Source organism: Mesorhizobium sp. (assembly GCF_004962245.1).
Taxonomy (GTDB): domain Bacteria; phylum Pseudomonadota; class Alphaproteobacteria; order Rhizobiales; family Rhizobiaceae; genus Mesorhizobium.
Window position 1 is genome coordinate 1 of the sequence record NZ_SUHQ01000038.1, and the last position, 57,671, is coordinate 57,671.

The following is a 57,671-nucleotide window of genomic DNA, read 5'->3' on the forward strand; positions in this document are numbered from 1 at the left end:
GGAGAGCACGGCGACCAATGCCGTTACCTACACCACGCCATGGGGCACGATCGAAGAAAGAAGATTTCTCAAGTGATCGCCGATGCGAAGAGTGATGATGGATTTGTGGACGAGATCCTATTCACTCAGTTCTGCGACAAATCTGATATTGTTCGAAAAGGAATAGAGCTCCCCCGGAGCGCGACATCGGCCGCCGACGTGTTCCGGCGAGCTGAGAAACTTAGAAATGCTGTTGCGCATGGAAATGACTGTGCCTGGCTCCTTCCGCCGCGAAAAATATCGCAGTGTTGGTCAGAGATATGATGATTTTGAAAAGGGAGATTGATGGATAGAAGGCTTGCTCTGCGCAGTTGCCTTTTTGGTGCGTTGGGAGACGAAACGGAGACTGTGCAGGACCCTCCATTAAGCGCTCGAGGTTGCGCGCGTACTCATCTTCCAGTTCGACGCCGGCCTCTTGGAGAATGGCTACTTCTTCTCTGGTTAGAAGCCAGTCAGGCGACTCTACAGGGGGCACGTCGGCGGTGCCTTCGCCTAATAAATCCTCGTCCTCCGCAGCCTGCTGTGCGGCTGCCAATGCTGCCTGGATAGTCAGCGTCGCGTCGAAGACCGTGTCCCTCTCGGTGATTTCGAACTCGTGGCCACGCTCGGTTTGATACTTACGACCAAGAAAGCGATCCCGCAGTTCAGCGAACTGCCGATGCATGTCCCCTCGGCCAGCGTGATGTTTTTCGATGCCCTCGGGTTTGAAGTAGCAGACCATTTGCTCGACACCGCCTTGATGATGCCCCGGCGACGTGGCCAGGCGACTAGGAATGGGTGTTGATGTCCTGCTCAATCTGCCGTGCTGATTCCAGAATGTCATCGAAACTCGGCGGAGTGCCGAAGATCATGGCCGCCGTATTGGCATAGTCGCGCGTGAGCGCGTCCACCATCTTTGGAGCGGGCGCGATCGCGAAGCTGCCCGGGACTGCTGAGGCGAGGTCATAGTCGGGACGGTCGAAAAACATTCGTGCGTGCCGCACGCAGTCGGCGCCAAGATCGAGATCGCCGAGCGCGGCCTTTCCGGTCTCGGATCCGAGAAGACAGTGCATGTATGGACAGCCTCCGTGTGGCAAGGGGTTTCTGACATCGATGACAGGTTGGTCGGGTGCAGGCATGTATTCGGCCTTTGAGTGCGGCCTGTTCATGCCGCTGGCCTTGAAGTCCGCGGATCGGATCCCAGACGGGTCAACGCGCTTTTTGAGCGGCACCCACTGAGCGGGTTTTTCCGATCCCGGTTCGACCGTCGGTCATCACACCATCAGCACCTCACCAACCTCTGTGCATCCTCTGCGACTACGTCACTACGCCGGTGAATCCGCGAAGCGCTTGCCCGTAGTCATCAGCGCCCAGACGATCCGGGCCATCTTGTTTGCCAAGGCCACCGCAACGACGTTGTACGGCTTTTTCGCCAGAAGCTCGGCAGCCCAGCGAGTGGGTGCCGCTTTGCCCTTACGACAGAAGCGAAGCACGGCATGGGCTCCCACAACAAGAAGGCGACGGATGTAGGGATCGCCTTGCTTGCTGATCCGCCCGAGCCGATCCTTTCCTCCGGATGAGTTCTGTCGCGGCACCAGGCCAAGCCAAGCCGCGAGTTGCCGGCCGGATTTGAACAGGGAAGCATCTGTCACGGTCGCAACGATTGCGCTGGCGGTGATCGGACCGATGCCGGGGATCGTTTCGAGGCGACGGCTCAACTCGTGCGAACGATGCCAGATGTGAATCTGTCGGTCCAGCTCACCGACCTTCTCGTGCACCTCACGCAATTGCTGTAGGGCCGATCGGGCAAGCGGGGGAATGAGGTCGTGCCCCTCGTCCTCAACCAACGCGACGAGCATGCTCAGCCCTGTAGCACCCTATCGGCAGCCGTGTGGTGGCCATAGTCGGCGATCGGTTCGTTGCGATACCAGTAGATCGCCTTGTCGACGTCGCCGGTGAGCTCCGTCGCGGCCGAGATCACTTGTACCATCTCGCGCATCCGGCCCTGCAGGCGTTCCGATGAGGGATTGCGGAGCGTGTTGCGATGAACCCCGGTCAACTGTGCCAGATTGGCCACCTTCACGCCCAGCGCCTGCGACAGGCGCTTCGGCGAGATATAAGGCGTGCGCGGCTCCTGAAGGCTATCGACAAAGCCTGAGACCGCCTTGGAGTGTGCGAGCTGTGCGTGGATTATGACAAATTACGACCTCTCATACGCACAATATATTAACATTCGAATGCATAGCAAGTGGACACGAATTATATGACTTGGTTTAACGGCACTCTGCAATTCGTCAGGCTAAGGGGCAGCATAAGGCCCGGGAGCGGACGGCAGGGGACGGGCGGATTGGTTCCGATAGCGGACCTTCTCTAGTGCGGGTGTCAAGGTGGAAGTAGCGCGTCGACAAGGCGTTCGATCGTTTCCGCTACGCCGTCGTCGACTAGTGTTTGCCGGATCGCCCGCCGCTTGGCGGTGAAGTGCGCGCTGTCGGGTAGTTCGATGCGGGCGGCGATTCCGGCAGCGTGCAGCGCCGCCGCGGCAAGGTCCACGTGCAGTGCCTCGGAAGCGTCGAATTCAGGGATAGGCAGCGTCCAGACGAGATTGTCGAAGTCACGCGGATCTCGGTCCGACTGGCTGAAGGTCCTTTACGCGATCAAGCACAATACTCGTGTTCAGGACGGCAGCAACGTACGCGGCTTCTTCTTCAAGTGAGTTGGCGGCCGACCAATAGGCCTTGTGGTCGATAATCACATCGTCGTCCTCTAGCCAGCACGCGCTCAATCGCGTTCCAGCTTTCGTGTAGAGAACTCGAATCGGCGATCTCGCCGCCTGCGCCACCAGTTTTTGAAGGTGGTTTAGCGACCGCGTCAGCGTCATACGAGGCGCGCCGTCTACCCCCTTGTTGCTATGCTCGTTCCACTTCGTTTCGGCATCGCGCAACCACGCCGCAAGGCCACGATGGCCTCGTGCGTCAGCGCTTGCCGCCGTGAGGATTGCACCGCTCTCCATCGGAACCACGCCCGTCACGAGGTCGAGGACCCGATAAGGTGCGACGGACTCTCCCAGCGCAATTCGACGCACGAATATGCGTTCGACCGGGCCCTCGGGAGGCTCGACGCCGGTCCACGGCCGCTTGTCGAGACTACCAACACGGCCGCGCAGGCGCGGCGCATCGCGGCGGCTTTGCAGGCGTCCGGCTGCGGCATACTCCACGAGAACAAAGCGCCTTGGAAAGAGGCTTGCACCATTACGGAAGCGTGTCCGATATGGAGATGCAGCAAGTAGCGTTCTCGGCCTTGGCCAAGCCGCGCGCATATGCGCGAGCACCTGGGCCGCCTCGGCCTCGCTGGCATCACGCCGTGGAAGCACACCTACCCAGCGATCGAATTCCGCCGGCGGCGGCCCGGCACGGTCACGCTCACCGAACAGCACACAGGTGCTCCTCGTGCTGCTGCCGGATTGCGCACCGAAGATCGGCCACACCCGCTCCAGACCCCAACCGCCGATGATCGCTACCCGCACGCGCTCCATGCCCCCGTCGCGCATTCCGGCGAACACGGGAGCGTTGAGCGCGGCATAGGGCAGAACGAGCGCCAGCACGCCGCCGTCGCGCAGGTAGCGTTCCGCGCCGCGCGCCCAAAACAGCGCACACATATCCTGTTGTGTGGCCAGACTGCCACCGACCCAGAGATTGTAGCTCCGCAGCGCCTCGCGCAGCCGGTCCTTCATGTCCGCGCTCAGGTGGCGATAAACGATCCAGGGCGGATTGCCGATCAGGACGTCAGCCCGGTGATCGGGATGCGACAGCCACACTGGGCGCAGCAAGTTGCGCAGAATGAAAGTCCAGATGTGGTTGCGGCCGTCAAGATAGAGTTCCTTGAGCTGCGCGAAGGTTTGGCCGAGCATGGCCGCGTCCTCGGTGGTCGCGCCGGCGAGAGCGATGGCATGGCGAATGGCCTCCGGCTCGGCGAGCGTGTCGAGCCCGCGGTTGAGCTCGTCGAGCGCACGCTCGAACAGATGTTGGTCGCTCGCCAAGCCGGCGGGGATGCGCAGGGGCGGATCGTTGGGCGGCACGTCGACCAGCACTTCGGCCGATGCGCCCAGCGGTCGCAGGTTCCACTGCATCGAGTCGCCCATATAAACCGGCACGCTGAGCGTGGGCGGCCGATCCTGTACCAAATCGCCGAGTGCCAGCAGCCACGTGACGCGCGCGAGCGCGACCGCGACAGGGTGCACGTCGATCCCGAACACGCGATCGGCACAAGTCTCGACGATCTCGGCTGGTGGCACCCCAGCCTGCCGACCGGCTTCGATCAGGCGGCGAAGCGCATGGAACAGAAAGGTCCCAGAGCCACAGGACGGATCGAGCACCGCTGTTCCAGCGGGCGAGGAATAGCCGCCGTGACCACCCGCGCGGCCAACCAGTCGGGGGTGTAGTATTCACCGAGGTCGTGGCGCTCGTCGGGGTCGATCAGGCTCTCGTAGAGGCTCTTGAGCACGTCGACCTTGACATCGCGCAGGCGAAAACGAATCGTTTCGGCGGCAAGCGAACGCACCAGGTCATCGCCGCCCGTTGCGAGTAGGGGCCAGTCGAAGAAGTCAGCCTCGACGGCGCCGACAATACCCTCATTCGCCAGCAACCGGCCCGACAGCATCTCCGCCGGATCGCCAATTTCCAGATCGAGGACGCGCGCCGCGATCGCCTTCACGAGGATAGTCAGATAGGTGTGTTGGAGGAACAGCGCATCACTGCCCACGTCATCGCCGTATACCTGGCGCAGCAACCCATCCCACAGGTTCCGCTTCAACCGCACTTCGGGATGGTCGCCGACCTCGGACCACAGGCGCTGCAGTTGCGCGTGCGCGCGGCCGAAGGCAAGGCTGTATCGACCGAACGCGAGCGCGACAGCGATCGGTGTCGGCATCACCTCGGGAACGGGCGAGAGCAGCGGCTCGAGCCAGGTCAGCAACCGTTCGGGGTGGTCGACGTCGACGTCATAGCGGCCGATGCTCGTGAGCCTGCCGAGATCCAGCGTGTAAGCGAGCAGCGTCGCGCCGTCGGTGGCAAGACCGACGGTGGTACGGCCAGGTGCGCTGCCGCGGCTTGCATCGGCCAGATAGTCGGGCATACGGGCGACGACATCACGCTCTTCGCGCCGTAGATCGCTCTTCAGCTCGATCACGGTGGCGCCCCACGCCACGTCGATCCGCCCACTGTTGTCGACAAGGTAGCGCTCGTGCTCTAACTCGCTGAACGCGGCGCCGAAGCCTTCTCGCAGCAGTTCCGTGATCAGGCCCCGCAACGCCTCGTGTCGTGGCCGGGAAGCCATCGATCGGACGATGTCGGGCAGACGATCTCCGCGCCAACTGTTTGCCACTTTCCCCTCCCGCTTGAGGCTGTACCGTTGCCGCCGCATGCGCGAGAGCATAAGTTGCCACCATGAGATTCGCTCAAGCAGACTTGTTCGCGCAAGACGACGCCGAACGCAACACGCTATCGCAATCAGAGCGGGTAGCGATCCGATCGCGTCTGGAAACGACACTGGCCAAGCTCGAAGCCACGGCAATCTTCCCTTGGCGCGATCCGCTGGACGCCGTGCACGAGGAGAACCGCTTCCAACGCGACAGCGAAATGCTCGGTGAGGAGGGCGTTCTTCTGTGGCACCGGTTCGACACAGAGATGGACCGGCTCCACGCGACGCGGTTCTCTTCCGACCTCCGCTCCGCTGGATCGACGAATTGACCAGTAGTTTGTCAAGTGCTTGGAAGTCGACCAGAGCCAAAATGAGGCGCAAAGTTACTACGCAAGCTTTGCCTGAAATGGGCCGCTGGGCCCAAATGTCTTTAGTCCGCCCCCCAATTTAGCCAGCCAATCCCTATTAATGGCGAGCCCCAGCTCAGCCTCGCTGTGAGGGCACGTCGCTGATGACAGGCGTACGGGAGTCTCCGGTGCGACCGGAGATGAACGTAACTAACGGGTAATCGAGCTGCCGGTCGATACGTACCGCCGGACCGTCCTGCAAGGTCCGACCAATCCCATCAGCTGTCATGAGCTCATGAGGTTCAGATAGCCGGCGGAAGGTTTCGTCCCCGTACCTTTCGCGAGGCCTGGCAGGGGCGCTACGAACATATCGCTCTCTCAGGAAGGCAGAGACCATATCAGGTGTCGGAACCGTCTCGCTCCGAACCGTGCTCCGAGGACAAAGTAGTGCCTCGAGGCAAAAGAAATGAGGCCGCAGATGGGACAGACGCTTGTTAAGCGCTCCCGTTTTCGGCGTCCCACTGGCACCAGCGAGCTTCGCCTCCAGTTCGGCGGCGATGTCGCTCGCAAAGGCTAGGTTCGCCCCGCTGACAGAGGGGACCAGCCCCCCGAAGTTAGGGTCCATCGTCACACTCGCATGATTGTAGAAGAGGTAAAGTGGGACCCACGGCGGGGGCGTGTCCCGCAGGGTGCGGAATTGATAGTCATGCTTGGGCGAGGGCCTATGCAGCAGCTCGCTGTAGGAGCGGTTCTTGTTTTGGACCACGGCGGCGTTTAGGCGCTTGGCTTGGATCCGCACCCAAAGGTCGCGACCCTCAGACACGTTCCAGAACCGCAGATCAAGATCACCCCCGGTGTCCTTTTCGATCGGGTAGGAGATGACGAGCTCTGGACCGGCGAACGCGGCCAGCGCGCCCGTGAGGATGTCGGTCATGGTTTCTTCCCGGAACCTACCGCGCTCGAGGTTGGTCTCGCGGTCGAGCAGTCCCCCGATCACAAGAGGTAGCCGTGTTGCCAGGTCGCAAAGTGTTGCCAACGTTGTAATCCTACGATGACTATTGCCGCTCCGCGAATTCCATAATCACCTACACTCAGCGCAGGGAGCTAGCGTGTGGTTTCAAGCGAGCGGTAATGAACGGGGTCGTGGTTCCGCACGGCATCTAGGCTCAGCGTGACGATCGCCTGCGCCTCGCTCATGTCTGGCAAGCGCGAATGACGGCCTATCCGAGCTACAGGCTTCGGCATGGCGCGCTCATGCGCAGCGGCGAGAAGTGCCTCACCTTGCACCTTCCATTTCACTTGCCAGCGACGGACCGCCGCCTCTGGACTCGCCGCATCCCAGTCCGTGCGCTGCCGAACGATGCGCGTCATGGCTGTGGTATACTTCAGGCCAGGCGTCTTCACCATGAGATCTGCAACCATGGTCAGGAAGACTGTATCGTTCTTGCCTGTGCCGCGAGGGCGGCCGCGGGAACGCTTGTCAGTCATCGGGGCGTCCTTTCCGAAGATGACGATGATGCCTTAGGATAAGTAATTCGACAGCCTGATCCTACTGAGAAGAATTGGCATTTCGACCTTTTTAGCGTCGGAAATTCACGTCACGAAGTCCATCAACGAGGATAATTCGATTTGGATGGATTTTTCCTCGCTCCGTGACTATCGCAGGGGATCTGCCCTGCGGCCGGGGGTTCCATCAATACGGGCGGGCTCAAGATCGCGCGGCAGAAACGGCTGTGGGGATACGGTCAGGAGTGAGCGAGATGAAACTACCCCTGTAATGACGTATGGAAGGGCCGACACCCTCGAAGAGCGGCTTGGGCTGACGCCCATGGTCAGCCAGCGTATCGCGGCGATCATCATCTTCGCCGCCGCCATCGAACATCACCTGGAGCGGGCACTGTGGAAGCTCGAGGGCGCCAATCCAATGGGCATTCGACCCGAGACCGACGCGAAGATGATCTCTGATTTGATCGGATGCTTGAAACATTCGCCTCAACCCTGCCAGCAGGAGAGGAGCGCACCCCTGCTTGAGACATGGTGCAATGCAGCCCGTCTCGCGTTTGCGATCAGGAATGACATCGCTCATGGCGTGCCCACCAATTTGGGAGACACGCTGACATTCATGAACAATCCTCGCTGGCATGGCGAGAAGCGAAAGAGACCATTCAGCGACTATTGGGCCGACGATCACTCTCTTGATCTCATTCGTCACGTCTTCGCCGTTCTTCTGCGCGTCATTGTTGGCGTTTCGGCAGAGAAAGTGACGTTGGCCGGCCTTACTAAACCGTCTTTGCTACGTGCCTTGCGCGACTCGAATTCGATTCTGAGCGAAATGGCCTGTAAAGACTACAATCCGACCTTCGAGAAATACTAAATCGGCAGCGGGGCTTCATACCGCTTGCAGGTTAAGCCCCGCGTTCAGATCGGCGATATATCGCGGACACAGCTCTTTGATGGTGATTGCTTTGTAGTCGAGTTCACGCTCGTCGGCAGGATTGTCGCCTTGAGCGACACGGCCGAACTGGACCTTCGCTTCCGGTCGTGCTGTCTCGGGCGTCCAAATCCCGTGGAGGCCGATGGTGTAGCGAGGCGAGCGGCCGGCTGCCCTGTATTGATGATATAGCTGCGTTTGCCGGATGCGAACACACGAAGGCCGAAACCGAGCAGCTCCTCATCCCAGATGACGTAGTCCTTTTCGCGGACCTGGGCGGCGTCGACAACCCTTTTGGTGATCTTAGTCATGACGTTCTCTCCAACCAGCACCGATCTCTCGCGTAAGCAACCACGTAAGCACGAGGGCGGAAGTCGGAGCGCAGTTTCGGATTCGAGCGTCGCTCGGCATTTCAAGTTGCCTAAAAGTTTCTAAGAGATAGAGTATCATAACATGCCCCTATCGCGTTTTTCAGATGGGCAGTCTAAAAAACTCCGAAGGCAGAGGTCACAGGTTCGAACCCTGTCGGGTGCGCCAAAGAAATCAGGGGTCCATTCTGGACACATAGGTTACGGTTTATACCGGAGACATGGTGAAGTGCACCCATCTCTTGGGAAGGGCACAGTCGCTTAGATGGGTTTTCGAGCAAAGCTGCCACTTGGTCCCACACCAAGTTCCCGCACAGCGCCAAAATGCTGCTAGAAGCTGGTGACTTCCATGAAAGGGACTTTCAGGGCGGCACAGAGGCTTCTCATCGACGAGGAGTGGAGTCCGTTGTCGCCGGATACCAAATGGCATGGCGGCTTAGCGCCATTTTGCGCACAATGGACGAGCGCTATGAAGGGGACCTTTTCGTTTGCGGCCGCGTTTAACCGATGCCCTGAGGTCATAAAGATTTCGTTGAGTGCGCAAGCGGCCACGTATACGTCGGAATCGAGTTCGACAATTTCGATGTCCGACTCCGATATCTCATCGGCCAAGCTCTTGTCGAAGATACGAACCTGGTCGAAAACCTCTTTGGGTACCGCAATGCGTTCGACTTTCGCTCGTTGGAACAGAGCGGCTTTCAGGTTTCCGCCAGCTTCGCTAAAATAGAGGCATGCCTCTAGATCAAGCACAAAGTTGATGCCGCTATAGGCCATGCTGTTATGGCCCCAGCCGGTTAACACCGATGGCGGCGATCTGCTTTATCGTACTTGGCTTCAGATTGGTGAGCCGGTACGCATCGAACTGAGAGATTGCCTTCCTGTCGACGGCGGCGGTGAGCATGTTAGGCAGAAGATATCCGAACCTGGCAATCTGCGAGCTAATTCCACCGCCCCCGCTGTTTTCCTCACCTTCGTCTTCTTCTTCGATCATGGGGACTTCAGACGGCAGGGTCGCAGACCACGCAGCGTAAAAGCCTTTGCTCAAGCCCAAATCAGAGACGCGTAAGGCGCTCGCCTGCTTACTGGCGCCAAATCGTCTGGAAAGGAGATCAACGACGGCCCTGGCACCCCTTCCCGCGACGCTTTTATAGGCTTGGGAAAATTCCTCCGCAGGCATCATGACCGAGGCAGTCACCGAGTTGCAGAATCTTTCAACCTGGTTGTTGAGAATGGCGGGGTCTGAAACTCCCGTTTTGCCAAGGAGCACATGCACCACTTCATGCATCAGTGTGAACAGCTTGGTAGCGGGCCGCTGCCCGGTTGTATTCACGAAGATGATGGGAAAGTCACCGGTAGGAGAGTAACAAAACCCACGGAACGGGTCCGCTACCCTATCGCAGAGCACGATGATGCCTTTCCGCTCTAGCGATACACGCGTCTCCCTGAACGTTAGGGTAGGATCCACCGATCCATCGACGCGCTGGACGGGGACATAGAGCGATTTCAATAGCTTTCGCGCGGTCGACTGCTGATGGATGGTCACGCTATTTGTATTGGCGAACCTGGCGCAGTCTTCGAACGCTCGGTCCGCCAGGTAGGCGGCGATAGAACGAGCACGCGCGATTCGCGTTAGTCCTGCCGATGTAAGAACCGCTGGCCTATTATTGGCGGCGCGAAAATCAGGCATATTGGCGTCGATTTCTACGTCTTTGGCGAACAGGAACTGGACCGGTACAGCCAGAGCGGAGGCAAGTGAAAACGCCACTCGCTTGCTGACGTCGGTTGGGGTTGTTTCCATTTCAGTCAAGAAATCTGGTCGGATATTCGCCTCAATCGCGACCGCTTCAATTGACAATCGTCGCGCGCGGCGGATGCTTTCCACTGCCGAAGGTCGGGGGGTAAGTTTCAATGGCATCTCAGTCGCTCGCAACAGAGTGTTTTCGTCTGAATGAGTTTTCCGGACTGCTTCAACTAGCGTTCGGATTGAATTTGGCGCTGTCGATTTTTAGAGAGCTGGCAATCGTTCCTCGAGGACCGCTTGCACGCCAGATCGCGGCAATCGAAACGTTAATCGGAACAAGAAAGGTGAGAAACCCCTCATCAGCCGGCAGCCTTCGGGCACGTTTGGAATCGGCAAAGCGAGAGATCGTCATCAATGACGATAGTTTGGCCACTTGGGTAACATGCTGCGCGGCCGTCACATCCTTGTTCGGGCTAGCGGCCCTGTATTGGTCGTTCTACGCTGCCGTGGACCAGTCTTGCATGGGCGAGCAGCTCGCTCTCTTTACGACCATTGTGCATTTCGTTCCCCTCCCATTGGCTATTCTAATCCTCTACGCCAGAGCCCATTTTGTCTATAAAGACGTTTGGCAAAAGTGCAATTTGCTTAAGCAAGATGCACTCGCATAACAATTGGCTGCTCTAACACAGCGTCTCGCAAGGCGATCGGCCAAGGAAGCTTGCGAACCGCCCGACATCGCGGACGTAGTTGCGCTGCGCCTCCTGGCTGAACCGGCGCATGGTCATGTCGTCAATCAACCGTTGGCGCGGCGGGCTGATCGGTGCATCGAGAACAGGGTGGGGGTGGTCAGGCTTCTTGTTGACGAAGCCTGTGATGCTCTGCCCCGCCGAACGACGCTCAATGCGGGCGCGGCAACCGGATCGTGACCTCTACCTTACCACGCGCGTCCATCCCGCGCAGCGGGTTGTTCTCCGACCTATTGCGGTGATTGTCGCTGTTCGGCCACAGCTCCGGTTCTTCCACTTAGGTGATGATCACGTTTCGCAGGAGCTAGTGTCGTTACGACGCACTTGAAGTTCCTTCACTGACGTTCCTCGCGATAACGCTAAGCGCCTGATCATATCCACGATCTTGATATAATCTTCGAGGACGTCGCCGGATCGAGACTGTCGGTTGCCCCAGCACCACTAAGGCCGCCCCTGGTGATACCGCCGCGGACAGGCCCCTGCGCGCGCGCAGCGCTGGCGAGGATCGAATTGGCGAACGTCGCTGAAACGCCGAGCGCCGTCGCACGGCCGAGAAATTCACGTCGGCTCAGGCGGCCCGCAGCGACGTAACGGCTAAGATATTCGAGTTCTTGCGACATGAAATGTTCCTCCTCCCATTCATTGTTTCGTGCTAATGTCAGCGCTTTATCAAGCTCAGCGGAAGCGAGCGGCCAAAGAATCTCTATTTAAATGGTAGTGGTCAAATACCGATTGTCGTCCCACATCATCTCGTTTCAAGATCGTTCACACGCAGGGCGGATCTGGTTCCGAGATGCGCGACAATCGATACTGACGAGATCGAACTACCTGATCGAAATTGTGGCCCGTGCTATCTGGCTACTTCCGCTCCAATCTGAGTCTGCGCGATGTCAGGGAAATGCTGCTCGATCGCGGGATTGTCTTTCCCCACGAGACCATCCTCCGATGGTGCCGATGCACTGCCTGATTATGCCCGCCGCATACGCCGAAGGCGCAAACGAAAACGATGTCTGGCACCTCGATGAAGTCGTGGTGCGCATCAACGGTCAGAAATCCTGGGTGTGGAGAGCGGTTGATCAGGACGGATATGTGCTCGACGAGATCGTCCAACGCGCGCAACGCTGCGAAGTCGGTAGCTTCGGCCGAGATAGAAGATACTTTCGTTGCACCGCGCCTGAGCTCAAACCACTCACCGTCAAATCGTAACGGCGCACGCGCTTGTCCACGATCTCCGAAGGCTGCTCTACATTTTCAGCGATGGTTCATGGACGAAGGGGCTGCATGGCTCCGATCACGATCGGCCGAGCTTGAACGACTAAGCGGGCAGACAATCGTCTAAGGTGATTGTGAGGGACCTTGGATTCCGCTGGGGTTCGTGCGGCAAGCATAGGACACTCTACTTTAACTGGCGACTTCTACAGCTGCCGGTACAGGTTATCGACTACGTGGTGCTACACGAACAGGTTCACCTGCTGCATCACAACCACTCCAAGCAATTCTGGAAAGCGATGGACAGCGTGCTTCCAGACTGGCTTGTTCGTAAGCAAGAATTGGAACGCGATTGGGTAGGTTTGCGCGTTTCGCTTTGGCGACTCCGTCGGAGGCCCCCGCTTTCGAAGGGATTGCCTCCACGAGTAAGGTGTCGCGGCGATGAGTTGCCGCAGGTCAAGCTCAGCGAAGCCGATCGACAGTAATGCCCCCGACAGTCGGGGATATTCCCACGTGTCAGCGCTCGCCGCCTCAACTGCATTCCGTGTATTCGAGGGCTGAAAGCACGATGCCGATCCCTGACTACCAATCGCTCATGCTCCCGGTTCTTGAGGTCTCTTCGAAGGACGAAACCTCCGCCCACTAGCCGAGGCCGAGATTGCTGCACGGTTTGGTCTCACCGCTGAAGAGCGTGAGCAGCTGTTGCCGAGCGGCAAGCAGCACGTGCTACACAACCGTATCCACTGGGCGAAATTCTACATCAGCAAAGCGGGACTGCTCGCCTCTCCCGCACGAGGGCGGTTCGTTGCCACCGAAGCAGGTCGGTCATTGCTCACCAGCGGCCCTGACCGCATCGACGTGAAGCTGCTATTGAAACACCCAGAGTTTAGGAAGTTTTACAAGGGCAACGGCTCCGATGATAGTGCAGGGGAGACGCCATCCGACGTCGCGACGGAGGCGACGCCGGAAGAGCAGATCGAAAGCGCCTATCAGGCGGTACTAACCGCTTTGCGGGCAGACATTTTGGACAGGATAGGCCAAAACAGCCCGGCCTTCTTTGAGCGGCTCATTGTCGATCTACTTGTCGCCATGGGTTATGGCGGATCGCATAAGAACGCAGCCGCCCAGCTTGGGCGCTCGGGCGACGGCGGGGTTGATGGCGTAATCAACGAGGATCGGCTCGGTCTCGATCGGTGTATGTTCAAGCGAAGCGTTATGCTGTCGCAAACGCTATTGGGCGACCTGATGTTCAAGGATTCGTCGGCAGTCTGGTAGGGCTAGGAGCGACGAAGTGTGTTTTCGTGACCACCTCGACATTCAGCCCACATGCCCACGAATTCGTGAAGCACCTGTCTCAACGCGTCATTCTGCTCGATGGGCGCCAACTTGCCGACTTGATGTTCGAGCATGGCGTCGGAGTTCGTGTCCGTCGAGCCATTGAGCTACCGGACGCGCCTTTTGCTGACGCACCGGCGCAATCCGAAGGCCGAAGTTCCTCGACCTGGAGAACGCCATCCGCCACTCGCTGAAGTCGTTCGGCATCCGCCTTAGGCAAGGTCGGACGTGGCGCCTTCGAACGCGCGGTACGCCAGGCGGTGGCGGACAATCCGTTGTCGGCCGAGCTGATGGACGCCATGCTGACGGCGCGCGCGGCGCTGTGGCGACAGTACTGCAGGCTGCATGATCTCGTCGTGAGGATCGTCGCGCACAGCGAGCCGTGCCGGCGCTTCATGGCTATTCCCGACGTGGTCGGGTGACGGCGCTCTCCTTCATGACGGCGATCGACGATCCCACGCGCTTTCACCGCTCGCGCGACGTCGCCGCTTACTTCGGGCTGACGTCGCGGCGCTGGCAGTCCGGTTCAACGATCGACATTCAGGGACGGATCTCCAAGGCCGGCGACGCGGACGTGCGGCGCGCGCTCTACGAGGCGGCGTCAGGACTGATGACGCGCTTCAAGGGCAGGGACAAGGTCAAGAGCTGGGGCCGGGACATCGCCAAACGCTCCTGCCACCGCAAGGCCTGCGTCGCGGTGGCGCGCAAGCTGGCGGTGATCATACACGCCATGTGGAGCGATGGACGTTTACGTCGGCGATGCGGCCGCGAGCGAGGCCGATGCCACGCGGCGCGCCCATGTCAAGGACCGCAAGCTGCTGGGAGCGCATCGATGAGCGGTGCGGCGGCAGATAAAACGCATGGCGCCGGCGCGCTGACGGACCCCATCTGAGCAAGGAGATCCGCTCCGGCGGATGAGCACCGATGCAAACCAGGAACGACTGAACCACGTTATCCTGCCTGCCGCCGCGCCGACAATGAGACAGCCGGACCGCGCTCGATTTCGATGCTCCGTCCGTCCGATGGAAGAGTGCGTCACGACGGTTCGAGCGCTGCGTTCATCCCCGGCGTCGGTCCGGTGACGGCGCTTTCGTTCATGAACGGCGATGGACGATCCCACGCGGTTCCGCCGCTCGCGCGACGTCGCGGCCTACTTCGGGCTGAGGTCGCGACGCCGGCAGTCGGGCACCTCGATCGACGTTCAGGGCCGCATCTCGAAGGCAGGCGACGTCGACGTGCGGCGCGCGCTCTATGAGGCGGCGTCTGATGATGCGCTTCAAGGGCAAGGACAAGGTCAAGAGCTGGGGCCAGGACTCGCCAAACGCTCCTGCACTGCAAGGCCGCCGGGCCAAGAGCCAGAACTGTCCAACAGGCTGATTGACGTGCACAAGACAGCATACGCGTCCTTCGGCGAAAGCCTCGCACGAAATACGTGGTGAGGCCCGACGCAACCGGCCGGTGCCAGTCGTCGGCTCTTGTGGGGTGAAGGCTCTGAAACGATAATTTTCCGTTCGCATCGACGGGAGAAGCAAGTGTGGACCACCAGCGGTCACCGCTGCCCCGCGCCAATGGTCGGTCTGCCGGGGCACCGAGTTATAATGGAGATAATCTTCTTTTGTATCTATGTCGATGATGATATCCGTCATGCCTGCCCAAAATGAGTCGGCGCTGGGCACAGCGTGACGACCCTATTCTGGCGGGCCGAGGCGGCTGCCCCAGCACCTGGCAGCGAGAAAACACACGCAAGGAGAACTCCATTGCCTTCTTCAGAGACCAGAGCGCAGACACTCGGCCCTAGCATGATTTGGCGGAACTGGGTGAGCAATCAGGTTTGTCGGGTGAAGCATTTCGAAATGCCAAGTTCGGACGATGACGTCTGCAGAACGATCAAGACAGCAGCTTCAACCAATCTGCGCGTCCGCGTAGTGGGTACGGGGCACTCTTATACGCCGATTGTCCCCACGGACGGAGTTCTAATCTCCGCGGAGCGTCTAACAGGGATCGAAAATATCGACCCAACCAACGGCAGCGTAACCCTCCGCGGCGGAACGCGGATTTGTGACGTTGGCCTTGAACTGCGTTCTGCTGGTTGGGCATTGCCCAACCAGGGCGATATCGATCTGCAGACGATGAGCGGGGCCGTATCGACGGGTACGCATGGCAGCGGCGATAGTTTGCAATGCTTAGCGGGTCCGATAATTGGAATGCGGATAGCGATGGGCGATGGATCCATCGCCAATTTCGATGCTTCGCAAGACATCGATGTCCTCAACGCTGCGAAAGTTTGTCTCGGAATGCTTGGCGTGGTGCTTTCCGTCACGATGAAGCTTGTTCCTGCTTTTGATCTTCATGACAAAATATGGCGTGAGGATTTTGAAGAATGCATGAATCATTTGGATCAGCTATGTCAGGAAAACCGGAGCCTCCGCGTGTTCTGGTGCCCGACCGAACACTCGGCATCGTTATACAGCCTGCCCGACACGTCTGGCATTGGTCGTACGCGCAGTAAAGCTGATGTCTGCGAAATCAGAACGCTGAACGTCACAACTCAGCCGTCAGCAGCTGTCGAAGCACAGGCCGGCGAGAGAATAGGGCCCAGCTATCGGATATTTCCGGGTTCAATTCCGATGCCGAACCATAACGAATGCGAATACTCGGTGCCCTACGAGGACGGTCCGGCGGTATTGCGTGAAATACGCAAGCTGATCCAGACGAAGCATCCGTCGCAGATATTCCCGGTTGAGTATAGAACCGTGGCGGCTGACGATATTTGGTTGAGTCCATACTTTGAGCGGAAGACCGCAATGATATCGGTGTCCGGCGCAGCAGGAGAGGACTACTGGGATTTCATCCGCGATTGCGAGACAATCTTTTCCTGGGTAAAAGGTCGTCCGCACTGGGGCAAACTTCACAGCCTGGGCCGGTCCGAGATCGAAGCCTTGTACCCAAGATACGGGGATTTTATTTCTCAAAGGGCTCGCTTCGACCCGGACGGTCGCTTCCTGAACGACTACCTGCGCGAACGTTTCGCCTAAAAGCTTTTATCTATGGTGGCTTCTGCGGTTCGCTGCATAGCCGCCTGGAACTTGCTGCCATCTTTAGCGATCATGTTGGCGAGGATGTCGATGATCAAATATTGTCCAGCGACCCTGGAGAATGCTCCTCGCGTGATGGGCGTGTCTGTTGAGGATGCTCCCAGTACAGCGTCCGCGTTGGCAGCGATCGGACTGCGTATATGACAGGTGATTGCGATGGTAAATGCGCCAGCCGCCTTGGCCGCCATAAGTGAGTTGATTGTATCCTTGCTCGAGCCAGATTCCGAAATTGCCAGTGCGACTTGCTTCGGCCCGAGATTCACTGCACTCATGACGGCGAGATGTGGGTCGTCCAGCACGCGCGACACCAGTCCGAATCGAACAAACAAGTAATGCGCGTATCGGGCCACATTCGCAGAGCCGCCGAACCCGTACAGATCTATGCTTTTTGCTCGTATGATCTGTTTTGCCGCCAATTCGAGAGCGGCGTGGTTCAACAGGTCCTTTGTCTGCTTGAGCGCGGTGATGGCCGTCGACAGCGTGTCGTCGATGACGTCACCAGACGGGCTGGCGTGTCTGATTGTCTGGTGAGTGGAGAGTTCGATCCCCAATGCCAGTTTGAAACGCTGGAAGCTCGAAAATTTGATGTCTCTACAGAACCTCAAGACGCTCGCTTCGCTCGATCCGGATCCGTCAGCAACCTCCGTGATAGTTTGGTTCACGACCTTCGCGGGATCGTTAAGGACGTACTCACTGATGCGAAGGAGCGCCGGACTGAGGCTGGGCTGAGACGAACGCAAGCGCGCCAAGATCTTTTCCTGCATTTACGATTCCCTTGATGTCGCCGAGCTCCAGCTCCCTAGGCTTGATTGACACGGGCAGTGAAAGCAATAGGAATTTTTCAGCAGATTGCCAAGCCGTGAACATTGTTTTCGTTAGAGCGCCCAGCCGCCTGCCAGCCTTTTTGCACGGCATTTGACCATCATCGCCGCGCGGGGAGACAGTTGCCAATGATGAAAAAAACCATCTTCCGCAGACGAAAAAAAAGTGATATTCCTTCAGCGAGAGACTGGGACCGCGGCCGCTGGGCGCGAATGCGAACAGAGATGACGAGATGGGTTCTATATCGATTGGTGTCGACATCGGAGGCACCAAAACGCATTTGAGAAGCTGCCTGGAACAGGGCATGGGCCGCGACTTGGTGGTGAGGACCAGTGAATGGCGTTGTGGAGCCTATGACCACGATATTCCTGGACTAATCGCGCTAATCAGCGGATTTGCGGATGGCGCCACTCCCAACGGCATCGCGATTGGCTCTCATGGATGTGATGATGAGGCTGAGTGTGCCATCCTGCAAAAACCACTTTCCAATCATTTTGCCTGCCCGTTGAGGGTCGTCAACGATGCAGAGCTATTTCCCCTAGCCATGGGGCTTTCCAGCGGAATTGGTGTTGTCGCGGGAACTGGCTCAATCGCCGTTGCTCGGGACCAGAAAGGCAGGATGCATGTCGCAGGCGGTTGGGGCTGGGCAATCGGAGACGAAGGGAGCGCTCCCGGTTTAGTACGTGAGGCTGGTCGAGCAGTGCGACGGCACATTGACCTCGGACGGGCAAGGTCAGAGCCGCTTGTCGAAGCGCTTTGTGAGGCATTTGGACTGAATAGCCCCACGAACATCGGCACCGCTATCGCGAAGGAAGGCGGTGCCTCGGCTCTGGGGCGACACGCACCCGTTATCTTCTACGCAGCCAATGAAGGCTCGTCGTTGGCTAAGCGCGTTATTGACGAGGGCGCAGCGGCCCTGACCCAATTAGTTCACCACCTGAAGTTGGCGGGCGTGTCCGACAAAGACGTGGTGGTAGGCGGAGGGGTCATCCTCGCCCAGCCACTTTTAGCCAATGCGTTCTCCCATCAAATTTCCGATCGTTTCGGGGCGACAGTGGCGGTCACCTTCCTCGACAAGCCGCCGGTCTTAGGCGCCTGCGTCTTGGCGCGGCAACTTTGCAGTGCCGGGGATGGCCCAGAGACCTCAATTGTCTCTCAACATATGGATATCCAATGATTTACAGGTCAACGATCGCCCGTCAACCCAATCAGTTTCGCCATACCTTGGAAGTGGTCGGAACGCAGCTTCGCGACCTTGATCTCGCGCCATTTGAAAAGGGGACTGTCGTCGTTACAGGAATAGGCGCGAGTTACGAGGCAGCGGGGGTAGTGGCCGGTGAGCTGCAACGCCGCGGCAGACGAGCAAATACTTGGCGCGCAGTCGATCTCATGGAGCCGGGGGACCCTGGCGACGCGATCATAGTCTTTTCTGTCGGAGGAAGAAGCATCGAGCCAATCGCTGCACTCACCATCCACAGCACGTTACCATCCCTCGCGATTACAAGCGGAGGCAACGACCCGCTGTCACGCACCGCTTCGGCAGCACTTCGCTTCGAGTCCGGTCCGGATTCACTGCCGTCGAGCACCGGCTACACAGGCTCGCTGCTGGCAGGCGGGCTGCTGATAGATGCGCTCTGCGGTGAAGACAGCTTCAATTGGAACGACATTCCTCTGATAGCAAGCGAGGTCTTGGAAACCTCTGCGAAAAAGATGGCACGCATTGGAGAAATGTTTCATGACCAGCGGGCGATCGATTGCGTTGGCGCGATATCGGCTTTGGGTACGGCGGGCGAGGCTTGTTTGCTCATTCGCGAGGCTGCGAGGGTGCCCACCGGCGTCGCAGACACGCTGCACTACTTGCACGGCCCGATGGAATCGATGGATCAGGCAACCGGGATTTTGATATTTGGTGACGGCCGCGAAGTGCGATTGGCGCAGGAATTGGCTGAAATCGGCTGTGCAGTTCTTCTGGTAACCGCAAGCGAGTCGCCTCAGGACGCCAAAAACCTAGCAGTTGTGAAGGTGCCATCTTTGCAGAACCGTGTGGGACGATCAATCGTGGACATCCTGCCCGCTCAGCTGCTAGCCGCAGAACTGTCCGACGCGGCCGGACTTACTGATGCCCAATTTCGTTATAGCCAAAATGACACAAAGGTGACCGTGAATGAATCGGAGCCCCGGGTCTGAGCACGCGCGTCACGAGATGACACGTTCCGGGCATCCTTCTTGGCCCTGATCAAGACAGCAACGGCGAGCCAGTGGCAGTGATCCCGCTGTCTCGAGGCCGTTGACGGGCAAGAATGCGTCGTGCTTCGCCTGCCGATTTCCATGCTACGCAGCATTCTGTTTCCAAAGGCGTATGAAACTTGGAAAGGTAACCCTACAATAAAACTATACACCGTGGAATTGTCTCGGCACTTCATCACGTCGACGGCCGCGAATAGCTCACCACGGGGAACACTGCATCGTGACGCCCTCTGCTTACTGAAGCTCGCTTTAGCATTGCTGACAGCAGCTTGGGGACCCATTCAGGGCGAGAATAAATAACTCCAGGACTAACGGACGATGGCATCTTCCCGGCCTAAAGTGTCTTCGGCGCTCGTTACACCCGCGATCGCGTTCCTATGTCTTGCGACAGTCGTGCCGATTGCAGCTGTCATTGCCCTCTCGTTCGGTGACTTCAACATAGCCTTCCCGGAAAAGACGCGCTTTATCCGGCTTTACAATTACGCGCGGTTCTTGTCCGACGGTCGGTTTATCAACGCCGCGCTGGTTACGTTCATTTTGGTCGTCGTCCCCGTCGTCCTCCAATTACTGTGTGGATTAGCGTTGGCAATAGCGCTTAAGGAAAATCTCGTTGGCACACGGTGGATGCGAGCATCTTTCCTGCTTCCGTCAATAATTCCGCCAGCGGTAGGCGGAATTGTGTGGAAGCTGTTCCTCATTCCTGGTGTGGGCGGCTTGTCTTATCTCGCAAGCTTGTTCGGTCACAATTTCGAAGCTGACTTACTTGGAAGCAAAACGTCAGCGCTTATCTCCGTGATCATCGTATCGATTTGGTTTGGCGTTCCCATAGTTGCTTTGCTGCTTCTCTCGTCTTTGGACTCGATCCCAGACGAGATTTATGAGGCGGCAAACCTCGACGGAGCAAGTTGGGCCCAGGCGCAATGCCATATTTCCATACCGCTCGTCTTACCTGCGATGGGAGCCGTCGCCGTGTTTCAAGCCTTAGAGGTCCTTGGGATTTTCCCCGTGATCTTCGTGTTGACAGGTGGCGGGCCGGCTGGGGCGACTGAACCCCTAAACTTCTACGCTTTCCTGACCGCATTTACATATCTCGATCTCGATTATTCCGCCGCAATTCTCGTGGCATTCACAACAACGATCGTCGGCGTGTGTTTTTGGTCTATTCGCCAAATCTCGGCCACTCGCGTTGGGAGGTAAGCCCATGCATCGATACCTTGGACGTCACATCTCCGAATATCATCCACTCGCCAAATCTCGGCCCCTCGCGTTGGGAGGTGAGCCCATGCGTCGGGACCTCGGACGTCACATCTACGGATACCTTGTCTCCGCTGCCTTTGCGCTATTCCTGTTCTCGCCGATATTGTGGACCCTATCGACATCTCTCAAACAGCCGACCGAGATGTTTCATTGGCCGCCCGTGATCGTGGGGGAGCCATCCGCTCAGCACTATACCGCGATAATCGCTGACAAGGACTTCTCTTCCGCGCTCATCAATTCAATTGTGGTCTCATGCAGCACCATCATATTGACCATGGCGCTTTCCATCCCGGCAGCCTTTGGCATCTCTCATTTGCAGAAAACTGCGATGCGAAGGCTATTGACGCTGGTGTTGGCACTCCGGGCGGCGCCAGCGATGATCTACATCATCCCCTACTTTCTCTTTTTTCGCCAAGTACACCTCGTCGACACGAAGATTGCGCTGATCATCGTCAACACAATGTTCGCGGTTCCGCTTGCGATATGGTATTTGTCGGCGTTTTTTGACCAAGTGCCGCGTGAAATTGAAGAAGCCGCGATGATAGACGGCGCGTCAACGCTGCAGACGATGACGCTAATCTCGATACCCATCGCCAAATCTGGTATCATGGCAACAGCAATACTGATATTTATTGGTTCGTGGAATGAGTTTCTTTTCGCGCTGACATTGACACGCGATGACGCAAAAACCGCAGCCGTCGCAATACTGAATTTCATGCCATTTGAGGGGACCGATTGGGGCAAGGCGGCAGCCGCATGCGTGCTTATGCTGGTCCCGATCGTGGTTTTCGTGCCGTTCGTAGAGAAATACGTCGCCGGCCCAACAACGACCGGTTCCGTGAAAGGGTAAAACACTAGCTCAAGGAGAAAATCAATGAGGTATCTTGGAATTCTTGCCGTTGCGTTCGGTGTTGCCGTCGGCGGGGGAGCGACGGCTCAACAGCGCTATGACGGCGCGAAAATAAAGGTCCTATCGACAAACTCGGCATACGATTTGGAGCTCAAAAAATTCGCGCACGAATTCACAGAGAAGACTGGCGCTGAAGTGCAGTTTGATCTCTTCGGTTATGCGCCGACCGTTCAAAAAGTGTCGGTCGAGCTCCTAACGCGTTCAGATAGTTACGACGTGGTATACTTAGGGAGCGAGGAGTTCGGGCGATACGCATCTGGCGATATCCTGGAGCCGCTCGATAATTACATAGATATGAAGAGTGCGGATGTACATGATTTCATCGCTCCCGTGCTGCGCCTCTACAATAAGGACAGCAAACAGATGGCATTTCCGCATTTCGCGGCGACACAGCTCCTGTATTATCGTGCCGACTTGTTCGAGAAAGCCGGAATCAAACAGCCACCGCAAACGTGGGAAGAGTTCCGTAATGATTGTGATCTGCTGAGAAAGGCAGACATTCAGTGCACGGCGCTACGGGGTCAACCGGATACTGGCGAGAATATATGGTTTTGGGGCCAGGTTCTTTATGGTTTTGGCGGTAAATATTTTGCGGACGAACCAGCGGATCTGACGCCCACGGTAAATTCGCCCGCTGCGGTGGAGGCGCTGAAATGGTACACGGATGTGATGACCAATTTCACTGTGCCTGGGAGCATCTCAGCAACCTTCGATGATGTTGTCATCGCGATGCAGCAGGGCCGCATTGCTATGACTGTCGAAGGCGCTCCCACCGCAGGTCGCATTCTCGATCCCAAGCTGTCGAAGGTCGTCGGCAAGCTTGGGTTTGCTTTGCCCCCTGGCGGCGTAAGTGGGAGGTTCCCGCCCTTTGCGGGACAGGCGTATGTCATTCCAGCTGCATCAGAAAACAAGGCAGCTGCAGCGGCCTTCCTTCAATGGGCGACGAGTAAAGATCTCATGAAGCGGATTTCGCTCGACAGCACCTTTGTCGCCATCACCAGGACATCGCTGTGGGACGATCCGGAAATCCGTGCGAAACATGACTATGATTATGGCCATGGATCGTTTGCGGCAACGTATGCAGAAACGCTTCGCGGGGCGCCCGAGTGGTATTATCCTCGCATTCCAGAATTCAAGGAGATCGGCGATCGCCTTGGCCGTGCCCTGCAAGAAGCGGTTGTCAGGAGCAAGAGCCCAGAGGCTGCCTTGGACGATGCTCAAGGTGATGCGGTCGAAATCGTGAAGCGCGCTGGATACCTGAAATAGCCGTTACACGTCGCCACCGGCGCGGTTTTGCGCGCCGGTGCGCGCGCGAACTGAACCTCCATAGCGCGTGGGATGAGAGTTGAGGAACTTTAGTATAGTCTGGATTTGCAGCGATCAGCAGCGTTGGGACACCTTGCAGTGCCTAGGGTTCAAAGGCACGCAGACTCCCAATATTGACCGCCTGGCGGCGAGGGGCACGGCATTCGCCCGTGCGTATTGTCAGAGCCCTATCTGCACGCCGAGCCGAACGAGCTTTCTGACAGGCTTGTATCCGATCGCACACCAAGTGCATCAGAACGGCGCCGGCACATTTCCTTCGCATCTCGTTTTGCTCCCAAAACTGATGGCGAACGCCGGATACTATACAGGGCACATAGGAAAGCTGCACCTGTCTGCCACACGTGGCATGATAGAAAAGCGCCCCGATGATGGATTTGCCGAGTTCTACTGGAGCCCTGAGCCATTTCCGGAGTGGTCAGGCAACCACGACTATCATGCGTGGATGTGGTCAAAAGGGGTCAATCCCGAAGCCTACTTCAAACCCTATCTTGACCAACACTATGGTCCGGGACCAGCCGCAGAATATCGGCAGGCGCGTTGGGCAGGCGATCGGGCTGAGCGCTTCATCAAGATGCATTCTGATCGTAGTTGGTATTTAGGCGTTAACATCGACGCGCCTCATCCGCCCCTCAATCCCCCGCCAGACTACCTCAGGCGGTTCAATCCAAATGATATGCCTGATCCTGCGTTCAAGCCGATTGATCTCGAGCACCAGAAGAAATTTGAACGAGTCGATCAGCAAGCGAAATTCGCGGTGGATCCTTGGCACGCAGCAACAGACGCGGGTGAGGCGCACAACGACGAATTGGCAGGACCTACGCATGAAGCGCCACCAACGAAGTTCAATATTTGGGAGATGAGAGCGGCCTATCACGCCGAGGTGGCACAGGTGGACGATCTGGTCGGCCGGATACTAGACACTTTGACGGAAACCGGCCAGCTGGATCGCACGATCATCGTCTTCATGAGCGATCATGGTGATATGATGGGCGACCACGGCCTGCTCTACAAAGGCTGCCGGTTCTATGAGGGTGTGGTGCATGTCCCACTTGTGATTTCCGTGCCTGGCAGCCCAGCCCAAGGATCGGTGTCGAATGCACTTGTCGAGCTGGTCGATATTGCGCCCACATTGCTCTCGTTATCGGGGCTTGAGGTCCCAAAGGCCATGCAGGGGCTGTCACTCGACCAGATGCTGCTTGGGAACACTTCACTGGATTGCCATAAGCCATACGTTGTCAGTGAGTATCACAACTCCCTCAGGTTCCGCGGCAGCCGAGGGTCTCGCGCATCGATGTACTATGATGGACGTCACAAACTAAATGTATATCACGATGTTGGAATAGGAGAGCTGTTCGATCATAAAGAGGACCCCAATGAGCATTATGACCTATGGGATAGCCACCATCACAGGGGGTTGAAATACGACCTATTAGGCCGCAGCTTTTCCGCAATGATGCTTAGAAGTGGATCCGGCCCGGAGAGAATTGAGGACTATTGACCTTGGCGGACCGACGCCAGGAAGGTCACGAGCGAGGCATTGTTCTCGCGACCTTGGGGCCGCCCTCGGTCGATTGTCCAGAAATTGTTCGATAATTTATGGTATCTCGCTGCTCTTTCCTTCATTCATAAGGGGTGAGGATTGTGGAAATGAGCGTCAACTCACCTGCAATGAAAGCGGCATCGCACGAGAGCATCTTGGCTCGCCTGCAGGACGACATCGATCGATTGCCCAATGCGCTCGCTCGCATTGCCAAATACATTCTGGAAAACCCGGAAAAGGTGCTGCACCAATCGGTCGCGGAGCTAGGTGAATTCGCGGCCAGTGGTGAAGCGAGCATATTGCGGCTTTGCCGGCAGATAGGCTTTTCCGGCTTCCGCGACTTCAAGCTGGCATTGGCGGCCGAGATTGGCCGCCCGGGACTGCCTCCTACTGCTGCTGGAACTGCGGATAGCGCTCTGCAATCCTTGCACGACACCATGGCGCAAAACCTCAGCATCGCACACAACAATGCCGATTCCGAAACTCTCGCGAAGGTCGCCGCCGCGCTTGCGGCAAGCAGACGGATCGACCTCTACGGCGCCGGAATGTCCGGTATAACGGCAGAACTGCTTGCCTATCGGCTTTTGCGTGTCGGGCTAACGGCCTTTGCGTTCAGGAATTCCAACATGGCTCACGAAGTCGCCAGCGGGCTTAGTCCCGGATGCGTTGCGATCGGCCTTTCGATCTCCGGCCTCACGGTTGACACCGTCCAGTTCCTCAAGGGCGCCCGTTCTGCGGGGGCACTGACCGTCGCCATCACCAACCGCGCCCGCAGCCCGCTCGAGAAAGCGGCTGACTTCACCCTGCAGGCCTCCGGCCTTCAAGACCACCCGATCGGCGGCACCCTAACATCGACGATCGGCAAGATCTTTGTGATCGAAAGCCTCATGCTGGCGCTCGGAAAGGCGATGGATAAACCGGTTGCCAAATGAAATTAAACTCCATATTGTCACGAAAATGAAATAAAGCACCGATAGAAGTCACGCCCACCGAAAGGGAACTCGGAATGGCAGCGTTAGACCTTCACATCGACGACATCGGCAAGCGGTTTGGCGCGATTGATGTCCTGCGCGGCATCTGTCTAAGGGTTGCTGCGGGGGAGTTTGTGACACTGCTGGGGCCGTCCGGGTGTGGTAAATCAACGCTTCTTCGGATCATCGCGGGGCTGGAGCGTGCCGACCAGGGCCATGTGCGTGCAGGCGGCAGGGGGCTGGACGCGGTGGCGCCGAAGGACCGCGACCTAGCCTTCGTGTTCCAGAGCTACGCCCTTTATCCGCATCTGAGCGTGCACGACAACATTGCTGCCCCGCTGGTCATGCGTGAGCTAAGCAGCTTGGAACGGCTTCCTGTGATTGGCGCGCTGCTGCCCGGAGCCATCCAACGCAAACGCTCGATCCAGGAGCGGGTCCGGCAGACATCAGGGCTTCTCAAGCTCGACGCGCTGCTCGAGCGTCGACCGTCGGCGCTGTCGGGCGGGCAGCGCCAGCGCGTGGCTTTGGGACGCGCCATGGTGCGCAAGCCGAAGATCTTCCTGATGGACGAACCCTTGGCAAACCTGGACGCAGCGCTGCGCATCCATACGCGTGGCGAGATCGCACGGCTTCACAAGGAAATGGAAACGACGACTATCTTCGTTACCCATGACCAGGCCGAGGCGGCAGCGCTTTCAGACCGCGTCGCAGTCATCTTTGGCGGCGAACTCCGTCAGGTCGCAGCCCCTGCCGATCTCTATCGCGAACCCGTCGATCTAGACGTAGCGCGCTTCCTGGCGCAGCCATTCCTGAACGAGCTGGCAGTGGCCGCACCTATAGGCGGCGCGCTCATGATCGGCGGCAGCAGGATCATCATTCGCGATGCGCTCGGATCCGGGCTGGCCGGAACGCTGGCCTTCCGCCCCGAGCATGCGACCCTGGCTGAGAAGGATCATCCAGGAGCCCTGCCGGTTCGCGTCACGCGCATTGAGCACGCAGGGATCGACGCTCACGTCTTTGTCGATGCCGAGGCCGGCGCTCAGTTCGTCGCCCGCATTTCCGCCGAGCGCGCGCGATCACTGCGTGACGGCGACAATCTGGGACTGACCATCGACGCTGAACAGGCATGGTTCTTTCCTTCCAACGGCTCGCGCCAGCGTGGCGATCACAGCGGGGCAGCCTGACATGGCCTTAGCCAACGACATTCCGCTCAGTTCCTTAGCTCCGAACACTGCAGGCAGCTACCGGCCGGCTCGGGCCCAGGCGCAAGCTGGCATAATTCTGTCCGTGCCGGCGACGCTGTTGCTTGTTGCCCTTGTCATCGGACCCGCCATTCTTGTCTTCTTTCTGTCCTTCACGAATGCGTCGCTCGGCTTGGCCGGAATCCAATTCATCGGGGTTGCTAATTATACGCGCATGTTGACCGACCCTGGCTTTGCTCAGAGTCTGCGCAACACCGCGCTCTATGTGGCTGTGGTCGTGCCGACGGCAATCGGGTGGGGGCTGCTCGTCGCCGTTTTGATCGCTAGATCGCGGTTCGCAGTTCTCTATCGAACCGCTTACTTTCTGCCCGTGGCTGCAAGCTTGGTTGCTCTCGCGACCGCGTGGGAAGCAATCCTGCATCCAAGTCTGGGTTTTGCCAACACGCTGCTGCAGCTCCTGGGCGCATCGCCCGTCAGGTTCCTGTCCGACCCGGCGACGGCCATATATGCGCTCGCGGCGATCGGCGTCTGGCAGTTGGTTGGCTTCAACATGATCCTTTTCCTGGCTGGCCTTTCGACCATTCCAGAGGAGCTCTACGAAGCTGCGACTATCGACGGGGCGGACAGGGGACTGAAGCGCTTCCTTCTGGTCACCTGGCCGATGCTGGCGCCAGTTACGGTGTTCGTCACCGTGATGACAATTATCCGCGCCTTTTCGGTTTTCGAAACGGTCGCGGTCCTCACACAGGGAGGGCCGATGAAATCTACCTCCGTCGTTCTTTACACTTTTTATGAAGAAGGTTTCCGCTTCTTCCGCGTCGGATATGCTTCTGCGATCTCCGTTTCCTTTTTTGTCTTCGTGACTTTCCTGTCGCTCGTCCAGATGCGCGTCTCCGAGCGTCGGGCGCGCTGGAAAGCAAATGGAGGCCAGTGATGATCCTGGGGCAATCTTCCTCTTCCCGCATTGTCTCGCATGCTGTGCTTGTCACCGGCGCGATCATCATGGTCTTTCCGTTTCTGTGGATGATCCTTGCCTCGCTGACGCCACAGAGCGAGATCTTTGACGGCAGCCTGCTTCCAACGCCGACCCTTCACGGCGCAATCGACAATTACGGCACTGCGCTCTCGGCAATTCCGCTGCTTCGGTTCATGGCAAATGGCTTTGTCGTGTGTCTGGCAATTCTTGTGTTGCAGATCGCGATCGCCATCCCATGCGGCTATGCGCTGGCCAAGCTGTCCTTCCCGGGCCGCCCTATTCTGCTTGTCGGCGTCCTGCTCGGCCTTCTGGTGCCGGTGCAGATACCAACCATCCCGATCTACATAGCCCTCGCAAAATCCGGACTGCTCGACAGCTATGCCGCTCTGGTTCTGCCCTGGATCATTTCGGTGTTTGCCATCTTCCTGTTCCGGCAGTTCTTCGTGACCTTTCCCGATGAGGTGCTCGACGCGGCGCGGCTCGACGGTTTCAGCGAGCTATCGATCGCCTGGCGGATCATGCTGCCAGCAGCTTGGCCGGCCGTCGTCTCCTTCTCGATCTTCTCTATCGTGGCCCATTGGAACGATCTTTATTGGCCAATGGTGGTGATAACCAATCCCGACATGATGACGGCTTCGCTCGGCATTGCCTATTTCCGGCAGGCCGGCGAGGGCGCCGGAAATGTCGGTGCGCTGATGGCGGGGGGCGTTCTCGTAACTGCTCCCTTGGTCTCTTTTTTCCTTCTCATGCAGAAACACTTCATCCGAGGTCTGGTGCTCGGCCGACACTAGCTCCGTCTCTAAAAACCCCCATCTCAAAACTCAGGAGAGCAATGTGAAAACAGTTGCAATGATCCTTGCTGCCGGTGTCGCAGCGGCAGCCATGCCAGCGCAAGCCGAGACGAAACTCAATGTCTATTACGCCTGGCCCGAACACGAAGTGATCCACAAGCCGATTGCAGACCGCTTCATGGCGGACCACCCGGAAATCAAGATCAGCTTCCGCGCTGCTGCGCCGAGTTATGACGAAGCTGTCCAGACGTTGATTCGTCAGAGCATGGCAGGCGAGTTGCCGGACGTTCACTATGTCGGCTTTAACGTGCTCCGTCCGCTCGTCACGCGCGGGCTCGTAAAGCCCATCGACGATCTCGTTGCCGCCGATCACCTGGCCGATAAGGGCTACACGGAACAAATCCTGTCTCTGGCAAGAATCGAGGGCCATCTGTACGGACTTCCCTTCGCCATGTCGACGCCGGTCGTTTATTACAATGCCGATCTCGTGAAGCAGGCGGGCGGCGACCCCGACAAGGTTCCGACCGATTGGGACAGCTTCGTCGCACTGGCCGGCAAGGTCGGCGCGCTCGGCAATGGAACGTCCGGCATGTATTACCAGCTCGGCTCGGACGACTGGGCCACGCAGAACCTGGTACGCAACTTCGGCGGCCAGATGATGAACGACAAGGAGAGCGACATCGCTTTTGACGGTCCTGCAGGCCAGGCTGCCGTCAAGCTGTTCAAGCGGTTCCACACCGACGGCGCTCAGCCGGCGATCGACTCCCATGCCGCCCGGCAGCTCTTCACCTCTGGCAAGCTCGGCTTCTTCTTCGCCTCTGCCGGCAGTGTGAGCGGTTTCGAAGGTGAAATTGGAGATCGGTTCAAGCTCCGCACAGCCAAGCAGCCGCTCGGCGCTGAAGATGCGACGATGCCGACGGGCGGCATGGTTGCGATAATCCTTACCGACGATCCCGCCAAGCGCGCCGCCGCCTGGGACTACGTCAAGTTCACCACAAGTCCTGAAGGCCAGAGCATTGTCGTGCCGAATACTGGTTATATGCCGACCAACACGCTTGCCCTCGACAAGGATCATCTCGCCGGCTTCTACGATAAGCACCCGAACTGGTACACCAGCGTGCTTCAGACGCCCCGCGCCCGCCCGTGGTTCTCCTGGCCTGGTGATAACGGCGTGCAGATCGGGGAGGTCCTCCGCGACGAGATGACGGCTATTGCGCTTGGATCCAAGGAACCGGAAGCCGCTCTCGCAGACATGGTGTCCGAGGTTCGCGCACTCCTGCCGAAAACGAACTGATCGCCTCGTCCGAGACGCTGCACGCTCCTGTGCGGCATCCCTCCCTTTTTCGGGATTATCCATGAAACTCATTCATCTGACCGACCCCCATCTTGTGCCGTTAGGCGCCATGCTCTTCGGCTTCGATCCTGCCCAACGGCTTCGCAAGACCATTGAGCGCATCAACCGCGATCACGCCGACGCCGAGCTTTGCGTCGTGACTGGCGATCTCACTGACGAGGGAGATTTCGCTTCCTATGTCCTACTTCGCGAGGTGCTGCAGGAACTGCGCGTGCCCGCCCGCCTTCTGCTCGGCAATCACGACAGCCGCGAGAATTTTGTTCGGGCGTTTCCTGGAGAGCCGCGCGATGAGAACGGCTTTATCCAGTCGGTTCACGACGGATCTGCCGGGCGCCTCATTTTTCTCGACACATTGGTGGAAGGTTTCGGTCATGGCTCCTTGGACGATGGTCGGCTCGAGTGGCTGCTGGCCCGGGTGGCCGAGGCGTCGGATGTGCGGGCCTACCTCTTCGTCCATCATCCGCTGCAGCCGATCGGCCTGCCGCATTTCGAACCCTGGAGCACCGAGAATTGGCGCCCGATCATGCAGGCGATTGTCAGCGCCGGCAATGTGCGGCACATTTTCCACGGCCATGTGCATGTCGATGTTGGCGGCACCTGGAGCGGCATCCCTTTCAGTGCAAACCGCGGCGTGGCGCATCAGATCATTCCACATTTCACGCGGAGAGACGCGGACTTCGTCGAGGATGCGCCCGCTTTTGACATCGCGATAATCGACGTTGATGGGGTCCTGGTGCATCGCTTCGAAGTTAGCGACCGACATGTGGTCGAGGTCTCCGCAGAAGGTTGGGTTCCCGAGGGCATGCAATGAATCAACAGGCCTCTTATGAACTGGTCATCTTCGATTGCGACGGCGTTCTGATCGATAGCGAGACGCTGGCAAGTCGAATCGATGCCGAAGAACTTACCCGCATTGGCTATCCCATGTCGTATTCTGATGTGATTCTGCGGTTTACCGGCCTTTCCTCAGCCACCATGCGGAAAATGATCGAAGAAGACTGGGGCCGCCCTCTACCCAGCGACTTCGACGTCATCGTGCAATCCCGGATAAAGGAAAGCTACCAGACGGAACTGCAAGCGATCAGCGGCATTGACCAACTCCTGCATCAGTTGCGATTGCCGCGCTGCGTCGCATCGAGCAGCGCCCCCGACAAGCTGCGGCTTGGTCTTGAACTGACGGAACTTTGGGCATACTTCCATCCCCACGTGTTCAGCTCCGCCATGGTAAAGGCCGGTAAGCCTGCACCGGACCTCTTCCTGTTCGCTGCCGCCCAGATGGGCACTAAGGCAGCGCGCTGCGTCGTTGTCGAGGACAGCATTGCAGGCGTTCGAGCCGGTGTGGCCGCGGGGATGATGGTGATCGGTTTCACCGCGGGCGGCCACTGCCACGACGACCACGGTCAACGATTGCTGTCAGCCGGCGCTGCGGTGGTCGCGCGATCAGCCGAAGAACTTAGCGTCCTGCTGATGACGAGCGAAGTCCAGCCCAATACAAAATGGCAGGAGGCGGACCCGGTGGCAGCAGGTGCCGTAAGGTGAACTGCAGCAGCTTCCCATCCACTCAACCCCACAAAAATGTCTTCCTATACCGACTGTCCCGGCGATTCCGTCCACTTGACATAAATCCGAACAAAGCTCCCTTGCATTCGATATCGGCGAAGTCTGACAGGCGGATGCGGCATGGGGCGGGCGCGCGCAAGCGACACTCAACGGTGTTCGACCGAGCTGCTCACAAATCACAATTGAGGGTCAAGAAGGAGCATTCGTGTCTGCGTGGGGGAACTCACCGGAGCTCGAAGCACAGGCCCGTGGCACCGTTTCGATGATGGACGAGTTACTTCATGATCAACCGAAAGCGATAGCGACCGAGGTCCCTTATGCGGCCCGAGCATTTACAACTCGCGACATTTATTGGCCGTTCGTCGGTCAACTGTTTGCTTGGAATCGAACACCTCGATCCGGGCGGCAGAGAGGGTCGACCCCTCACTGCTCACGGTTCGCTGTCAGACGCCTGGAATAGATGGTCACCACAACGACGGCAATCAAGTGGCCTGACGCAGCAGCGGTCTCTTGTCCCACTTCCTCCCAGGGTCGGGCCCAATCTGAGTGTGGAGCAATGCAGAAAATCATTCATATCACGGATCCTCATTTTGTTGCCCCTGGCAAGACGCTTTACGGCATCGATCCGGCGCAGAGATTGCGCGACACCTTGGACCATGTCTCGCGCGTACACGCAGATGCCAAGCTCATCCTTATTACCGGCGATCTTGCTGATACAGGCGATCCAGCCGCTTACGCACTCTTGCGCGAGATCTTGTCGGAGGTCCGGCTCCCGGTCCATTTGACGATCGGCAACCACGATGACCGCGGCGCATTTCGAGGCGTATTCGGCGGGGAAGGATTCGTTCAGGCGGCTGTCGACTTGCACGACTGGCTCGTCGTCTTGCTCGACACAAAGGACGACATCAGCCATTTCGGTTGTCTTGACGGTGGCCGGTTTGAATGGCTGCAGGACCAGCTTTTCCGTGCCGCCGGCCGACCAGTCGTGGTTGCTATGCACCATACGCCGGCGGATTTGCATGTGCCTTGTTTTAAGACGAGCGATATGAAGGAGTCCGATCGGCTCCTTTCCATCCTTCGGAAAAACGCATCGGTCCGCCACATGCTCTTTGGTCACCGGCATGTTGCTGCAGCAGGCAGTTTGTCGGGCATATCGTTTACTGCCAGCCGTGGCACGGCGCAGCATATCGTTCTGGACTGGGAACAATATGGCAAGCCCATATTTGTGGCGGCTGCGCCATCATACGATGTCGTCATGTTGGACGGATCGGATGTCGTTGTCCATCGTCACGAGGGACTTGATCAGCTGCCTGTCATTCGTCCCGGTGATCCGAAATGATGGCTTCACCATCGATCAAAACGTCCGATCGGTCGCGGCCTCGACTGATCATCTTCGATTTTGACGGCACCCTTGCGGAGACGGAAATCGTAGCATCGGAGGTGATTTCGGCAAAACTTGCCGCGGAAGGTTTCCAGGTGCATCCAGATGAAATAACGGCAACGCTCTCCGGTGTTGAGCGAGACGATCAACAACGGCATCTGGAAAGACTTGTCGGTGTAAGCCTGCCGAAGAACTTCATGGAAACGGCCGCGGCTGAGATCCAGCTGGCCGCCTCTGGGATCCTGTCGGCGACACCTGGCGCGGTTGAACTGCTCCAGTGGCTTTCCATTCCCTTTTGTGTCGCATCGAACACATCTCGTTTCGAACTCATCCACCGCATGAGAGCCGCCAATCTCTTGGGGCTTGTAGGCTCACGGTTCTTCTCCTCCGATGACATCGGTGTCCGGAAGCCTGACCCTTCTGTGCTGCTATTGGCGGCGGAAATCATGGGCGTGTCTGCCAGAGAGTGCCTTGTCATTGAGGACAGCGTCATCGGTCTTAGTGCCGCGCGAAATGCAAATATGCGCTACTGCGCATTCGGGGGCGCCCGCCACCATACGAGTCGACTGAGGAATGACCTCCGGACCTTTGAGCCGGAGGCATTGTTGCTGAACTTGGCGGAACTTAAAGGTTTGCTTTGCCCAATGTAGAAAGAGGGCAGCGGCGTGGACGGTCCGCCCGCGCCTGCATCCGGAACACCATACCCCGGCGGGCAGTGCAATGGCGGACAGGTCATCAAGCTTGGTGCGGGATGCGGTATGCGGTCTGGTCGCCAGCGGGCCTAGCTCACAATCCAGAATCGCGCATTTTGTTGCCTAAAACCCCGAGCTTCTTGGGGACTTATCTATCTCCAAACTCGTAAGTCAAACAAACAGCGGAGAAGCGTCGGTTTTGCGTTTTTGCCGTACTCTTGGCCTCTCTGGGTTTCGCGAGTTCAGGGTGGCGTTACCGGGGAGATTGAGCGCGATAAAGCCCGGCGACTGACACAGCACCTCGCCACTGAACTCGCATGTAAGACCGGAAATTGCGAACCTGAGCGCGGCCTTCCTACATTCGGTTGAGGCCTCAGCTCGCCTTCTCGACTACGCCCAGATCGAGCGCCTGACGGAGCGACTACAGAGTGCTACGCGTGTCGAAGCTCTTGGTATGGGCGTCTCCGCAATCTGCGCAGAGCTACTGTCACAGCCGCCTGATCTGGCTGGGGACCCCGGATTGTGAACATCGCTCGCGGTCTGGCTCATGGGCTGGACGCTTCGGCTTATGCTATCGGCATCTCCTATGAAAGATATGAGCGAGAGGCCGTCGCCTTTCTCAGAACTGGCCGCGACCGAGGAGCGCATACGCTTGCAATAACGACGCGTGACAAATCGCCAGTCTCTGGGGTGGCGCATGAGGTGCTCCTACTCAGCTCCGGCGCGGGCCCTGGCCGAACCTGGACCGGCAACGCTTATGCCTTCAATGGCTCTTCTGAGTGAGTGCATCGCCGAGTGTCTGAAGGGGCACAGAAATCCCAATGCCTCGCGAACCAAAGCATAGCTGTGCGAACGCTTGGTAAGATCTCTGTTGGTGCCAACACCGCCTTCAGCGAAGCCTTCCTTTCGCTCTTCAGATCGCCAAGTGTAGTTTTAGTCGAAGCCGGGCCTCTCCGAGGGCAATGACAAGAGATGCCACCCCGGGAAGTTCCGTCAGAACGGTCGCTCCGTTAGTGACGACGGCCGTCGTGCGGCGACCACCGAAGTATGGTCTACGAACAAAGCGAGGGCCAAGCGCAAACTGGTGAAACGACAGATGTACGGCCGCGGCAAGTTGGATCTGCTAAGGGCCGTTAGTCGGCGCTGTAAAGAAATGTCACCGAGAGTGGGTCAAAGCCCCCGTGGTAAGCGCTCGCCGGGCGGAACTGGTCAGGGTTGCGCAGTCCGCTAGTCTAGCGTGGCGAAGCGACGAGCGCAGGAAATGGTTTGCGCGCAGCTCAGGTGCGTCGAGCGCCTAACGCCTCCTAGATCTTTCCGCGTCCGGTCCTCTGAGGCTTCCCGGTAGTGTGCTGAGAGTTCTGCAAATTCGCTGAGAGGGGGCGGTCATGGCAGGCTGGTGATGTTCAACGTCACCTGATTCCCGCGAAGGAACGCCACCATGACCCAAGACTGAAAGTAAGACCGCCAGCGCCGCCGTCAAAGACATTCTGCTTTCGGACCCGCAAGGTCTGCACGAAGTGATCCGGGCGGTGATGCAGGAGGTGCTCGAGGCCGAGATGGACGAGGCTCTGGGTGCTTCGAAAGGCGAGCGCACACCGGAGCGGCTCGGCTATCGCTCGGGTTATTATGGCCGCACTCTTGTCACCCGTGTCGGCAAGCTTGAGCTGCGAGTTCCGCAGGACCGGGCCCGCCGCTTCTCCACCGAGCTTTTCGAGCGTTACCAGCGTTCGGAGCGGGCCTTGGTGGCCACGCTTGCGGAGATGTATGTGCAGGGCGTGTCGACCCGCAAGGTCAAGGCGATAACGGAAGAGCTGTGCGGCCATGCCTTCTCGGCCTCGTCCATCTCGGCCATCAACAAACGCCTGGACGAGAGCCTGAAAGCGTTTGCCGAGCGCCCGCTTCAAGAGCCTTTTGCCTACCTCATCCTCGATGCTCGCTACGAGAAGGTGCGCGAGGCCGGCATCGTCATGAGCCAGGCGGTGCTGATCGCTGTCGGCATAGACTGGGACGGCCGGCGTCAGATCCTGGCCGTGGAGATGGCCAATCGTGAGAGCCGCTCGGCCTGGAGGGACTTTCTCGTTGGCTTGAAGGCGCGCGGCCTCAAGGGCGTCGAGCTGGTCGTGTCAGACGATCATGCCGGCCTGGTCGCGGCGATCGGCGAGGTGATCCCGGAAGCGGCATGGCAGCGCTGCTACGTGCACTTCCTCAGGAACGCGCTCGATCACCTGCCGAGAAAGCATGGCGACGATTGCCTGCAGGAACTGCGCTGGCTCTACGACCGGCGCGATCTCGCCGAGGCCAAGGCCGATCTCGCCGCATGGCTTTCCAAATGGTCGGCCCGCTACCCACGACTGACGACATGGGTGGAGGAGACCATCGAGTACACGCTGACCTTCTTTCGTCTGCCACGCCAGCACCACAAGCATCTCAAGAGCACCAACATGCTTGAACGGCTCAACGAGGAAATCCGGCGCCGCACCTATATCGTGCGCATCTTTCCAAACTCACAGAGCTGCCTACGCCTCGTCAGGGCGCTGGCCGTCGAAACCAACGAAAACTGGATGGAGGCCAACCGCTACATCAACATGGACGACCTGCGCGAGCACAAGAAGCTCACTCTGCGCCAAGCCGCATGACCAGCACCATGGCCGCCCCTTTTTGCAGAACTTGACGCACACAACCGGCTTCCGCATCCGAGCGCCGCGGCTGGCCATGGTCACACCTCATACGCATGGTGTATGCAGCTGAGGCGGCGCGCGGTGCATGCGTCATGTCCGGATGTCGAGAAATAGCACGCCGCAGAAACTCAAATTCTGCTAATCGAACGTTCAAAGGACGTCGAAAAAAGGGGAAGCGTAGAGATGTGGTTCTGCAAAAATGCGGCCCAATGTCGTCGGACAGAAATGCCCAGTTTGGCTATTGAAGCCAAGAAGAACGCAAAAGCCGATGCAGCCTACGACGCGGTACTTCAATTGCTCTACAGCAAATCCCACATGCCGGGGCAGCATCTCAGCGATAAAGAGCTAGCGTCCGACCTCAACATCGGCCGGACTCCTATACGCGAAGCACTTATCCGACTTGCAGCGGAAGGGAAGATCGTGTCCTTTCCTCAAAGGGGCTACTTTACGAGACCTCTGGTCGAGTGGGTTCTATTGGACTCGTATGTGGTGGCGCGCGAAACACTTACCTTCGCCCTAACTCGTACACGGACTCACCCTCTCGACCGAACCGCCCCCTCTGGTGAGTTATCTCCAACGGAGCTCGCTCTTCGAGCGGAAGAAATATTCACTGACATAGCTCTGGGGGCATGTAATTGCGAAATCTGCCATATCATCGACAAGTTCTGTTTCTGCTCTCATGCCCTTCGCATGGAAATAACCGCGTCTGAGCTTTCCCCGGCTTTTCGAACCAGTCTTGCAAGGCTAACTGACGCAATGCCTCAGCTCGGCAAGACTACGAGCGCAGTGGCATCCGCATTGACTAACCACCTTGATGTAGAACAGCGCGCAGTGTCGCGCGCTTTGCAAAATATGAGCAGGAGACAGCTGGCAAACTTCACGTTTACAAAGAAGTATTGGTGAGCGATTTTCGCCGACATCAGCCGAGTAGCTGAGCCATTCGGCTTGGGCCGTCGCAGGAGGGCTGCGGGTCCCGTGCGATATGATGCTGGAGGCGGTCAAGACACGCTTCGGATCGACGAGGGTGCCTCATCCGATCGAGACCTGTCGGAAAATGGCACCCCTACACCGGCAAGGAACACGCGCCTTCGCCTCTGCGCTGACCGCGTTACTTGCTCCACGCCCGTGAAGCGCCCCACTCCAGCGACGTGTCGGAAGCCTGGGTCAAAACCTTCAAGCGTGATTGCGTTCGCATCACTCCTTGCATGATCACCCATGGTTCTCCGCCAGATCGCCCGGTGGGATGACTACAACGAGATACATCCTCACTGAGCGCTCAGAATACGATCCCGGGAGAGGTCATTCTGACACAAACCCACTAGCCGGAGTGTTCGCGAAAGGGGCTACTAACATTGGACGCCGGCCCTCGGTCCGGCGAGTGCTTCAACCAATTACGGAAGCTCGGGGTGCTCCCAGCTCGCCAAGGTTGGCTGATTATCTGGCCCGCGGCTTTGGCGGGATGATATTCCTGCGCATCCGCGCTGCGCTTTTTATCTTTTAAATGGTGCCGGTACGAGAGGCTGAAAAAGCAACCTCGCGTTGTCACTTCCGATACTAAAATATCTCAGATAGGAGGCTAAAGGTAGGCGGAGAATAAATAATATATCCATAAATATATTTCAGAGGACCACTTCCCATTCTTGTCAGGGGCTATTAGGTGTTGATTTACGAAGGAGGGACTGAATCGTTCAGCGAGTTCATTTCCGACGAGGTTGACGCCTCATACGCCGGTTGCGAGCTTGAAAGCTCTTTCCTGAACTCAACGTAGCGAGGGCGCTACGGCGCCCAGCCTGTTCTCAGGAGCGACTCTGCTCTTGTGGGTTAGCCGAGCCTCGTTGCAAGACGCAAAAGTATGCGAGAGACGGTTCGGTTCGGCTCGTGACTTCGCGAGTGGCCGATGGCCGATGTAACACAACCAGGCTTGATCATATGACCAAGGATGTAAGCTTAGCCACGGCAGCAAGCACACGATGCGTCCACCAGAAGGACACTTCTCTTGCGCTCTTTGGAGGAGATCCCACGGTGCCGGCTGGGCGAGTTGTTCTTTGGCCAGCTGCGAAACGTAAACATTTGAAGGCGCTCGCAAATGTTGTCGAAAGCGGCAAATATCATCGCGTCAATCACCCTATGGTGATTGAGCTCGAAAAGCGGCTAGCGGATTGGTCGGGTAACTGGTCTGTGCGCGCCGTTGGAAGCGGCACAGCCGCTATTCACGTGGCTCTCGACTACTACCGGAACCGAGGTCGCCGAGTCGTTACGTCGGCTTTGAACTGGCCGGGAGCCGTCGGCCCAATCGCGATCAGTGGACTCGAACCGGTCTTTGTCGATGTTGAGCCAGACCTTGCCGGAGTTGATGAGAAGATGGCGGCCTCCCTCATCAAGCCAGGTGACGCGGCGACGCTCATAACTCATCTGTTCGGAAATAACCTCTTGGTTCCCAGCTTGAGATTCGCGGCGCGAGCGCGAGGCGTGGCGATTATCGATGATGTTTGCCAATCAATTGGCGCTGCGAAAGATATTGTCAATGGAGCTTACTTGGAGAGCGATGCACTCTCTCTCTCCGGCAACGGAGCTAAACACCTCGGGGCAGGTGAGCTTGGATTTGTCCTGACGAGGGACCCTGCTCTGATCCACCATGTAGATAATGTTTCGCTGACAAGCTCGTCGCGATGTGGAGCTAGGATATTCTCCCCGAACTCCAAAGGCTACAATTACCGACCCAATGTATTCTCTGCTGCCATTGCTAATCACAGGCTCAAGCAGCTTGACCGGCAGCTTAAAAAAAGGCGAAGGAATGCTAGGTTCCTTTGGCAGGAGATTGGCCACCTCTCAGGGCTTCTGCCTCTTTTCGATCCAGCAGATCATCAACAATCGATGCTGAATCTCCCGTTGCGTCTTGAGCCGGAAAAGCTCGGTTTTCTACCTGGCCCTACGGCCAGGGATTTCATCATTAAGCTTCTTCAAGCCGAGGGAGTTCCCGTTGCGGTCTGGCTGACGAAGCCCGTCTTTGAATATCTGCCGGATATCTGCGGCCAATGGTCAAGGACCGATTTTCCAAACGCCATGAAGATATTGAACACCATGTTTTACGTGTCGGAGATCGCTCCACCAAACGACGTTGAAGTGATGAAATTGTACGCGGCCGCGTTTCAAAAGGTCTGGGCAGCGCTTCCAAACCTAGCTTCGAAAATTCCTGAGATCGTATCTGTTGCCTGAGGGCGGGATGGCAAGCCGATGGACTGCTCAATAAAAGGTTTTCCACCATATGGCTTTTCGATTGTTCTCAAATTCGGCGGGAGCATCATGCGTGATCTTGCCGTGTGTAAGCTCGCACTGGCTGAACTTGAGCGTCTCGCCGATAAGGGCCATCGAATCCTACTTGTTCCAGGCGGCGGCATCCCGGACAAAGCAATTGAGGCGATTGATGCAGCCGAGCGATTAGATCCGTGTACCGCGCATCATGCGTGTGCTCTAGCACAGGACCAAACGGGGTATTTGCTTGCGGATGCCGCCTTCTCTTCCAAACTAGTTCCATCGGCCAGCCTAGGCGAATGCCGAACTCTCGCGAGACTTGGGAAGATTCCAGTGCTGCTGCCTTCCCGTTTGCTGTTTGCGGCTGACCCAGTGGAATGGAGTTGGGACGTCACATCCGACGCCGTTGCCGCGTGGATCGCTTGGTTAACTGGGGCACCACAGCTGGTGATTTTGACAGATGTCGATGGCGTGTATCGCGGTGGAGCAACCGACGATCCCGCTGCACTTATAGAGCAGATCGCTGCTCAAGATCTTGTCCTTCTCGGCCACACCTCGATTGACGCCTGCGCGGTCGAATTCATGGCGAAGAAAAGCCTTCCCGGCGTTGTGATTAATGCCCGTCATCCCGCTCGTCTCGCCGATTGGCTGGAAGGGAGACGCGTTAGAGCGACTAGGATCACCGTCGCGAGCAGGAAGGCCCATATCACAAGCGACCCTTTGGGGGGGGCGGCATGATGTCATCCACGGCGCTGATAGTGTATGGCCCGGAAGTCGCGCGCTCTGGCCTAACCTCGCTGCTCGACGAATTTATTCGCCGGCGAACCGGTTTGGAACTCTCGGAACGGTTCTTTTCGATTCATAGTCGCAAATCCATTGATGCGTTTTATACCCTTACCTGTTCCACCGGCGGGAAGCATTGGCCATTGGTGCTGGACTTATTCGACATGCGTCCGGTTTGCGCCACGATCTGGAGCGGACCTAATGCGCTGCACTTGTCGCAAAAACTGAAGGGTAACACACAGCCGGCCCAGGCTTTATCCGGCACCGTACGTAGTCTCTTTTTCTGCGATAATCCCGTGACGAACCTCCTTCATGTGAGCGATAGTCATCAAGTAATGGATGCTGAGCTGAGAATACTTAGGTGCCGGTCGTTGGGCGACGAAGCGACTGCTTGGATTTCTCTCGATTCCGGCTACATTGCCCATTCATCTTTCCAAATGTTGCTAAACGTTCTCGGCGACAGGGGAGCTGCGCCGATGCCGGACAATCGGAGTGATGGTAGCGCGTTTGCCCACGCAAGATTCTGTTACGACAGAGCACTCCTAACCGCAGCAAAGTCGGGCCTAACGACAGCCGTCCAGCGGTATTTCCAGGGGGATCGAGCCGGTCTAGAAGGCCTCTTCCGGTATGCACCCCTCCGCTCATCTTGGGACCGCCTCATTCTTGAGGCCGGTCTGTTTTCAATGCCTCTTTGGAATTGCTTACTGAAGCGAACCGTTGATGCCGTCGAGCCGGGAAAACAACCAGGCATGGCACCGCGCCGGAAGGCCGGAGAACAATGAGCGAACTTGATCGTATCAGGACAACGCTTCGGACAAGTCAACAAGCCACTTTCCCGCGTCAGATGCAGGCATTCGGACTGGATCTGGTCGTACAGGAAGGGGTTTTTCCTCCAGAGCACTTCCAGAGTTGGCGTTGGATTAGCGAGAATTTTCCCCCATTCGACGGAAAGACCCTCTTAGAAATCGGCTGCGGTTTCGGTCTTCCCGGCCTTCTGTTGGCAAAGACTGGCGCGCTGTCGTTGCTGACTTGTGACATCAATCCGAGGGCCGTCGCGAACACGTTGGAGAATGCTGCAAGAAACGGCATTAGTAACGTCGAGGTCATCGCAAGCGATATATTTAACAATGTTCCACCTGGCAGAAGGTTCGACATCATATTTTGGAACTACCCGTCGAGCTACGCTCCAGAAGATTACGAGTTTGTCCACGACCTCGAAGGTGGTGCGATCGATCCAGGGTACAACTTGCTCGAGAGATTTCTTTCAGATGGCCCAAGGTTCCTTACGGAATCAGGTCGTATCGTTCTTGGGTTCGGCACTAATGCCCGTGACGACCTTCTTGAAAAGATTGCGGGTTCAAATGATCTCACATCTGTGCTTCTGCGAGCCGGGACCTATCCCGACGTCAACGTAACTTACAGGCTGTTCTCAATATCAAAGAAGGCCACAAGCGCATGATGCCCGAGCTGATGCGCATTGCGTTGGTCGCCATTTCGCGCAATCGGAGCAAAGATAGCTGGGTAGCGGGCAGTAGCGTCCTTTCGCAGTTCATCCAGCGTGCGCCGAACGACATTGACATTCATCATGTCAATTTGGCCGCATTCAATCAGGCTGTGGATAAGGATACCAGGGCTCTGGCGGACGCGGGGTTCTCCATTGCCACATCGCGACCTGCCGACGCGGAGCTGGAGATCGTATTCTTGAGATCGAACGGGACCCTGGCGATAAATTGGGTTCTCGAACAGGAACGACCGACGGCGTTAATCAACGATCCGCTTTTTGGGACAAGGGCGAGTTTCGCGGACGTCATCGCGCGAAAGGTCGAGATGCACCTGGAGAACCACCATTCGAAGCACAGGGATGATCTCCTTGCACTCCTGGAGCATTCCGCCTCAATCTCGGCCGAAATGAGTCTGGACCAATTGGTTGGTAGCATCTCCGCGCTAGACCTCGCGAAATACGTCAATACCAACCTTCGTGGCAGCACGCGATAGATGTCAGCCCCCAATCTCCCGCGAATTCCCGAACACCGTGGCAAACGTAGAAGTGGACATGGAAGAAGCTCGACCTGGTCCACCGATCTGCCGACCGGCAAAAGGAGCCGCTGACTTGCTGTCGGTGAAGAAGGAAGCTAGGATCTTGCCTGCCTTCCTGCGTCCCACGCTGCTGCGGCCGACCCATGCCCTCTCGAGGCCCTCCAGCGCCACTCAGTCGGCGAGCGCGCCGTCGAACCTTGCGCATGGACCGCCTAGGTCACGGAGTCGACCTGGTGCTGCAGCCTTGCCAACGACGAGGAACCTGCCTTGTCCTCCGGTTTGATCCCGGTGTAGTAGTTCGTCAGCTTCTCAATTGTTGAAGCTTCCCCTATGATCACCAAACACCCGCGCGCCGTGGCAAGAGGGTTGCTCGGTGAGTTCGTCGTTTCCATGTAACAAGCACGCAGTACGCACAGTCGAAAGTGCGGTTCAAGTTTATCGCTTCAATGGCTCGTGCACGCGAGCACGCGCGACGAAGACCGAGGTGGGATCCGGAAATAACCTCGGAACTGCCCGAATTGGCCTTGGTGGGGATTCAGACTTCCGCCATCTGCAGACACTGGCAAAGATATTCGCTCAGCAACACCAGAGGCGGCACGTGCATCGCCGACCCGGCCTGTGGCCAAGCCTCAGCCGAGGTAAACAATACCACCTCGTCCGCAGTCCGGGCGATCGGGCAGTCAACGCGGGTCGTAATGGCAATCGTGTATGCTCCGGTTTCGCGCGCAATAGCCAGAAAATCCTTGGTTTCCACAGTGTGGCCACGCGACGAAATGCCAATGGCGAGGCTCAACGAGCCAAGCCCTCGCGCGAGAGCGTGAGACACGGTGGCGGACCCCGAGCAATGTGCGGGGAAACCTAGGCAGATCAGTCGCATGGCCAGAATATCAGCGCAGACGGATGACGGCCCCGTGCCGAACAGTTCGACGCGTCGGGCCGCTCGGATGCGGTTGGCAAACCCACTAATTTGAAGGTCGTCAAAACCACGAGCGGACGCGGAAATTGAGTTTTGTAAAGCAGAACTGAGGATGGCGATCCGAGGAGCTGTGTCTACAGCTTCTGATGGCGCGCGTTCAGCCAGTTCGCCGCTCAACTTCCGCCGCTCAATTTCGCCGCTAAGCGCAATCTTAAACTCGCGAAATCCCGAGAGTCCCAAGGTTCGGCAAAATCTTACAATTGAAGCAGAACCGGTAGCGGTGTTGCGCGCAAGGTCGGCAATGGACAGCGCCAGAACAGCCTCGGGGTCTTGTGCAACATACAGAGCTATACGTGCGAGCGCATTCGGAGCCGTGTTAATTGCATCATAGATGATGTCTAGCAGCAATTTCTGTGTATGTCGGGGCTTCCGCATGTGTCTTAGTGTTCGTTCCAAGCTGGCAGTCGACCCGCGAAGGCCTAGCAAAGCCCTGCATATTCGAGTCTCGCTGACGGTTCACTGACGCAGATCATAGACAAGGTCGATATCGGATTCCGGCTGCCGCTCCGTTCGCGCCCATGTCTCGGCAGTCGGGGCAATGGACGCGAGGGCATGCGCTCGGCCGCTCGCGAGGCGGTCTTGCGAGTGGCCTCGTTTAACGACGTCTTCTGGCCCGATGCTGTCAATGGAGCTTACTTTACTGGCTGCGCATGCGCCGCGCAAACCGTGGTGTCCTCGTCGTCAGGGCAGTGGGGACGACTGCACGGCAACGCAAGCGGTGCCGTCTGGGAAAATATATTCATTAGTATATTGGCGACATAACCAATCTTACTTGCGTTCTTCTATGATTAGGTTCATCGTCCGATCGAAAACGGGGGCATGACAAGGTGACTACATCTCTAGGGAACGCCGACGTGGCGTTTGGTAAATAGCTCATCTCAGCAAGTTGGCCACGAGCTTGCCGATGCCACCCGTACTAGCGGTTCGTCTCGCGGCTAGCGCATGCGACGGGCTTTACTTCTCTGGTACGGCAACAGAGGGCGCGACTGCTTGGGGTCAAGCTGGTCAGGAACTTGTCCTGTCGCGCATTGGCTCCGGCTGTTTAAAAAAGCCGCTGCAACAGTGAGGAAACCACAATGTTTCACCCGCTTCCAGAAGAGCTGCGCGATATCGCGGGTCAACCCTTTCCACTTTATCCCTGCTCGAATGAATCTTGGTCAATCAAGCCGACGGCCGGCCGCTCAAGCTCGCGGGTTATGATATGTTCCATTCCGAAGGCGGGCACCCACCTATATGCCCGTCTGCTTGGACTGCTCGGGCTTGTACAGTCCGATGTGTTCTTTAATAAAGACTATCTTGGAGACTTCCGCTTTGTGGATGTCGAGCGAGCTCGCTTCACTCATTCCGAAAATATTCTATGGATACCGATCGAGATATCCTCGCGCTTTATTCAGCCCGGTCAGTTTGGCTATGGGCATCTACCGTGCGACATCGGCACTCGCCATTGTTTAGCGGATTTCAAGATCGTCTTTCTTTCGCGCGAAATGCGTGCGGCAATTGTGTCGCAGATGCGATATGTAGGTGACAGCGATTGGTGCCCGCCTGAGAGGGCTGAGATTACGTGGCGCAATGAGCCGGACGGACCTGACAAAATGCTGAAGTACTTCGATGAGATCGCGCCTTTCATTTTCAATGATCGCTGCCATCCAGTGGCACCGTGGGCGGATCAGGAGAATGTTCTTGGATTGAGCTATGAGCAGATCATAGGCGACCAAGGACGCGAAGTTCAGCTCGAGACCATTCGCAGAATTGTAGAGTTTTGCGAGATCGAGCGGCCGCCGCAGCCTGAGCTGATCTTAAACCAGCTAATCGGACAGCAGACCTTCACCCTGTCCAGCGGGCGAACTTCGTGGGAGGCTTGCTGGAATGCCGAGATCGAGGCGCGGTTTACCGCGCTGGGAGGGACGAGACTCAACGAGCGATTCGGATTTGGTTCGAGATAGATTTCAGGCTGTCGCAGAGCCCGGCGATGGCAGGTACGCTCGGAGCCGCTCGCCGGACGTTTATGCGAGCGATATTCTGGAAAGGCGCGCTGACCACTGCCCACCTGCCGCCCGCGCAATCACTTCCTGAAGTGCCGACATCGCGATTGGCGCGGGGCTTGCAAGGACCCTTGGTGCAACGTTCGACCGGAGCGCAGCGACGGGAGATGCCCGGGAGGGAGGAACCTGCCTCGATCCGGTTAGGAGACAAGAATTGTTGAATATAATCCCGCACACCGCAGCGCGAGTCCCGCGCGCCCTAAGCCCTCTTATCCCAGCTTTACGTGCAGGTGTTTGCTGCAGTCACGCTCAGCCATCGCACTCGGCCGCCTGAAGCCGCTCGGCGAACGGCGACCGCGGGGGCAGTTCGCACGCACACAGCGCCGCTCACGGATGGGTCGGCTGTTGGGCCCAGCCATCCCACCGCATCTCTTCGAATAGCACGAGCCCCTTGACCTCCCGTCATCCGCGAACAGCGGGTGAGGCATTAAAGCGGTGCCCCCTTTGACGTCAAAAGGCCAGCCGTTGCCGCCCTGCCGTTCACTGTTAATTGGAGCCTAACCATGCCTTACGCCAAAAGCCGGCCGTATCGCTCTTTCAGCCCTAGCCCTGCTTTTTTTCGGGCTGGCGACGCAATATGGTCCAGTTGCCAAAGACTACGTGCGCCAGCATGAAAACCATAGCCGGCTCGTCGCGTTTTGGCGGAAGCTCATTCCAGAGCGGCGCGACGCACTCTTAAACGACGCCGCTGCGCCAACTGCTGGCAACCCGAATGGCGACGTCCCTCTCGTCTTATTTTTGGACTACAACTGCCCGCGGTGCCGGGCGGAAGACCGTACAATCCAGCAAGCCCTCAAGCATGATCCCATGCTGAAGGTTGTCTACAAACATTGTCCGGGCAAGAGACCGGGTTCCAAATTTGCCGCACTGGCGGCGCTCGCCTCCAGCAAACAGGGAAAATATGAGGCGTTCCATCACGCCCTTATGGCTGCTCGCGGCCAGCTCAGCCAATTCGACATCTTGACTATCGCACGACACGTTGGCCTCGAGGTTGAGCAGCTCAAGCGGGACATGGAAGACCGCGCCATCGAAAACGTCCTCGAGCGCAATTGCGCGCTCGCCAAGGAGCTGTACATCAACGTCACGCCGGCGTTGGTTCTCGGCGACGAAGTGATTTCAGGTGTGCTCAAGATTCACACGCTGGAACGCTTCATCGCCACAGAGCGGGAAGAAGCTAAGCGTCGTGCCGGATCACAACTTCGGCATTTTGACAGCGTGGCGGCCGGTGCGATCCCGTTCTTTGGCCACGAGTGCCGCTTCTCGCGCCGGGCCAAATCTCTTATATGGCCCGGCAACGCGGTGCTAGCGTGCAAAGTCCTGCATTCAGCTCGCTTTCCTCAACTTGGCCGAACGCGATCGCACAGCTCGGGATCTATTCAGCCGGTCCTGGTGTTTCCGTTCCGCCATCGGCGTCTTTCACCGAAGCCTCGCCAGAAGATAGGCGGGAGGCGCGCCGACGCCTGCTTCAGATCGCGGCCGGCGCGACGATGATCGTCATGGGCTCTCGCCCCCCTGGGGTGATCGTACAAGTCCCGATTGTCAGAAGAATCTGTTGACGTGGACGCCTCGGCGCCAAGCTCGCGCCACCTGTCGACAGCGCGGCCCTTGGCGTGTTGGATAAAGCCGCAAAGCGGTTGCAAGAAATCCCGTTCGGATTGACGAAAATGACGGTGGCCGCACCCATGCACCTCGATCATGCCATTCAAGGCCGAGGCTCTGGTCGAGGTCACCTCATTGAGGATGACGGCGGCCGGAATTGCCTGGATCAAGCAGCCAACCGTGGTGCGCGACACCTCATTTATTGAATTGAGGGTGGCGCCGGTGTTCCGGCATTGAAGTCCTGATATCAATTGTGCGACAGGCTGCCTCATCGAACCGCTGGCGGAGGCAAGCGTGGGCTGCAGCACCAGATCACAGGCATGCCGCCAGCGAGGCCATCCCATGTGCTTAATGGCCATGCCGCCAAGATCGAATTCGCTACCCGCATGAAACCTTGGTGTGGTGGAGGTGTTGAGAGGCACCTGCGCTAGGCTGGCGAACGGTTAGAAGCGGGCAAAACCCGTAGCTCAGCTCATAGCCCGCCTAAACAAAGGCGGGCATCGTAGAAGGCCGCAGTCCTTCGGACTTAGGTCCAAAAGAGCGGCCCAGGTGATTTCGCAAGCCGGGCGGGGGTTTGCGCCGTTCGCATCAAGAGCTGTCCGCCCGGCCAATTCTGTCCCTCACATAAGCTGGCGGTCAGCCGCAAACGGTATACCAGCTGTCGAATCGGCCATTGTTTGGAGCCGCACACAGAGCGCCGTAACAAACCTTCTCACCCTTGAAGTAGGCCAGGAACTGCAGCAAATGCGATATTTCGTCCTGTTCATCTTGGTCCCGGATACGCTCCGGACCGCCCTGCGATTTCAATGCCATCTCGATCAACTCGATCGCCCGATCTTTGTTGCCGCTCTCGTGATAGTACAGGGCTGCCAAACGATAAGGCAGGAGCTTACGTTTGTCGCTTTCCGGGGGATTCAGTGCCAGGATGTGTTCGGACAGCTGTTTTCCCATCGCCAAGCGCTCAGCAGACGGAAAGTGCGAATGGTCAAGATTCGGAAAGAAGAGCTCGTCTAACGCCGCAACCATCCAATTCTCGGAGTTTCTGTTGATCGCGTCGCGAACGAATTGGCGCATGACGGGCAAGCCGACCTGCATGTCCTTCATTTTGTGAAGCAACAGATTCACATGAGAACGGCGGAAACCGAGGTTGTCCGGCATCAAGGCGATGCCTTCTTCGATCGCCGAGAGCGCCGTCTTCCAATCCTTTTTCTCCACCGCCGCCCGATATCTGTCCTTGATCGGCTTCTTCAGCGCTTGTTCGCGCGCTATGGGTTCGCCTTCCGCGATCCGCTCCGCATCGGCGGATTTTGCCTGATCGCTGGTGCGCCAGCTGCCGTTAAGCACCTTCGGCAAGACCTCATCGAGTTCCGTCGGTTCACCAATAAAGGCGATGCAGCCGTCTCGGTCGACCACGAAACTGGTGGGAATCCAGAAAGAAAAGCTGGGCTCCATCCAAAGCTTGTCCATTTCGCCTGTGGAGTCGAATGCGATCCGATAGTTCAGATTCGGGAACTTTTCCGTCAACCAAGCGTCCAACGTGCTTCGGGCCTCATCGGCCGTTGGAGCGCGTTCACTAGCCGCGACTCCTACGATCTCAACGCCGCTTTCCCTGTATTTCTCCTGCAGCTGCATCAGATGGGGCATCCCGTCCACACACGAACCGCACCAAGTTGCCCAAAATTCGACGATGTACACTTTGCCGGGCTCGAAGCTGGTGAGGGGCTCGCCACGCAGCCAGGTTTCCGCTTGAATCGAAGGAGCCGGGGACTCGATCTGCAACACCACGTTGTTCTCCAAAGCCGTTGTCAAAGGTTGTGAGATTTTCTGCACGAGCTTATTTCCCTCTCAGAGACGGCACACGGTTCAGGGGAGAGAACATCCTCGTCTGCTCCATTGCATACCGTCCTGCTGCAAGCGTTGCAAGGTCCATGCCAGCGGGCTCAGCGCGCAAGTGCATGAATATGCTTTGAAAAACCTCCGCAGTGCCCGGATGGCGGTTGGATTGAACCTGACAAGTTTCTGCCTTTGTCAGGTTTTGAACGCGCATTGCCCGTGTTTCGCGCCGCCAGAAAAGCGTGGCCCATCCGCACGATCCTGAAGCCCAAACCGTCGAACACGTGCGACACCGCCGCAATATGTCGTGCCATGCATCGATGCCAAGCGCCTCGGCGTTGAGCTCGCAGCACGCCAGAACATCATCGACGAGACGTTCAAGCTCGACCCGGGAACGGGAAAACGGCCCGAGGTTTGGCCTTGGTCGGGACGGCCGAACGGCAATATCGCCGAGAGGGAAAGACGCAGAAGAAGATCATCACACCCGGCGAGCCGAAAGTGTCGGCAAGCCATCGCAGAAGGCAGCAAACATGCAGGCCCAGACGTATCGCTGGGCGATCTGAGGGAGTGGCATACGTTGCGCGCCTGGTGCAGAAATTGCTCGCATCATGCCGAAGTAAGGTCGGCCGCGCTAATCCGCCGGTATGGCAAAGGCGCACTATTCAGCACGGTCGAGGGCACTTGGTTGCCCGGGAATTGACCGGCTCATCACTGGTCAGTGATAATGCCAGCCAGTTCATCTCGAACGCCATCCTCTCCTGCGCGGATCAGAACCGGTCGAATGGCATTCCATGCGCACGGCAAGCATCGCTATCGCCTGTGGCGCGCCGACTGCAACACCGCGCGGCCGCACTCCCAAATCGCCTGGCAGACACCGGCCAAGTTCGCCACCACCTTCAATCCGCGACGGTCGCTCGCGCTGCGCTATGCGAAAGGCTCCGCGCCAGCCCCCGTCGCTTCACCCGCCCAGCAGCGCACAACCCACGCCGGAAACGAACCCAAAACTGGAGAAACTCGGGGCGACGTCATTTAGATTCCACCCATGCAGAGGTACTTCATTTCGAGGTAGTCTTCGAGCCCGTGGCGGGAACCCTCCCGCCCGATGCCGGACTGCTTCATGCCGCCAAAGGGCGCCGCATCCGAAGACATACGCCCCGTATTGATGCCAATCATGCCATATTCCAATGCCTCGGCCACGCGCCAGACACGCCTCAGGTTCGAGGCATGGAAATAGGCGGCGAGCCCGTAAATCGTGTCGTTTGCCTCACAGACAACCTGATCCGCATCGTGGAAGCGGATGATCGGCGCCAACGGCCCGAAAGTCTCCTCTTGCGCAACCGCCATGATGCTGGAGATCTCGGTGAAGGCTGTGGGTTTGAAAAAGGTGCCATCCTTGCCGATACGTTTGGCCCCGCATCGATTATCCCACCCTTGGCAACGGCATCTGCGATGTGGGACTCGATCTCGGCCAAAGCATGCATGTCGATGAGTGGTCAGACGTCCACTCCCGGAGCGAAGCCGTCGCCAACCGATAAGTGCCGGACTTTCTCCACGAACTTCTCGACGAACTCATCGTGAACGCTCGATTGGACGTAAAGCCGGTTCGATGAAACGCAAGTCTGGCCGGCATTGCGGAACTTCGCCTGGATCGCGCCGTCAACGGCAGCGTCAATATCCGCGTCGTCGAAGACGATGAAGGGCGCATTGCCGCCGAGCTCGAGGCTGACCTTCTTGATCTGGTCCGAGCACTGGCGCATGAGCAGTCGGCCAACCTCAGTGGAGCCTGTATAGCTGATCTTTCGGACCTTGGCATTGGAGCAGAGTTCGCGGCCCCACGCGATCACCTTCGGACGCATAGACCAGGTTGACAACGCCGTCAGGAAAGCCGGCTTGCTGCGCGAGGGCAAATATTGCACCTGCCACGAGCGGCGTCTGTTCAGCAGGTTTGAGCACGATCGCGCAGCCCGCCGCCAGGGCCGGCGAGATCTTGCGCGCCACCATCGACGCTGGGAAATTCCATGGCGTAGTCGTGCCGACGACACCGATCTGCTGCTTTGATCACCATCATCCGACGGTCTGTAGACGGTGCGGAGATCGTCTCGCCATAGATGCGATTGGCTTCTTCGGCGTACCATTGCAGATACGCGGCCGCATGCGAAACCTCCGACTTGGCTTCGGCAAACGGCTTGCCCATTTCCGCAGTCAGAATCGCGGCGAGATCGCCTGCATGGTCGATGATCAGCTGATGCCATCGCCAAAGAATGTCGCTGCGCTCCCGGCGGTCAGCGCCGCCCATCCAGGCTGCGCGACATAGGCCTTGTCTACCGCAGCGCGTGTCTCCTCCACGCCCATATCGGACGTCCTGCCAGCACTTCGCCGCTCGACGGGTTGAGGACCACAAATGACCGCTCGCGAACTGACGTGCCAAGTGCCGGCAGGCGATGGACGGCGCCAAACAGGTCCGGGGATTTCAGTGGCGGATCATCGGCAGGCACAGGGGCAAACCGGGTTCCTCTCAAAGGCAGCTGATATGTATAATCGGCAGAGCCTCGGCGTGTACTCCGCACCTGCGGGTCCTTATAGGGCCTCGGCCATACGGCTGGTAGACCATCCACTCAACTTGAAAGGGAGAATTCTTGAACGCTTCTGGTCGATGGCTTGCGGTTCTCATCAGGTGCAAACTGAACAATGGACATCGGCTTCCCGACCGCGCGTACCGGCCATCGGTCCGAATAGCAGCAGTGCAGCCAAATGCCTTTTTTGAGCATCATCGGATTGAAATTGCTTTCAAAAGTCCTCGATCTTGCCGCCCCCCATCGCGAGCGCCACAAACGGGCGTGGAAAATCAAAAGGGACCACAGTCGAGAATCAGCACGGTGATGCCTTCTTTGCGACCGTAGGCACGCAGATCATCTGCCAGCTGGGCTCGGGACCGTGCAGGTCGCGCCCCAAAAAACGAGAAGGGGGGTCGTTGTGGTGGAAGAGGTCGGGGATTTTCGAAAGAGCGTCGTTTACGGCGGGTCGTCCCTGTAGAGCATTCCCCTCGAATGCGACCGCCTTCAAAGGAGGACTTGCCATCGACGCCACGCTGATAACCGCTGCTGGCAAGCTGGAACTCAATACCGGTTAATTGCACTGAGGGCGGCGGCAACCACCCCTCGAAAACTTTTTGCCCGGGGGCTTAAGCTCGGAAAGAGTGTTCCTTATCATATTGTGTTCAAAGTAAATGGACGTGGTGCGTTTCGTGGGTTGAATCACATAAAGTAGTCTGTGTTAACGTCTGCCAAACCACGTTCCCTTGCCGGTTCCATGTTGGGGCTAGATGGTTTATTTCGACCAGGGTTGCCACATGTTTTTTGACGGTGTTCCGGTTTGCACCGGTCAGGTTGACGATCTCGCCAATGGTCATTCGCCCGCGCTCCTTGATGGCTTCAACTATTTGAAGGGAGAGTTCCGGAAGCGTACCGAGCACGAGACGCTCGCGCTCGATTTTCTTCTCAAGCCGCTGCTTTTGCTGCTGAAGAGCGCGCAGGAAATAAACAGCCCAGGGCTGCCAATTAGGCCTCGGACTGCGGATCGTTTTTTGAGTTTGCCGAAGCGCCAGATAGTAGCCCTCCTTGCTGTTCTCGATCACGCTTTCGAGCGAAGAGTAAGGCACATAAGCATAGCCACTGCGCATCAGCAGAAGCGTCGTCAGAACGCGATAGCCTTCCATTGCCGTCCTGGAATGGATGGATCTCCAAAAAGACCACCGTGAACATTGCCACGACGAGCAGAGATCTCGACCGCATCGACTGCGCCAGCCGACGCCCGAAGGGATTGTGCAGACGATCGAGCGGTTACGTCGCCGGCGCTAGAAAATAGGCCCTCCACTGAGCATCTATCATTAGCCTGAACTTTCGAGCCCTTGCCAAGCTTTGTCGGGGCGGTCTCGCCCATCACGGCTGGGAAGTGCGGTCCATGGAAACCGGCGTATCAGTTAGATCGATCATCTATGCAAACCCTTCGATGCGTTCGTGGACAATCGCGCGCATTTGCTCCGCCATCTTCGCGCCTTGAGAGCCGTCTGATAGAGGCGGCGGCAATTCGAGGTGGTTGAGCGCGCGTGAGAGGGCTGCAACAAGATCGTCGATGCTGGTATCCGCATCGGCTGCCTTGAGGCCAGCCGTGCTCGCGAAAGCCTTGAAGTCGGCGCGCCGCAGACGATCGTCCTTGCCGTTCAGCTTGAGGGCCATCCGGTCTTTTTCGAGGCGTGGAAACACGCGAGTCGTGACCGCGTCGTAGAGCGGAGCCATGCGAACTGAGCTGAATTGCGTGCTGCCGGGCTCTGCGATTTCCAGCAGTGCCATGTTCTTCAGGTGCATGTCGCCATCGGCGATCAGCCAGGCGAATAAGGATCGCTTCAGGACAAGCAGGACGTCTTCTTCGGGAGAGGTCGATAGCGGCCTTAGTGCCCGCGCGATGCGCTCCATCGTGCCGTCGTATTTTGCTTCGGTGGGCACGCCAAGTACCGAGCAGAAGTCCTCAAGCGCGAGCAGGTGTTTGTCCTCGAGGCTCGTTCTGATATCGAACCGCTCCACGAGTAGCGCCGGAGGCATCCCGTCAGGCATCGGGACGAGCGCTGTCGCGGGCGTCTTGAAACCGGCCGCGCTGCCCAAAGCGAGCGACTGCCATTCGATAACTGGCAGGGCCTCAAATCCGCCCGTACCCGCAGGTTTGAGAATGTGGGTAAAAGGCCGGCCGATACTGGGAGAGAGGGTGCCATCCGCACTGAGGAACATAGGCGCTTTGATCTGAACACCCGAAAGGCGAGGCGTATCAGTACGCTCGAATATCTGTGCGAGATTGCGTTCGAAACTCTGCTCCAGGTCGCCGCGACCCGGCCCTGCATACTGGCCAGTGAAGACAGTGTTTCTAGTGAAGCCATTGAGCCGGGTTAACAGGATGTCGGGCGGCAGGGCGGAGAGATCGCTCGCACGCTCGACGATGGTGATGTTGGACATGTAGCGTTTGCCCGAGCGTAGCGTCGCGCGCTCGTCGCGGTCGTTCAACACTGACTCAAGCCAGCCTTCAGGCAGCAGCGACAGAATGAAAGGAGGGAGCTTGCCCGGCGTGGTCTGGCGAACAAGTGGCGGGCCCTGATCGTCTGCATTCCAGCGCCACTCAAAACCATCATGTGTGAGATTTCCGAGCGGAGCGCCGTGCCACGCCACGATCAGATCGAGCGCGGCTCCGTTGCGTGCCGGTTCTGTGGTCAGTGGAGGGCGGAGGAAAAAGCGCTCGGCGTGCTCGCCCTCGCGATACCACTGGTTCGCGCGGGCAAGCGCCCATGTCGCGTCGGCAGCGCCCTGGGCGCTGCCGTATTGTTCTATGAGGCGGTTCGCGATTGCCTCGCGCATCGTCTCGTCGATGGATGCCGCGTGTTCGCTGCGCAGGCGGAAAGCTTCGAGGAAGCGCTGGCGCATCGAGGAGACGTCGATCCGGATTTCTCCCATTCCATCATCGACAATCGCTTGAGCGACTGATGGGTGGTCGGGAGCTGCGTTCTGAATGATTTCCAGCAAGCGCAAGCGCCTGCGCTGTATTCGTCGCCCGCTCAGGAACAGGCGGCCATCCCGGGTCGGGCCGAGAAGCACAGCGCTCGCCGCCGAGAGGTAAGCGTTGGGATACAGGTATTTGGCGATGCGGACGGCGTGCTTGAGTATCGTGGCCTCGATATCCTCCCCGGCATCGACATAGATGCCGCGCATTAGCTGGACGAGCTTGCCCGTTTCAGCCTGATAGTGGCTGCGGGTTTTATCGATGTTTTCCCCAACGAGGTGAAGGGCCATTTTTAACTTTCCCGTATCTGATATACGGGAAAGCTAGCATAATCGGCTTCATATTCAAGACTTTCTAACTTTCCCGTATTTGGTACACGCAAAAGTTAGAATACTTTCTCGGAACGACGGCGTTCTTCGGGTCGGGAATCGAACCACGGGAGAGAACCTGGTCTGCGAAGGCGAGCAGGCAGAACTCAAGGCGTTCATTCTGCCATACCATAGTCGGATCAGCCACACGTAGGTCGGCGAGTCCTTCAGCTATTGTAGAGCGTGGGATTATTCGCTGTCACGGGCCAACGCCCATAATCGCGGGCTCGGCCGAAAGCAGCTTCTTCGCCGCCGCCCTGCCTGCTCGAGGATCACCTGCTCGATGAGGGCCGGGCGGCGCTGGATGTAGTCTATGCCGAGTTTGTCGAGCTGCAACCCGACAAGCGTGGCGGAAATCGGCCTGGAGGAACCCAGATTGTCGATAGCATAGGCGCCGATCAGATACTTCTTGCTCGCTTCGAGTTCGGCCGCTGTTGGGCCTGTGTCCACCAGCTCCTTGATTAGTTGTCTTATCAGGTCGAGCGTCTCGGCCGCCCTGTCGGCGCGCGTCGACGTCGTCACGACAAGCATGTTGGGCTGGTAGTCTTCCAAGCTGGACGAGACACCGTAGGCAAGGCCGCGCTTTTCGCGCACTTCCTGGAACAGACGTGAGGTAAATCGTGAGCCTCCGACTATATCGTTCATCAGCTGTCCCGCGTAGAATTCCGGGTCGTTGCGTCCCATGGCGGGAAAAGCCAGCTGGAGCGAAGTCTGGGGGAGGGCGTTGCGACCTGCGTCCGCTCGCCGCTTCGGGGTGACATCAGGTACGGGGGCGAGCGCCTGTTTCTGAGGCAAATCGCCGAACAGCTGGTCGAGCCTTGCTCTCAGGGCTTTGGCATCTATGTCGCCTACGACCGCCACATGCAGCCCGTCGCGGGCGAAAGCGGCTTTGTGGAAGGCGCTTAGATCGGCGGGCGTTACGCTGGTCAGGCTCCCTTGGGCGGTCTCGAATACGGATGCGTGCCGTAGAGTCCGCGCCGCCAGGCCAGCTCGGGGATCGCGTGAGGTTCGCGCTCATCGGCAATGATTTCGGAGAGAAGCTGGGCGCGTATGCGGTCGAAAACTGCTGGTATAGCCGGCTGCGGGTCCCGCCGCCGAGGATGTCGGCCAGCAGTCGAGCGCCTCGGCCTCGCCGGGTGCGGCCGTATGATAGGACGGCACCATCCATTGCGTGGAAAAGCGCGGCACCGAAATGCGCACGCCGGTCAGCGTCACCGTGCGCTTGGCGTTTTGCTCCGGCTCGACTGGGCGGATGCGGGTTAGACCAGGAGCCGTCGGCACGGTTCCCTACGTCTTATCGGCCAGCGCCTTGACCGTTTCCGGCTCGACATCGCCGGCCACCACCAGGACGGCGTTGCTGGGCGTGTAATATTTGTCATAGAAGGCTCTGGAGTCGGTGCCGTAGCGGATCGTGTTGGAATTTGGCGGAGCAGCCTCCGGTAAATTGAGGTTATCGGTTCATGCGGCGAGGTCAATCTGCTGATCGAGTGGCTTGGCGGGGAGCGTGTGCCATCCGTCGATTTTTCGCATCGAGATTTCGCCGGACGCAATCAACGCCCAGAACAACATTGCCGCGGTTTCGGCCGAAGGCAGCACGGTCTGGGTCTTGATGCGCCGCTTGAACTCTTCATGCAGACGCTCAATCGCGTTTGTAGTTCTGGTGCGCTTTTCCACTGGCTCGGCGGCAGGCGCGTGAAGGCGAAGAGGCGCTCACCGGCCTCCTCCAGGCTGTCGGCCACCGCCCGGCACTTGAGCCGCCATTTGCGCAGGAACGCCTTGCGGCGGCTCTCGATCTCCTCCGGCGTGGCCGCGTAGATCATGTCGGTGTAATCGGCGCTGATCTCCTCGTGCAGGCGCTCGGGAGCGTGGGCGAGCAGGTTGCGGTGCTTGTGAACCGTGCATCTTTGAACCGGCACCCCGTCCCACAGCCCAGCGATCGCCCCGTCCAAGCCGGGTGCGCCGTCGACGATGAGGAACTCAGGGCGGCGGAGGCCGCGTGCGACGAGATCGTCGAGGATCGCCCGCCAGGCCTCGGTCGTCTCGCCGCCCATGTTCTTGACCGCGAGCAGGATCTTGTGGCCGTCCGCGCGCACGCCGATGACAACGAGCAGCGGGATCGAGGTCGCCTTGCGGTCGAGCCTGACACGAACCACCGTCCCGTCGAGGATCAGGCGCACGATCGGGCTCGTCGGCCAGCGAGCGACCCTTCCAGGCGTCCCAGTCCGTCTTCACCTTGCGCCAGGTGCGGCTGACGACGTCCTTGCCGATCGCGCCGCCGAACAAGGCGGCAAGCGCACGACGGACGCGTCGCGTGTTCGTGCCCGCCAGGTAGCTCGACGCGATCAGTGCGTCGGCGGCCTTCGTGCGCCGCTGATAGGCGCGCAGAGCCTTGCTCCTCCATTCCACCGTCTTGTCCTCGTCGACATCGAGGCGCGCCCGCGTAACCGTGATCTCAGTGGTGCCGAAGGTCCCCGTCAGCGTGCGCGTCCGGCTGCCGTGGCGGCCCCGAACCAGCCTATTTCCTTTCACAGCCAACCGCGCCGCTTGAAAAAGAGATACGGAACCACGGCGGAGAGCACCATCAGACCCAGCGCAAAAGGATAGCCCAGAAGCCATTTTAGCTCGGGCATGGCATCGAAGTTCATGCCGTAGATCGAGGCAACCAGCGGTCACGCCGGCGTTGGTTCTCGGCGACGAAGTGATTTCAGGTGTGCTCAAGATTCACACGCTGGAACGCTTCATCGCCAAAGAGCGGGAAGAAGCTAAGCGTCGTGCCGGATCACCAACTTCGGCATTTTGACAGCGTGGCGGCCGGTGCGATCCCGTTC

Annotated in this window: 43 protein-coding genes and 17 pseudogenes; 35 read left to right on the forward strand and 25 right to left on the reverse strand. The window is 58.2% G+C overall.

The features are described from left to right. Positions 1-220 precede the first annotated feature (220 nt). The 7 genes and pseudogenes from E5X88_RS29425 to E5X88_RS29455 form a co-directional block, all read right to left on the reverse strand. Positions 221-862: a hypothetical protein gene (locus tag E5X88_RS29425; RefSeq protein ID WP_292167482.1), complete on the reverse strand. Its 642-nt coding sequence runs from the start codon at positions 860-862 to the stop codon at positions 221-223. Beyond that, complete coding sequence (locus E5X88_RS29430) at positions 807-1,187, reverse strand: hypothetical protein (protein WP_292167485.1); 381 nt, start codon at positions 1,185-1,187, stop codon at positions 807-809. Before E5X88_RS29430 ends, E5X88_RS29425 begins: the two co-directional genes overlap by 56 nt. Positions 1,188-1,343: 156 nt before the next feature. After that, positions 1,344-1,841 (reverse strand): annotated as a pseudogene (locus E5X88_RS29435) (IS110 family transposase); the annotation flags it as partial. Positions 1,842-1,897: 56 nt separating this feature from the next. Beyond that, positions 1,898-2,212: pseudogene (locus E5X88_RS29440) on the reverse strand (hypothetical protein); the annotation flags it as partial. Positions 2,213-2,400: 188 nt separating this feature from the next. Then, positions 2,401-2,568, reverse strand: coding sequence for a hypothetical protein (locus E5X88_RS29445; RefSeq protein ID WP_292167488.1), 168 nt, complete (start codon positions 2,566-2,568; stop codon positions 2,401-2,403). A gap of 61 nt (positions 2,569-2,629) precedes the next feature. Next, a complete protein-coding gene (locus E5X88_RS29450) occupies positions 2,630-4,390 on the reverse strand; it encodes a hypothetical protein (RefSeq protein ID WP_292167491.1) in 1,761 nt (586 codons plus the stop codon). Next, positions 4,333-5,397 carry a hypothetical protein gene (locus E5X88_RS29455; protein ID WP_292167494.1) on the reverse strand — a complete coding sequence of 355 codons (1,065 nt, stop codon included), beginning with the start codon at positions 5,395-5,397 and terminating at the stop codon, positions 4,333-4,335. Before E5X88_RS29455 ends, E5X88_RS29450 begins: the two co-directional genes overlap by 58 nt. A gap of 62 nt (positions 5,398-5,459) precedes the next feature. On the opposite strand from E5X88_RS29455, the gene E5X88_RS29460 reads away from it, so the two are divergent. Continuing rightward, complete coding sequence (locus E5X88_RS29460; RefSeq protein ID WP_127313414.1) at positions 5,460-5,762, forward strand: hypothetical protein; 303 nt, start codon at positions 5,460-5,462, stop codon at positions 5,760-5,762. A 154-nt stretch (positions 5,763-5,916) separates the two neighbouring features. Here E5X88_RS29460 and E5X88_RS29465 read toward each other — a convergent pair whose 3' ends face one another. Continuing rightward, entirely contained in the window at positions 5,917-6,816 is a 900-nt protein-coding gene (locus E5X88_RS29465; protein WP_366929978.1) for a DUF6615 family protein, read from the reverse strand. Positions 6,817-6,884: 68 nt separating this feature from the next. Continuing rightward, a complete protein-coding gene (locus E5X88_RS29470) occupies positions 6,885-7,268 on the reverse strand; it encodes a hypothetical protein (protein ID WP_128179607.1) in 384 nt (127 codons plus the stop codon). Positions 7,269-7,608: 340 nt separating this feature from the next. Here E5X88_RS29470 and E5X88_RS29475 point away from each other — a divergent pair, with 340 nt between their 5' ends. Beyond that, positions 7,609-8,154: a hypothetical protein gene (locus tag E5X88_RS29475; RefSeq protein ID WP_128179608.1), complete on the forward strand. Its 546-nt coding sequence runs from the start codon at positions 7,609-7,611 to the stop codon at positions 8,152-8,154. Between the two features lie 27 nt (positions 8,155-8,181). Here the strand turns inward: E5X88_RS29475 and E5X88_RS29480 are convergent. The 4 genes and pseudogenes from E5X88_RS29480 to E5X88_RS29495 form a co-directional block, all read right to left on the reverse strand. Next, positions 8,182-8,522: pseudogene (locus tag E5X88_RS29480) on the reverse strand (Arm DNA-binding domain-containing protein); the annotation flags it as partial. Positions 8,523-8,909: 387 nt separating this feature from the next. Continuing rightward, complete coding sequence (locus E5X88_RS29485; protein ID WP_029354749.1) at positions 8,910-9,353, reverse strand: hypothetical protein; 444 nt, start codon at positions 9,351-9,353, stop codon at positions 8,910-8,912. Positions 9,354-9,357: 4 nt separating this feature from the next. After that, positions 9,358-10,488: an ImmA/IrrE family metallo-endopeptidase gene (locus tag E5X88_RS29490; protein ID WP_166488026.1), complete on the reverse strand. Its 1,131-nt coding sequence runs from the start codon at positions 10,486-10,488 to the stop codon at positions 9,358-9,360. A gap of 985 nt (positions 10,489-11,473) precedes the next feature. Further along, positions 11,474-11,686 (reverse strand): annotated as a pseudogene (locus E5X88_RS29495) (twin-arginine translocation signal domain-containing protein); the annotation flags it as partial. A gap of 160 nt (positions 11,687-11,846) precedes the next feature. Here E5X88_RS29495 and E5X88_RS29500 point away from each other — a divergent pair. From E5X88_RS29500 to E5X88_RS29520, 6 genes and pseudogenes are all read left to right on the forward strand, one after another. Next, positions 11,847-12,176: pseudogene (locus E5X88_RS29500) on the forward strand (DDE-type integrase/transposase/recombinase); the annotation flags it as partial. A gap of 224 nt (positions 12,177-12,400) precedes the next feature. Then, positions 12,401-12,760, forward strand: a pseudogene (locus E5X88_RS33750) (M48 family metallopeptidase); the annotation flags it as partial. 217 nt (positions 12,761-12,977) lie between these two features. Beyond that, positions 12,978-13,621, forward strand: a pseudogene (locus tag E5X88_RS29505) (restriction endonuclease); the annotation flags it as partial. A 94-nt stretch (positions 13,622-13,715) separates the two neighbouring features. Next, positions 13,716-14,446: pseudogene (locus E5X88_RS29510) on the forward strand (IS110 family transposase); the annotation flags it as partial. 224 nt (positions 14,447-14,670) lie between these two features. Then, a pseudogene (locus E5X88_RS29515) lies at positions 14,671-14,941 on the forward strand (IS110 family transposase); the annotation flags it as partial. Positions 14,942-15,427: 486 nt separating this feature from the next. Continuing rightward, positions 15,428-16,645, forward strand: a complete 1,218-nt coding sequence (locus tag E5X88_RS29520; RefSeq protein ID WP_287176956.1) for a D-arabinono-1,4-lactone oxidase — start codon at positions 15,428-15,430, stop codon at positions 16,643-16,645. Here the strand turns inward: E5X88_RS29520 and E5X88_RS29525 are convergent. Together E5X88_RS29525 and E5X88_RS29530 are read right to left on the reverse strand one after the other, a co-directional pair. Further along, positions 16,642-17,469 carry a MurR/RpiR family transcriptional regulator gene (locus tag E5X88_RS29525; protein ID WP_029354755.1) on the reverse strand — a complete coding sequence of 276 codons (828 nt, stop codon included), beginning with the start codon at positions 17,467-17,469 and terminating at the stop codon, positions 16,642-16,644. The two genes, E5X88_RS29520 and E5X88_RS29525, sit on opposite strands and share 4 nt — an antisense overlap. Continuing rightward, positions 17,396-17,788, reverse strand: coding sequence for a hypothetical protein (locus E5X88_RS29530; protein WP_287176955.1), 393 nt, complete (start codon positions 17,786-17,788; stop codon positions 17,396-17,398). Before E5X88_RS29530 ends, E5X88_RS29525 begins: the two co-directional genes overlap by 74 nt. Positions 17,789-17,831: 43 nt before the next feature. On the opposite strand from E5X88_RS29530, the gene E5X88_RS29535 reads away from it, so the two are divergent. The 23 genes and pseudogenes from E5X88_RS29535 to E5X88_RS29640 all read left to right on the forward strand — a co-directional run bounded on the left by E5X88_RS29535 (position 17,832) and on the right by E5X88_RS29640 (position 42,442). Next, entirely contained in the window at positions 17,832-18,704 is an 873-nt protein-coding gene (locus E5X88_RS29535) for an N-acetylglucosamine kinase (protein ID WP_287331900.1), read from the forward strand. Further along, positions 18,701-19,714 carry an SIS domain-containing protein gene (locus E5X88_RS29540; protein ID WP_095521232.1) on the forward strand — a complete coding sequence of 338 codons (1,014 nt, stop codon included), beginning with the start codon at positions 18,701-18,703 and terminating at the stop codon, positions 19,712-19,714. Before E5X88_RS29535 ends, E5X88_RS29540 begins: the two co-directional genes overlap by 4 nt. Before the next feature lie 378 nt (positions 19,715-20,092). Then, positions 20,093-20,971, forward strand: a complete 879-nt coding sequence (locus tag E5X88_RS29545) for a carbohydrate ABC transporter permease (protein WP_292167517.1) — start codon at positions 20,093-20,095, stop codon at positions 20,969-20,971. A gap of 85 nt (positions 20,972-21,056) precedes the next feature. Beyond that, positions 21,057-21,881: a carbohydrate ABC transporter permease gene (locus tag E5X88_RS29550; RefSeq protein ID WP_287087337.1), complete on the forward strand. Its 825-nt coding sequence runs from the start codon at positions 21,057-21,059 to the stop codon at positions 21,879-21,881. Between the two features lie 24 nt (positions 21,882-21,905). Continuing rightward, positions 21,906-23,207 (forward strand): sugar ABC transporter substrate-binding protein, encoded by a 1,302-nt coding sequence (locus E5X88_RS29555; protein ID WP_287087336.1) that lies wholly within the window; start codon positions 21,906-21,908, stop codon positions 23,205-23,207. Positions 23,208-23,286: 79 nt separating this feature from the next. Then, entirely contained in the window at positions 23,287-24,765 is a 1,479-nt protein-coding gene (locus E5X88_RS29560) for a sulfatase-like hydrolase/transferase (protein WP_091597859.1), read from the forward strand. 149 nt (positions 24,766-24,914) lie between these two features. Continuing rightward, entirely contained in the window at positions 24,915-25,739 is an 825-nt protein-coding gene (locus tag E5X88_RS29565) for a MurR/RpiR family transcriptional regulator (RefSeq protein WP_051695325.1), read from the forward strand. Between the two features lie 74 nt (positions 25,740-25,813). Further along, on the forward strand, positions 25,814-26,962 hold the full coding sequence (locus E5X88_RS29570) for an ABC transporter ATP-binding protein (protein ID WP_091597856.1): 1,149 nt from the start codon (positions 25,814-25,816) through the stop codon (positions 26,960-26,962). Between the two features lies 1 nt (position 26,963). Continuing rightward, positions 26,964-27,914, forward strand: a complete 951-nt coding sequence (locus E5X88_RS29575; RefSeq protein WP_091597853.1) for a carbohydrate ABC transporter permease — start codon at positions 26,964-26,966, stop codon at positions 27,912-27,914. After that, positions 27,914-28,747: a carbohydrate ABC transporter permease gene (locus E5X88_RS29580; RefSeq protein WP_029354774.1), complete on the forward strand. Its 834-nt coding sequence runs from the start codon at positions 27,914-27,916 to the stop codon at positions 28,745-28,747. The genes E5X88_RS29575 and E5X88_RS29580 overlap by 1 nt, the downstream gene beginning before the upstream one ends. Positions 28,748-28,805: 58 nt before the next feature. Then, positions 28,806-30,041, forward strand: coding sequence for an ABC transporter substrate-binding protein (locus E5X88_RS29585; RefSeq protein WP_236387751.1), 1,236 nt, complete (start codon positions 28,806-28,808; stop codon positions 30,039-30,041). 61 nt (positions 30,042-30,102) lie between these two features. Continuing rightward, on the forward strand, positions 30,103-30,912 hold the full coding sequence (locus E5X88_RS29590; RefSeq protein WP_091597850.1) for a phosphodiesterase: 810 nt from the start codon (positions 30,103-30,105) through the stop codon (positions 30,910-30,912). After that, on the forward strand, positions 30,909-31,640 hold the full coding sequence (locus tag E5X88_RS29595) for an HAD family hydrolase (protein WP_051695327.1): 732 nt from the start codon (positions 30,909-30,911) through the stop codon (positions 31,638-31,640). Before E5X88_RS29590 ends, E5X88_RS29595 begins: the two co-directional genes overlap by 4 nt. 577 nt (positions 31,641-32,217) lie before the next feature. Then, complete coding sequence (locus E5X88_RS29600) at positions 32,218-33,000, forward strand: metallophosphoesterase (RefSeq protein ID WP_029354781.1); 783 nt, start codon at positions 32,218-32,220, stop codon at positions 32,998-33,000. After that, positions 32,997-33,692, forward strand: a complete 696-nt coding sequence (locus E5X88_RS29605; protein WP_091597848.1) for an HAD-IA family hydrolase — start codon at positions 32,997-32,999, stop codon at positions 33,690-33,692. The genes E5X88_RS29600 and E5X88_RS29605 overlap by 4 nt, the downstream gene beginning before the upstream one ends. A 184-nt stretch (positions 33,693-33,876) precedes the next feature. Further along, positions 33,877-34,026, forward strand: a pseudogene (locus E5X88_RS33755) (hypothetical protein); the annotation flags it as partial. A gap of 1,153 nt (positions 34,027-35,179) precedes the next feature. Further along, positions 35,180-36,370: pseudogene (locus E5X88_RS29610) on the forward strand (IS256 family transposase); the annotation flags it as partial. Between the two features lie 225 nt (positions 36,371-36,595). Further along, on the forward strand, positions 36,596-37,315 hold the full coding sequence (locus E5X88_RS29615) for a GntR family transcriptional regulator (protein ID WP_029354792.1): 720 nt from the start codon (positions 36,596-36,598) through the stop codon (positions 37,313-37,315). Positions 37,316-38,341: 1,026 nt separating this feature from the next. Further along, complete coding sequence (locus E5X88_RS29620) at positions 38,342-39,628, forward strand: DegT/DnrJ/EryC1/StrS family aminotransferase (RefSeq protein ID WP_095521241.1); 1,287 nt, start codon at positions 38,342-38,344, stop codon at positions 39,626-39,628. A gap of 18 nt (positions 39,629-39,646) precedes the next feature. Further along, positions 39,647-40,402 carry an aspartate kinase gene (locus tag E5X88_RS29625; protein ID WP_127282364.1) on the forward strand — a complete coding sequence of 252 codons (756 nt, stop codon included), beginning with the start codon at positions 39,647-39,649 and terminating at the stop codon, positions 40,400-40,402. Beyond that, entirely contained in the window at positions 40,399-41,229 is an 831-nt protein-coding gene (locus tag E5X88_RS29630; protein ID WP_236370659.1) for a nucleoside-diphosphate kinase, read from the forward strand. Before E5X88_RS29625 ends, E5X88_RS29630 begins: the two co-directional genes overlap by 4 nt. After that, on the forward strand, positions 41,226-41,906 hold the full coding sequence (locus tag E5X88_RS29635; RefSeq protein ID WP_128179619.1) for a methyltransferase: 681 nt from the start codon (positions 41,226-41,228) through the stop codon (positions 41,904-41,906). Before E5X88_RS29630 ends, E5X88_RS29635 begins: the two co-directional genes overlap by 4 nt. Next, positions 41,903-42,442, forward strand: coding sequence for a hypothetical protein (locus E5X88_RS29640; protein ID WP_051695334.1), 540 nt, complete (start codon positions 41,903-41,905; stop codon positions 42,440-42,442). The genes E5X88_RS29635 and E5X88_RS29640 overlap by 4 nt, the downstream gene beginning before the upstream one ends. Positions 42,443-43,019: 577 nt before the next feature. Here E5X88_RS29640 and E5X88_RS29645 read toward each other — a convergent pair. Continuing rightward, a complete protein-coding gene (locus tag E5X88_RS29645) occupies positions 43,020-43,808 on the reverse strand; it encodes a MurR/RpiR family transcriptional regulator (protein ID WP_164746656.1) in 789 nt (262 codons plus the stop codon). 728 nt (positions 43,809-44,536) lie between these two features. Between E5X88_RS29645 and E5X88_RS29650 the strand changes: the two genes are divergently transcribed. The 3 genes from E5X88_RS29650 (at position 44,537) to E5X88_RS29660 (ending at position 47,338) form a co-directional block, all read left to right on the forward strand. Then, positions 44,537-45,403: a sulfotransferase domain-containing protein gene (locus tag E5X88_RS29650; RefSeq protein ID WP_108722861.1), complete on the forward strand. Its 867-nt coding sequence runs from the start codon at positions 44,537-44,539 to the stop codon at positions 45,401-45,403. Positions 45,404-46,102: 699 nt separating this feature from the next. Beyond that, complete coding sequence (locus E5X88_RS29655) at positions 46,103-46,993, forward strand: DsbA family protein (RefSeq protein ID WP_245460609.1); 891 nt, start codon at positions 46,103-46,105, stop codon at positions 46,991-46,993. Positions 46,994-47,197: 204 nt separating this feature from the next. Continuing rightward, positions 47,198-47,338, forward strand: coding sequence for a hypothetical protein (locus E5X88_RS29660; protein WP_164746818.1), 141 nt, complete (start codon positions 47,198-47,200; stop codon positions 47,336-47,338). Between the two features lie 399 nt (positions 47,339-47,737). Here the strand turns inward: E5X88_RS29660 and E5X88_RS29665 are convergent, their stop codons facing one another. After that, positions 47,738-48,931: a TlpA disulfide reductase family protein gene (locus E5X88_RS29665; protein ID WP_245460610.1), complete on the reverse strand. Its 1,194-nt coding sequence runs from the start codon at positions 48,929-48,931 to the stop codon at positions 47,738-47,740. 714 nt (positions 48,932-49,645) lie between these two features. On the opposite strand from E5X88_RS29665, the pseudogene E5X88_RS29670 reads away from it, so the two are divergent. Continuing rightward, positions 49,646-49,967: pseudogene (locus E5X88_RS29670) on the forward strand (hypothetical protein); the annotation flags it as partial. Here the strand turns inward: E5X88_RS29670 and E5X88_RS29675 are convergent. The 8 genes and pseudogenes from E5X88_RS29675 to E5X88_RS29705 all read right to left on the reverse strand — a co-directional run. Then, positions 49,964-51,437: pseudogene (locus tag E5X88_RS29675) on the reverse strand (NAD-dependent succinate-semialdehyde dehydrogenase). The pseudogenes E5X88_RS29670 and E5X88_RS29675 sit on opposite strands and share 4 nt — an antisense overlap. Positions 51,438-52,151: 714 nt before the next feature. After that, positions 52,152-52,649, reverse strand: coding sequence for a helix-turn-helix domain-containing protein (locus E5X88_RS29680; RefSeq protein ID WP_245316494.1), 498 nt, complete (start codon positions 52,647-52,649; stop codon positions 52,152-52,154). Positions 52,650-52,668: 19 nt separating this feature from the next. Then, positions 52,669-52,725: pseudogene (locus E5X88_RS33760) on the reverse strand (hypothetical protein); the annotation flags it as partial. A gap of 201 nt (positions 52,726-52,926) precedes the next feature. Continuing rightward, on the reverse strand, positions 52,927-54,765 hold the full coding sequence (locus E5X88_RS29685; RefSeq protein ID WP_127241052.1) for a type II toxin-antitoxin system HipA family toxin: 1,839 nt from the start codon (positions 54,763-54,765) through the stop codon (positions 52,927-52,929). A gap of 267 nt (positions 54,766-55,032) precedes the next feature. After that, positions 55,033-55,827, reverse strand: a complete 795-nt coding sequence (locus E5X88_RS29690) for a pitrilysin family protein (RefSeq protein WP_329608241.1) — start codon at positions 55,825-55,827, stop codon at positions 55,033-55,035. Between the two features lie 82 nt (positions 55,828-55,909). After that, positions 55,910-56,241, reverse strand: a pseudogene (locus tag E5X88_RS29695) (insulinase family protein); the annotation flags it as partial. 60 nt (positions 56,242-56,301) lie between these two features. After that, positions 56,302-57,345, reverse strand: a pseudogene (locus E5X88_RS29700) (IS256 family transposase); the annotation flags it as partial. Positions 57,346-57,368: 23 nt separating this feature from the next. Then, positions 57,369-57,512: pseudogene (locus E5X88_RS29705) on the reverse strand (CorA family divalent cation transporter); the annotation flags it as partial. Between the last annotated feature and the right edge of the window lie 159 nt (positions 57,513-57,671).

Excerpts from the sequence above, each read along its gene's own strand:
- E5X88_RS29425 (WP_292167482.1), bottom strand. The coding sequence starts at position 862 with ATGACATTCTGGAATCAGCACGGCAGATTGAGCAGGACATCAACACCC.
- E5X88_RS29430 (WP_292167485.1), bottom strand. The coding sequence starts at position 1,187 with ATGAACAGGCCGCACTCAAAGGCCGAATACATGCCTGCACCCGACCAA.
- E5X88_RS29460 (WP_127313414.1), top strand. The coding sequence starts at position 5,460 with ATGAGATTCGCTCAAGCAGACTTGTTCGCGCAAGACGACGCCGAACGC.
- E5X88_RS29470 (WP_128179607.1), bottom strand. The coding sequence starts at position 7,268 with ATGACTGACAAGCGTTCCCGCGGCCGCCCTCGCGGCACAGGCAAGAAC.
- E5X88_RS29475 (WP_128179608.1), top strand. The coding sequence starts at position 7,609 with ATGGTCAGCCAGCGTATCGCGGCGATCATCATCTTCGCCGCCGCCATC.
- E5X88_RS29485 (WP_029354749.1), bottom strand. The coding sequence starts at position 9,353 with ATGGCCTATAGCGGCATCAACTTTGTGCTTGATCTAGAGGCATGCCTC.
- E5X88_RS29525 (WP_029354755.1), bottom strand. The coding sequence starts at position 17,469 with ATGCAGGAAAAGATCTTGGCGCGCTTGCGTTCGTCTCAGCCCAGCCTC.
- E5X88_RS29530 (WP_287176955.1), bottom strand. The coding sequence starts at position 17,788 with ATGTCGACACCAATCGATATAGAACCCATCTCGTCATCTCTGTTCGCA.
- E5X88_RS29535 (WP_287331900.1), top strand. The coding sequence starts at position 17,832 with ATGGGCCGCGACTTGGTGGTGAGGACCAGTGAATGGCGTTGTGGAGCC.
- E5X88_RS29540 (WP_095521232.1), top strand. The coding sequence starts at position 18,701 with ATGATTTACAGGTCAACGATCGCCCGTCAACCCAATCAGTTTCGCCAT.
- E5X88_RS29545 (WP_292167517.1), top strand. The coding sequence starts at position 20,093 with ATGGCATCTTCCCGGCCTAAAGTGTCTTCGGCGCTCGTTACACCCGCG.
- E5X88_RS29550 (WP_287087337.1), top strand. The coding sequence starts at position 21,057 with ATGCGTCGGGACCTCGGACGTCACATCTACGGATACCTTGTCTCCGCT.
- E5X88_RS29555 (WP_287087336.1), top strand. The coding sequence starts at position 21,906 with ATGAGGTATCTTGGAATTCTTGCCGTTGCGTTCGGTGTTGCCGTCGGC.
- E5X88_RS29565 (WP_051695325.1), top strand. The coding sequence starts at position 24,915 with ATGAGCGTCAACTCACCTGCAATGAAAGCGGCATCGCACGAGAGCATC.
- E5X88_RS29570 (WP_091597856.1), top strand. The coding sequence starts at position 25,814 with ATGGCAGCGTTAGACCTTCACATCGACGACATCGGCAAGCGGTTTGGC.
- E5X88_RS29575 (WP_091597853.1), top strand. The coding sequence starts at position 26,964 with ATGGCCTTAGCCAACGACATTCCGCTCAGTTCCTTAGCTCCGAACACT.
- E5X88_RS29580 (WP_029354774.1), top strand. The coding sequence starts at position 27,914 with ATGATCCTGGGGCAATCTTCCTCTTCCCGCATTGTCTCGCATGCTGTG.
- E5X88_RS29585 (WP_236387751.1), top strand. The coding sequence starts at position 28,806 with ATGATCCTTGCTGCCGGTGTCGCAGCGGCAGCCATGCCAGCGCAAGCC.
- E5X88_RS29590 (WP_091597850.1), top strand. The coding sequence starts at position 30,103 with ATGAAACTCATTCATCTGACCGACCCCCATCTTGTGCCGTTAGGCGCC.
- E5X88_RS29595 (WP_051695327.1), top strand. The coding sequence starts at position 30,909 with ATGAATCAACAGGCCTCTTATGAACTGGTCATCTTCGATTGCGACGGC.
- E5X88_RS29600 (WP_029354781.1), top strand. The coding sequence starts at position 32,218 with ATGCAGAAAATCATTCATATCACGGATCCTCATTTTGTTGCCCCTGGC.
- E5X88_RS29605 (WP_091597848.1), top strand. The coding sequence starts at position 32,997 with ATGATGGCTTCACCATCGATCAAAACGTCCGATCGGTCGCGGCCTCGA.
- E5X88_RS29615 (WP_029354792.1), top strand. The coding sequence starts at position 36,596 with ATGTGGTTCTGCAAAAATGCGGCCCAATGTCGTCGGACAGAAATGCCC.
- E5X88_RS29620 (WP_095521241.1), top strand. The coding sequence starts at position 38,342 with ATGACCAAGGATGTAAGCTTAGCCACGGCAGCAAGCACACGATGCGTC.
- E5X88_RS29625 (WP_127282364.1), top strand. The coding sequence starts at position 39,647 with ATGGACTGCTCAATAAAAGGTTTTCCACCATATGGCTTTTCGATTGTT.
- E5X88_RS29630 (WP_236370659.1), top strand. The coding sequence starts at position 40,399 with ATGATGTCATCCACGGCGCTGATAGTGTATGGCCCGGAAGTCGCGCGC.
- E5X88_RS29635 (WP_128179619.1), top strand. The coding sequence starts at position 41,226 with ATGAGCGAACTTGATCGTATCAGGACAACGCTTCGGACAAGTCAACAA.
- E5X88_RS29640 (WP_051695334.1), top strand. The coding sequence starts at position 41,903 with ATGATGCCCGAGCTGATGCGCATTGCGTTGGTCGCCATTTCGCGCAAT.
- E5X88_RS29650 (WP_108722861.1), top strand. The coding sequence starts at position 44,537 with ATGTTTCACCCGCTTCCAGAAGAGCTGCGCGATATCGCGGGTCAACCC.
- E5X88_RS29660 (WP_164746818.1), top strand. The coding sequence starts at position 47,198 with ATGCCATTCAAGGCCGAGGCTCTGGTCGAGGTCACCTCATTGAGGATG.
- E5X88_RS29680 (WP_245316494.1), bottom strand. The coding sequence starts at position 52,649 with ATGGAAGGCTATCGCGTTCTGACGACGCTTCTGCTGATGCGCAGTGGC.
- E5X88_RS29685 (WP_127241052.1), bottom strand. The coding sequence starts at position 54,765 with ATGGCCCTTCACCTCGTTGGGGAAAACATCGATAAAACCCGCAGCCAC.